This window comes from Falsiroseomonas sp. CW058, assembly GCF_050563535.1.
Lineage (GTDB): Bacteria > Pseudomonadota > Alphaproteobacteria > Acetobacterales > Acetobacteraceae > Falsiroseomonas.
The window spans coordinates 1-56345 of sequence record NZ_JBNXUO010000024.1; the positions used below are offsets into that span (position 1 = coordinate 1).

The 56345-nt window shown below is 72.2% G+C and carries 48 protein-coding genes (1 of these 48 running past the window's edge); 18 read left to right on the forward strand and 30 right to left on the reverse strand.

The window, feature by feature from the left end; genetic code table 11:
- Nucleotides 1-1556: chemotaxis protein CheA (locus ACK8OX_RS17895; protein WP_430665591.1), on the forward strand; the 1556-nt coding region annotated here is incomplete at its 5' end.
- 103 nt (nt 1557-1659) lie between these two features.
- Nucleotides 1660-2232, forward strand: coding sequence for a fasciclin domain-containing protein (locus tag ACK8OX_RS17900; protein ID WP_430665592.1), 573 nt, complete (start codon nt 1660-1662; stop codon nt 2230-2232).
- A 209-nt stretch (nt 2233-2441) separates the two neighbouring features.
- Here ACK8OX_RS17900 and ACK8OX_RS17905 read toward each other — a convergent pair whose 3' ends face one another.
- The 11 genes from ACK8OX_RS17905 to ACK8OX_RS17955 are packed head-to-tail and all read right to left on the reverse strand — an operon-like array spanning nt 2442 to nt 16389.
- The gene (locus ACK8OX_RS17905; RefSeq protein WP_430665593.1) at nt 2442-4757 is read right to left on the reverse strand and encodes a xanthine dehydrogenase family protein molybdopterin-binding subunit; all 2316 of its coding nucleotides are present in this window, start codon (nt 4755-4757) and stop codon (nt 2442-2444) included.
- A gap of 12 nt (nt 4758-4769) precedes the next feature.
- Nucleotides 4770-6176 carry an FAD-dependent oxidoreductase gene (locus ACK8OX_RS17910; protein WP_430665594.1) on the reverse strand — a complete coding sequence of 469 codons (1407 nt, stop codon included), beginning with the start codon at nt 6174-6176 and terminating at the stop codon, nt 4770-4772.
- Complete coding sequence (locus ACK8OX_RS17915) at nt 6173-6769, reverse strand: cysteine hydrolase (RefSeq protein ID WP_430665595.1); 597 nt, start codon at nt 6767-6769, stop codon at nt 6173-6175. Before ACK8OX_RS17915 ends, ACK8OX_RS17910 begins: the two co-directional genes overlap by 4 nt.
- Nucleotides 6766-8820: a hydantoinase/oxoprolinase family protein gene (locus ACK8OX_RS17920; protein WP_430665596.1), complete on the reverse strand. Its 2055-nt coding sequence runs from the start codon at nt 8818-8820 to the stop codon at nt 6766-6768. Before ACK8OX_RS17920 ends, ACK8OX_RS17915 begins: the two co-directional genes overlap by 4 nt.
- Complete coding sequence (locus tag ACK8OX_RS17925) at nt 8817-10493, reverse strand: hydantoinase B/oxoprolinase family protein (RefSeq protein WP_430665597.1); 1677 nt, start codon at nt 10491-10493, stop codon at nt 8817-8819. The genes ACK8OX_RS17920 and ACK8OX_RS17925 overlap by 4 nt, the downstream gene beginning before the upstream one ends.
- A complete protein-coding gene (locus tag ACK8OX_RS17930) occupies nt 10490-11881 on the reverse strand; it encodes an MmgE/PrpD family protein (protein ID WP_430665598.1) in 1392 nt (463 codons plus the stop codon). The genes ACK8OX_RS17925 and ACK8OX_RS17930 overlap by 4 nt, the downstream gene beginning before the upstream one ends.
- Before the next feature lie 12 nt (nt 11882-11893).
- A complete protein-coding gene (locus ACK8OX_RS17935) occupies nt 11894-12595 on the reverse strand; it encodes an ABC transporter ATP-binding protein (RefSeq protein WP_430665599.1) in 702 nt (233 codons plus the stop codon).
- Entirely contained in the window at nt 12588-13346 is a 759-nt protein-coding gene (locus ACK8OX_RS17940) for an ABC transporter ATP-binding protein (RefSeq protein WP_430665600.1), read from the reverse strand. The genes ACK8OX_RS17935 and ACK8OX_RS17940 overlap by 8 nt, the downstream gene beginning before the upstream one ends.
- Nucleotides 13343-14293 carry a branched-chain amino acid ABC transporter permease gene (locus ACK8OX_RS17945; protein WP_430665601.1) on the reverse strand — a complete coding sequence of 317 codons (951 nt, stop codon included), beginning with the start codon at nt 14291-14293 and terminating at the stop codon, nt 13343-13345. The genes ACK8OX_RS17940 and ACK8OX_RS17945 overlap by 4 nt, the downstream gene beginning before the upstream one ends.
- On the reverse strand, nt 14290-15141 hold the full coding sequence (locus ACK8OX_RS17950; RefSeq protein WP_430665602.1) for a branched-chain amino acid ABC transporter permease: 852 nt from the start codon (nt 15139-15141) through the stop codon (nt 14290-14292). Before ACK8OX_RS17950 ends, ACK8OX_RS17945 begins: the two co-directional genes overlap by 4 nt.
- A 33-nt stretch (nt 15142-15174) precedes the next feature.
- The gene (locus ACK8OX_RS17955) at nt 15175-16389 is read right to left on the reverse strand and encodes an ABC transporter substrate-binding protein (protein ID WP_430665603.1); all 1215 of its coding nucleotides are present in this window, start codon (nt 16387-16389) and stop codon (nt 15175-15177) included.
- A gap of 300 nt (nt 16390-16689) precedes the next feature.
- Between ACK8OX_RS17955 and ACK8OX_RS17960 the strand changes: the two genes are divergently transcribed.
- The 7 genes from ACK8OX_RS17960 (at nt 16690) to phnD (ending at nt 23785) form a co-directional block, all read left to right on the forward strand.
- Nucleotides 16690-16881, forward strand: a complete 192-nt coding sequence (locus ACK8OX_RS17960; protein ID WP_430665604.1) for a hypothetical protein — start codon at nt 16690-16692, stop codon at nt 16879-16881.
- Nucleotides 16882-16980: 99 nt separating this feature from the next.
- Nucleotides 16981-17871 carry a DMT family transporter gene (locus ACK8OX_RS17965; RefSeq protein ID WP_430665605.1) on the forward strand — a complete coding sequence of 297 codons (891 nt, stop codon included), beginning with the start codon at nt 16981-16983 and terminating at the stop codon, nt 17869-17871.
- Nucleotides 17872-17892: 21 nt separating this feature from the next.
- Entirely contained in the window at nt 17893-19308 is a 1416-nt protein-coding gene (locus ACK8OX_RS17970) for an NAD(P)/FAD-dependent oxidoreductase (protein ID WP_430665606.1), read from the forward strand.
- Nucleotides 19309-19605: 297 nt separating this feature from the next.
- Entirely contained in the window at nt 19606-19881 is a 276-nt protein-coding gene (locus ACK8OX_RS17975) for a hypothetical protein (RefSeq protein WP_430665607.1), read from the forward strand.
- A gap of 8 nt (nt 19882-19889) precedes the next feature.
- Nucleotides 19890-20909, forward strand: a complete 1020-nt coding sequence (locus ACK8OX_RS17980) for an ABC transporter substrate-binding protein (RefSeq protein ID WP_430665608.1) — start codon at nt 19890-19892, stop codon at nt 20907-20909.
- A gap of 221 nt (nt 20910-21130) precedes the next feature.
- Nucleotides 21131-22624 (forward strand): amidohydrolase family protein, encoded by a 1494-nt coding sequence (locus ACK8OX_RS17985; protein WP_430665609.1) that lies wholly within the window; start codon nt 21131-21133, stop codon nt 22622-22624.
- Nucleotides 22625-22816: 192 nt separating this feature from the next.
- The gene (gene phnD, locus ACK8OX_RS17990; RefSeq protein ID WP_430665610.1) at nt 22817-23785 is read left to right on the forward strand and encodes a phosphate/phosphite/phosphonate ABC transporter substrate-binding protein; all 969 of its coding nucleotides are present in this window, start codon (nt 22817-22819) and stop codon (nt 23783-23785) included.
- 199 nt (nt 23786-23984) lie between these two features.
- On the opposite strand, the gene ACK8OX_RS17995 is transcribed toward phnD, so the two are convergent.
- The gene (locus ACK8OX_RS17995; protein ID WP_430665611.1) at nt 23985-24977 is read right to left on the reverse strand and encodes a Bug family tripartite tricarboxylate transporter substrate binding protein; all 993 of its coding nucleotides are present in this window, start codon (nt 24975-24977) and stop codon (nt 23985-23987) included.
- A gap of 108 nt (nt 24978-25085) precedes the next feature.
- On the opposite strand from ACK8OX_RS17995, the gene ACK8OX_RS18000 reads away from it, so the two are divergent.
- Complete coding sequence (locus tag ACK8OX_RS18000; RefSeq protein ID WP_430665612.1) at nt 25086-25823, forward strand: aspartate/glutamate racemase family protein; 738 nt, start codon at nt 25086-25088, stop codon at nt 25821-25823.
- Nucleotides 25824-25826: 3 nt separating this feature from the next.
- Here ACK8OX_RS18000 and ACK8OX_RS18005 read toward each other — a convergent pair whose 3' ends face one another.
- The 4 genes from ACK8OX_RS18005 to ACK8OX_RS18020 all read right to left on the reverse strand — a co-directional run bounded on the left by ACK8OX_RS18005 (nt 25827) and on the right by ACK8OX_RS18020 (nt 28999).
- Nucleotides 25827-26225 carry a hypothetical protein gene (locus ACK8OX_RS18005; RefSeq protein ID WP_430665613.1) on the reverse strand — a complete coding sequence of 133 codons (399 nt, stop codon included), beginning with the start codon at nt 26223-26225 and terminating at the stop codon, nt 25827-25829.
- 222 nt (nt 26226-26447) lie between these two features.
- Complete coding sequence (locus tag ACK8OX_RS18010; protein WP_430665614.1) at nt 26448-27224, reverse strand: cold-shock protein; 777 nt, start codon at nt 27222-27224, stop codon at nt 26448-26450.
- Between the two features lie 102 nt (nt 27225-27326).
- Nucleotides 27327-28589: an NAD(P)/FAD-dependent oxidoreductase gene (locus tag ACK8OX_RS18015; protein WP_430665615.1), complete on the reverse strand. Its 1263-nt coding sequence runs from the start codon at nt 28587-28589 to the stop codon at nt 27327-27329.
- A complete protein-coding gene (locus ACK8OX_RS18020; RefSeq protein ID WP_430665616.1) occupies nt 28586-28999 on the reverse strand; it encodes an AtzH-like domain-containing protein in 414 nt (137 codons plus the stop codon). The genes ACK8OX_RS18015 and ACK8OX_RS18020 overlap by 4 nt, the downstream gene beginning before the upstream one ends.
- A gap of 165 nt (nt 29000-29164) precedes the next feature.
- Here ACK8OX_RS18020 and ACK8OX_RS18025 point away from each other — a divergent pair, with 165 nt between their 5' ends.
- Together ACK8OX_RS18025 and ACK8OX_RS18030 are read left to right on the forward strand one after the other, a co-directional pair.
- Nucleotides 29165-29800, forward strand: coding sequence for a M35 family metallopeptidase (locus ACK8OX_RS18025; protein WP_430665617.1), 636 nt, complete (start codon nt 29165-29167; stop codon nt 29798-29800).
- A 181-nt stretch (nt 29801-29981) separates the two neighbouring features.
- Entirely contained in the window at nt 29982-31253 is a 1272-nt protein-coding gene (locus ACK8OX_RS18030; RefSeq protein WP_430665618.1) for a family 1 glycosylhydrolase, read from the forward strand.
- 43 nt (nt 31254-31296) lie between these two features.
- Here the strand turns inward: ACK8OX_RS18030 and ACK8OX_RS18035 are convergent, their stop codons facing one another.
- From ACK8OX_RS18035 to ACK8OX_RS18090, 12 genes are all read right to left on the reverse strand, one after another.
- Nucleotides 31297-32094 (reverse strand): FAD binding domain-containing protein, encoded by a 798-nt coding sequence (locus ACK8OX_RS18035; RefSeq protein WP_430665619.1) that lies wholly within the window; start codon nt 32092-32094, stop codon nt 31297-31299.
- Nucleotides 32095-32175: 81 nt separating this feature from the next.
- Nucleotides 32176-34563 carry a xanthine dehydrogenase family protein molybdopterin-binding subunit gene (locus ACK8OX_RS18040; protein WP_430665620.1) on the reverse strand — a complete coding sequence of 796 codons (2388 nt, stop codon included), beginning with the start codon at nt 34561-34563 and terminating at the stop codon, nt 32176-32178.
- 31 nt (nt 34564-34594) lie between these two features.
- A complete protein-coding gene (locus ACK8OX_RS18045) occupies nt 34595-35098 on the reverse strand; it encodes a (2Fe-2S)-binding protein (RefSeq protein WP_430665621.1) in 504 nt (167 codons plus the stop codon).
- Nucleotides 35099-35209: 111 nt separating this feature from the next.
- A complete protein-coding gene (locus tag ACK8OX_RS18050) occupies nt 35210-36259 on the reverse strand; it encodes an ABC transporter ATP-binding protein (RefSeq protein ID WP_430665622.1) in 1050 nt (349 codons plus the stop codon).
- Nucleotides 36256-37248: an ABC transporter ATP-binding protein gene (locus ACK8OX_RS18055; RefSeq protein ID WP_430665623.1), complete on the reverse strand. Its 993-nt coding sequence runs from the start codon at nt 37246-37248 to the stop codon at nt 36256-36258. Before ACK8OX_RS18055 ends, ACK8OX_RS18050 begins: the two co-directional genes overlap by 4 nt.
- 5 nt (nt 37249-37253) lie before the next feature.
- Nucleotides 37254-38189 (reverse strand): ABC transporter permease, encoded by a 936-nt coding sequence (locus ACK8OX_RS18060; RefSeq protein WP_430665624.1) that lies wholly within the window; start codon nt 38187-38189, stop codon nt 37254-37256.
- Nucleotides 38186-39127 carry an ABC transporter permease gene (locus tag ACK8OX_RS18065; protein WP_430665625.1) on the reverse strand — a complete coding sequence of 314 codons (942 nt, stop codon included), beginning with the start codon at nt 39125-39127 and terminating at the stop codon, nt 38186-38188. The genes ACK8OX_RS18060 and ACK8OX_RS18065 overlap by 4 nt, the downstream gene beginning before the upstream one ends.
- Nucleotides 39128-39147: 20 nt before the next feature.
- Nucleotides 39148-40743: an ABC transporter substrate-binding protein gene (locus tag ACK8OX_RS18070; protein ID WP_430665626.1), complete on the reverse strand. Its 1596-nt coding sequence runs from the start codon at nt 40741-40743 to the stop codon at nt 39148-39150.
- Between the two features lie 205 nt (nt 40744-40948).
- A complete protein-coding gene (locus tag ACK8OX_RS18075) occupies nt 40949-42529 on the reverse strand; it encodes an ABC transporter substrate-binding protein (RefSeq protein WP_430665627.1) in 1581 nt (526 codons plus the stop codon).
- On the reverse strand, nt 42526-44118 hold the full coding sequence (locus ACK8OX_RS18080; protein WP_430665628.1) for an ABC transporter substrate-binding protein: 1593 nt from the start codon (nt 44116-44118) through the stop codon (nt 42526-42528). Before ACK8OX_RS18080 ends, ACK8OX_RS18075 begins: the two co-directional genes overlap by 4 nt.
- Nucleotides 44119-44227: 109 nt before the next feature.
- Nucleotides 44228-45829: an ABC transporter substrate-binding protein gene (locus ACK8OX_RS18085; protein ID WP_430665629.1), complete on the reverse strand. Its 1602-nt coding sequence runs from the start codon at nt 45827-45829 to the stop codon at nt 44228-44230.
- A 102-nt stretch (nt 45830-45931) separates the two neighbouring features.
- Nucleotides 45932-47545 carry an ABC transporter substrate-binding protein gene (locus ACK8OX_RS18090; RefSeq protein WP_430665630.1) on the reverse strand — a complete coding sequence of 538 codons (1614 nt, stop codon included), beginning with the start codon at nt 47543-47545 and terminating at the stop codon, nt 45932-45934.
- A gap of 230 nt (nt 47546-47775) precedes the next feature.
- Here ACK8OX_RS18090 and ACK8OX_RS18095 point away from each other — a divergent pair, with 230 nt between their 5' ends.
- The 4 genes from ACK8OX_RS18095 to ACK8OX_RS18110 all read left to right on the forward strand — a co-directional run bounded on the left by ACK8OX_RS18095 (nt 47776) and on the right by ACK8OX_RS18110 (nt 51949).
- Entirely contained in the window at nt 47776-48252 is a 477-nt protein-coding gene (locus ACK8OX_RS18095; protein WP_430665631.1) for a GtrA family protein, read from the forward strand.
- Nucleotides 48253-48310: 58 nt separating this feature from the next.
- Complete coding sequence (locus ACK8OX_RS18100) at nt 48311-49837, forward strand: exopolysaccharide biosynthesis polyprenyl glycosylphosphotransferase (RefSeq protein ID WP_430665632.1); 1527 nt, start codon at nt 48311-48313, stop codon at nt 49835-49837.
- Between the two features lie 109 nt (nt 49838-49946).
- Nucleotides 49947-50867 carry a glycosyltransferase family 2 protein gene (locus ACK8OX_RS18105; RefSeq protein ID WP_430665633.1) on the forward strand — a complete coding sequence of 307 codons (921 nt, stop codon included), beginning with the start codon at nt 49947-49949 and terminating at the stop codon, nt 50865-50867.
- Nucleotides 50868-50911: 44 nt separating this feature from the next.
- Nucleotides 50912-51949 carry a glycosyltransferase family 2 protein gene (locus tag ACK8OX_RS18110; RefSeq protein ID WP_430665634.1) on the forward strand — a complete coding sequence of 346 codons (1038 nt, stop codon included), beginning with the start codon at nt 50912-50914 and terminating at the stop codon, nt 51947-51949.
- Between the two features lie 23 nt (nt 51950-51972).
- On the opposite strand, the gene ACK8OX_RS18115 is transcribed toward ACK8OX_RS18110, so the two are convergent.
- Nucleotides 51973-52734 (reverse strand): WecB/TagA/CpsF family glycosyltransferase, encoded by a 762-nt coding sequence (locus ACK8OX_RS18115; protein ID WP_430665635.1) that lies wholly within the window; start codon nt 52732-52734, stop codon nt 51973-51975.
- A complete protein-coding gene (locus ACK8OX_RS18120) occupies nt 52731-53861 on the reverse strand; it encodes an outer membrane beta-barrel protein (protein ID WP_430665636.1) in 1131 nt (376 codons plus the stop codon). Before ACK8OX_RS18120 ends, ACK8OX_RS18115 begins: the two co-directional genes overlap by 4 nt.
- Before the next feature lie 244 nt (nt 53862-54105).
- On the opposite strand from ACK8OX_RS18120, the gene ACK8OX_RS18125 reads away from it, so the two are divergent.
- Nucleotides 54106-54687, forward strand: coding sequence for a hypothetical protein (locus ACK8OX_RS18125; protein WP_430665637.1), 582 nt, complete (start codon nt 54106-54108; stop codon nt 54685-54687).
- 17 nt (nt 54688-54704) lie between these two features.
- Nucleotides 54705-56345, forward strand: partial view of a type I secretion system permease/ATPase gene (locus ACK8OX_RS18130; protein ID WP_430665638.1) — the 5' portion only. 105 nt of this gene lie beyond the right edge of the window; the window shows 1641 of its 1746 coding nt (coding positions 1-1641); the start codon lies at nt 54705-54707; the stop codon falls past the right edge of the window.

Sequence of the window (56345 nt, forward strand, 5' to 3'; positions counted from 1 at the left end):
CGCGCATCCCGGCCGCCTTCGCGGGGCTGCTGGGCGCCGAGGGGCGGCGGCGGGTGGTCGCGGCGCTCGATGCCGGCCGCGCGCTGTACCGCCTGCGGATGGCGACGCTGGTGCCGCCGGAGGCCGAGGCCGCCGTGGCCGCCGCGCTCGCCGCCGAGGCGGAGGTGCTGACCAGCCGCACGCGGCTCGACGGCGATCCCTCCCATCTCGACATGCTGGTGGCCGGCCCCGCCGGGATCGAGGCGCTGTCGCGCGCGCTGACCGCGGCCGACCCGGCGCGGCGCGTCGTGCTCGACCTCGCCCCCGTGGAGGCCGCGGCGCAGGAAGCCGCGCAGGCCGGCCGCGCCGCGCCGGTCACCATGCGCGTCCGGCAGGAGACGATCGACCAGATCATCGCGCTGGAGGCGGAGGTGCGCGCGGCGTCGCTCGCCCTCGCCGAGGCGCTGGACGAGGGCGGCGGGGCGGAGGCGATCACGACACTGGCCGGGCTGGAACGCCGCATGGCAGGCGGGCTCGCGCGCGAGGTCGGCGCCGTGCTGCGCCGGCTGCGCGCCATGCAGGAGGCGCTGGAGCGCGCCGAGAACCGGCTGGCGGTGGGGATGCGCCGGCTGGACGACGCGGTGATGGAACTGCGCGTCGTGCCCGTGGGCACCCTGTTCGCGCGCCTGCCGCGGGTGGTCCGCGCCGTGGCCGGCGCCTCGGGCAAGGAGGTCGAGCTGCTGCTGGAGGGGGAGGAGGTCACGATCGACCGCAGCCTGGTGGAGATGCTGGCCGACCCCCTGCTGCACCTGACCCGCAACGCGGTGGACCACGGGATCGAGCCGCCGGAGGCGCGGCTGGCCGCGGGTAAGCCCCGCCACGCGGTGCTGCGCGTCTCCGCCGCGCGGCGCACGGGACAGGTGCGGGTGCGCGTGTCCGACGACGGGCGGGGGATCGATCGCGCCAGGGTGCTCTCCCGCGCCGTCTCCCGCGGGCTGGTCACGGCCGAACAGGCGGCGCGGCTGGGCGAGGAGGAGGTGCATGCGCTGCTGTTCCGCCCCGGCTTCTCGACCGCCGAGGCGGTGACCGAGACGTCCGGCCGCGGCGTCGGGCTCGACGTGGTGCAGGATGCCGTGCGCCGCGCCGGCGGGACGGTGGAGATCGCGAGCCGGCCCGGGCAGGGCACCTCCTTCACCCTGCGCCTGCCGCTGACGGCGGCGGTGCAGCCGGTGCTGCTGGTGGAACTCGCCGGCCGCGCCTACGCCCTGCCGGCGGCCCGGGTCGAGGCGGTGCTGGAAGCCGGCGCCGGGGCGGGATGCGAGGTGGTGGCGCTGGCCGACGTCCTCGGCATCGCGGGCCATGCCGCGCGTGGCACGACGGTGCTGCTCAAATCCGCGGGACGTTCCTTCGGGCTGGTCGTGGACCGCGTGCAGCGCCGGACCGACCTGCTGCTGCGCCCGCTGCACCCCGGGCTCGCCGCCCTGCCGGCGCTGGGCGGCGTCGGCGTGCTGGGCAACGGAGAACCGGTGGTGGTGCTGGAGCCGGACGGGATCGCGCCGGAGACGGCGGCGCCGTAACGCCGACCGCGCCGCCCTGGACGCCTCCGCGCAGGGCGGCTAACAGCGTCGCGCGATACGACGCCGGGCGCCCGCGCCCGCGCATGACCGGAAGGACCTGCCCGTGATCTCGCGACGCCTTGCGCTGGGGGCCGGTGGCCTGACGCTGCTGCTCGCCGCCTGTCAGACCCCCGCCCCGCCCCGGGTCATCCCCGAGGACGGCACCATCGACATCCTGACGCTGCTGCGTTCCAAGCCGGAGCATTCGCGCTTCGTGAACGCGCTGGTCGTCAGCGGCCAGACCAGCCGGCTCGGCCGCGCCAACGGCGCGGTGACGCTGTTCGCGCCGACCAACGAGGCGCTGGCTGGCCTGCCCGCGCCGCTGCTGGCCGTGCTCGATAACCCGCCCGCGAACCCGAGCGCGGAGCAGCGCGCCGCGGCGGCGCAGCTGGTGAACGCGAATGCCGCGTGGAACCTGCTTCGCCTGAATGAGATCCAGGCGCGCCGCGGCCAGGTGAACACCTGGGACCGCGGCCGCGTGCTGGTGACGCCGACCGGACCGCGCACGGCGAACGTGGTGCGCGACGGCGCGCCGGTGCAGCCGAACCGCGGCGCCGTGGCGATCACCCGCGCCGACGTGCTGGCCAGCGACGGCATCTTCCACATCACCAACGCGCCGATCCTGCCGGGCGCCTGAACCCGGCAGGACGTGGCGGGGATGCGGCCGCATCCCCGCCCCGCCGCGTGTCATACCGGCCGGCGTTGAAGGTGATCCGATGGCGGCGGGCCAAGCCCGCCGAGCCGCCGGATGGCGGCCGCCGCATCTGCGGCGAAGCCAAGGGCCGCGGATGCGGCCCGCCCGGCGTCTGAGGGGCGTGAATGTGTCAGCATTCACGCCGGTCAGTATCAGCCTGCCGCCAGCACCCGCCACACCCTCTCCGGCGTCAGCGGCATGTCCAGGTGTTCCACGCCGAGCGCGTCGCAGGCGGCGCTGACGATGGCGGGCGGCGCGCCGCAGGCCCCGCCCTCGCCCGCGCCCTTCACGCCGAGTTCGTTGATCGGCGTCGGCACCTCGTGGAAGTCCACGGCCAGGTCCGGCATGTCCCCCGCGCGCGGCATCGCGTAGTCCTGGAAGGTGGCGGTCAGGAACTGGCCGCTCTCCGGGTCGTAGCGCGCATCCTCCAGCACCGCCTGGCCCAGCCCCTGCGCGATGCCGCCATGCGACTGGCCATGCACCAGCAGCGGGTTGATGACGCGGCCCACATCGTCGACGGCGGCATAGCGCACCACCTCCAGCCGCCCGGTCTCGGGGTCGATCTCGACCTCCGCGACGTGGCAGCCATTCGGGAAGTTGCATTCGGTGCTGCGCTTGTAGAGCACGCGTTCGTCGAGGCCCGGCGCCTCGCCTTCCGGCAAGGGGCCCTGCGCGGCGGCGGCGGCGACCCGCGCCCAGTCCACGCCGAGGTCGGTGCCCGCCACCGTGAAGCGGCCGGCATGGAACTCGATGTCGGCGACGCCCGCCTCCAGCAGATGCGCGGCGATGCGCTTTGCCTTGGCCAGCACCGCTTCCGACGCCATCGAGGTCGCGACGCCCCCCATCTGGGAGGAGCGCGACCCGCCGGTGCCGAAGCCCTGTTCCACCGTGTCCGTGTCGCCCTGCACCAGCTCCACATCCTCGAACGGGATGCCGAGGCGGGCATGGACGATTTGCGCGAAGGCCGTCTCGTGCCCCTGGCCGTGGCTGAAGGTGCCGACATGCAGGCGGGCCTTGCCCTCCGGCGTCATCACCAGCCGCGCCCATTCCTGCGGCTGCCCGCCCGATGCCTCGATGAAGTAGCCGATGCCCCGGCCGCGCAGCAGGCCGCGGCGGCGGCTGTCCTCCCGCCGCGCCTCGAACCCCTGCCAGTCGGCCAGGTCCAGCGCCATGGCCTGGGTGCCGGCGAAATCGCCGCTGTCCAGCACGTTGCCGACGCAGTTGGTGTAGGGCATCCGGTCGGCCGGGATGTAGTTGCGCCGCCGGATCTCGTCCTTCGTCAGGCCGAGCCGGAGCGCGCCGATGTCGAGCAGGCGTTCGATGGTGTAGGCGATCTCGGGCCGTCCCGCGCCGCGATAGGCATCCGTCGGCACGGTGTTGGTGAAGACGCACTTCACCTCCATGTTGACGTCCTGCAGGTCATAGACCGTGCCGGCGATGCGCGCGCCCGCGATGGTGGGGATGCGCGGGCCGAAGTCGAACAGGTAGGCGCCCATCGCAGCGACGCTGCGGACGCGGAGGCCGAGCGCCTTGCCCTGCGCGTCGAAGGCCATCTCGGCATGGGTGACGTGGTCCCGGCCATGCGGGTCGGACACGATCGTCTCCGCGCGGTCCGCGCGCCACTTGACGGGGCGACCGAGCCTGCGCGCCGCCCAGAGCACCATGGCGGATTCCGGGAACAGCTTGCCGCGCAGGCCGAAGCCGCCGCCGACATCGGGCGAGACGACGCGCACCTTCTCCAGCGGGACGTCGAAGATGTATTTCGCCAGCCCTTCCCGCACGCGGATCACGCCCTGGGTCGGGCTGGTCAGGTCGTAGCGTTCGCGCGCCGCGTCCCACTGGCCGATGGCCACCCGCGGCTCCATCGGGTTGCCGATGACGCGGTTCTGCACCAGGTCCACCTGCGCGACGAGATGCGCGCGCGCGAAGGCCGCATCCGTCTGTTCCTTGCGACCATTGGTCCAAAGCACGCATAGGTTGCTGCCGCGTTCCGGCCAGATCACCGGCGCATCCGCGTCCAGCGCGCGGGCCGTCTCGGTCACGGCCGGCAGCGGCTCGTACTCGATCTCGACCAGTTCCAGCGCGTCGAGCGCCTGGGCGCGGGTCTCGGCCACCACCGCCACGACCGGGTCGCCGACGAAGCGCACGGCCTCGGTCTGGAGGATGGCGCGCGGCGGGGCGTAGAGCGGCGGCGTGCCGGGCATGGGCGCGACCTCGACCTGCAGCGGGAACAGGCCGAGGCCGTCCGCCGCCGCGTCATGCCCGGTGAGCACCAGCGCCACGCCCGGGGCGGCGCGGGCGGGCTCGACATTCAGCGACCGGATCCGCGCATGGGCGTGCGGCGAGCGCAGGATCGCCAGATGCGCCTGCCCCGGCAGGTCGATGTCGTCGGTGTAGAGCCCGCCGCCGGTGAGGAGGCGCCGGTCCTCCTTGCGTCGCACGGGCTGGCCGATGCCGTACTGGTCCATGGAGGTCCGTCCCTATTCCCCTGCGAGGGCCGCAGCCCCCTGCCCCGCGATCCGCCCCAGCGTCACGGCGGTCAGCAGGCCGTTGCCGGACAGGTAGCCCGATGCCTCCGGCCCGCTGACGCCACAGGCGGCGCCGCCCGCGGCGAAGAGGTTCGGCACCACGCCGCCGGCCGCGAGCCGGACGCGCGCCGCGCCGTCGATGGCGAGCCCGCCCTGGCTGTGGAACAGCGCGCCCGTCACCCGCACCGCGCGATAGGGCGCGGCGAGCGGCGCGGCGCGCGACCAGTCCCGCCCGAAGGAATCGCGGGCGGCGCCAAGCTTCAGCCGCTCCACCTCCGCCAGCGTCGCGGCCAGCGCCTCGGCCGGCAGCCTGGCCTTCGCCGCCAGTTCCTCCGGCGTCGCCGCGGAGAGGATGGCGCCCTGCGCCTCGGCTTGGCGGAAATCCTCGAACTGCCGGGCGATGCCGGCGATGCGGGCGTCGAAGATGTCCCAGGCGACGCCACCGGGCTGGGACAGCACGGCGACCCCGGCCTCGGAATAGCCGCTGCCCTCGTTCCAGAAGCGCCGCCCCTCGGCATTCACCTGGAAGCCACCTTCCATGATGACCGCCCAGGAGACGAGGATGCCCTGCGGATGCGCCACCGAGCCATGGCCCTGGTGCCCCGTCATGTCGCGCAGCGCGGCGCCGAGCGCCTCGCCCCAAAGCACCGCCTCGCCCTCGTTGCCCGGATGGCCGAAATAGACGGCATCCGCGAGGGCGGGGATGTAGCGGCGGACCAGGTCCTTGTTGGCGCCGTAGCCGCAGCAGGCGAGCACGACCGCCCCCGCGCTGATGCGTTCCGCGCTGCCGTCCGGGCGCTCGACGACCAGGCCGCGGATGCGCCCGGCGGGATCGGCGACGAGGGTGGTGGCGTGCGCCTCCGTCAGCAGCGGGACCGCGGCGGCTTCCGCCGCGCTGCGCAGCCGGTCGATCAGCTCCGCGCCGCTGCGGCTCGGCAGCCCGTGCATCCGGCGGTTCGCGTGGCCGGGATAGTCGAAGTCGTGCACGACGCTGAAGGGCAGGCCGAAGCTGTCCGCCAGCCATTCGACGGTGGGCGCCGCGCTGCGGGCGACGAGGTCGACGGTCGCGGGGTCGGCCCGGCCATGCGCCTTGCGCTGGATGTCTGCGGCGAAGGTGGCAGGGTCGTCGGCGATGCCGCGTTCGCGCTGGAAGCGCGTGCCGGCCGCCGGGATCAGCCCGGCCGAGAGGCTGGTCGAGCCCCTCGGCACCGGGTCGCGCTCGATCACCAATGGCTCCACGCCTCCGCTGCGGCAGGCGAGCGCCGCGGTCAGCCCCGCCGCGCCGGCGCCGATGATGGCGACCGGCACCTCCGCCTCGAAGGTCGGATCGGCTTCGGTGACGACGCGCGCGCGGGTCATCGCAGCGCCGCCAGCTCCGCCGCCACGGTGCTGATGCGGGCGACAGGGCGCAGCGCAGCGATGGCGGTGTCGTGCAGGTCCTGCGTGAAGGCGGCGCAGCCATCCTCCAGCACCGTCACGTCGAATTCGCGCACATGCGCGCCGCGCACGGTGGAGGAGACGCCGCCATTGGTGACGATGCCCGCCACCAGCAGCCGGCGGATGCCGACCTTGCGGAGGATCCATTCCAGCCGCGTCGCATAGAAGGCGTCGTATCCCACCTTCTCCACCGGCAGGTCCGAGGGGGCGAGTTCGTCCACGACGCGGTGCCCCCACCCGCCCATCGCGAAGTCGCCCTTCCGCAGGAAGGGGCGCAACTTCTTCAGGTGCGGGTCGATCAGGGGTTCGCCGTCACGTCCCGTGAACAGGGTGAAGTGGGTCGAGGCGATCCAGCCGCCCTTCGCGCGCAGCGCATCGGCCAGCGGCCGGATGCGCGCGGGCAGCGCCGCGATGGCGGGCGCGGACTGCCCGGCGCGGCCATAGGCGCCGTCCGGGTGGAGGAAGTCGTTCTGCAGGTCGCAGAGCAGCAGCGCCGTGTCCTGCACCGCACTCACTCCCGCTCGATGATGAGGTTGCCGAAGCGGTCCACGCGCGCCACCAGGTCCGGGTCCACCACCACGGTGGCATCCGGCTGTTCCAGGATGGCGGGGCCGTGCACCCGCGCGCCCTCCGGCAGGTCGAGCCGCGACCACACCGCGGCGGCGTGCCAGGCGCCGTCGAACCAGACCTGCCGCGCCCCGCGCGAGGCGGCTTCCAGCGTCGCGCCCGGCGGCGGCGCCAGCGCGGCGAGGTCGAAATCCGGCCGGATGCCGATGGCCGCCGTCCGCAGCGTGACGATGCGGATGGGCAGGCCCGGCAGCAGGCGGCTGAATGCCGTCTGGTAGGCGGTCTCGAAGGCGTTGCGGATGATCGCCTCGCTCACGCCGGTGCTGCCCTTCACGACATGCAGCGGCAGCGGCACGCCCACCGTGTGGGTCTGGCCGGCATAGTGCATGTCGAGTTCGAAGCGGATCTCGATGCGGTCCACCGGCAGGCCCGCCGTCTCCACCACCCGCCGGGCCGCCGTCGCCTCCTCCACCATGCGCGCGTCGAGCGCCTTCGCGTCCACGCCGTCGAGCGAGAGGTTCAGCGTGCGCACCTGATCGTGGCGCACATCGGCGATGACGCAGCCCAGCGCGCTGGTCACGCCCGGGAAGCGCGGCACCAGCGCGGCCTGGAGCCCGACCTCCTTGATCAGCGCGCCGACATGCAGCGCGCCGCCACCGCCGAAGGGCAGCGCCACGAATTTCTGCGGGTCGTGCCCGCGCTCGATGGAGACGAGGCGGATGGCGCCGGCCATCTTCGCGTTGGCGACGCGCACGATGGCCTCGGCCGCCGCCATGGGATCGAGGCCGAGCGGGTCGCCCACATGCGCCGCGATGGCCGCCTTCGCGCCTTCGACATCGAGGCGCGACAGCGCGCCGCCGATCGGGCGGTCCGCGTTGATGCGGCCGAGCACCACATTCGCATCCGTCAGCGTCGGTCGCGTGTTGCCCCCGCCGTAGCAGACAGGGCCCGGCCGGCTGCCCGCGCTTTCCGGCCCCACCTGCAGCAGCCCGCCGCGGTCCACATGCGCGATGGAACCGCCGCCGGCGCCGATGGTCGTGATCTCGATCATCGGGCTGCGGATCACCAGGCCGAAATCGATGGTCGCCTGCGCCGCCAGCTCCATCCGCCCCTGCGTCACCAGCGACACGTCGAAGCTGGTGCCGCCGAGGTCGCAGGTGATGGCGTTGGGGAAGCCCGCCGCCCGCGCGATGGCCGCCGCCGCGATCACGCCCGCGGCCGGCCCGGACAGCGCGGTCCGCACCGGCACCCCGCGCGCGGTCGCGGTGGACATGATGCCGCCATTCGACTGCACGATGTGGAAGTTCCCGCCGAACCCCGCCTCGCCCAGCGCGGATTCGAGCTTGCCGAGGTAGCTTGCGACCACCGGCTGGAGATAGGCGTTCAGCCCGGTGGTGGAGGCGCGCTCGAACTCCCGGATCTCCGGCAGGATCTCGCTCGACACGCTGACATGCAGGTTCGGCCAGACGGCGCGCAGCGCGGCGGCCGCGGCGCGTTCGTTGGCCGGGTTGGCATAGGCGTTGATGAAGACGATGGCGCAGGCTTCCGCGCCGCGGCCGAGCAGTTCGCGCGCCGCCGCCTCGACCGCCGCCAGGTCGACCGGTGTGTGGACGGTGCCGTCCGCCAGCGTGCGTTCCGGCACTTCCAGCCGCAGGTCGCGTTCCGTGACCGGCTGGAAGTCGCCCCACAGCCCCCAGGTGTTGCGCCGGTCGCGCCGGCGCATCTCCAGCACGTCGCGGAAACCGGCGGTGGTGATCACGCCGAGCCGGCAGCCCTTGCGCTCCAGCAGCGCATTGGTGCCGACCGTGGTGCCGTGGACGATCGCCTCGAACCCCGCCGGACCGCCGAGGGCGCGCAGCCCGGCCATGAAGCCCACCGCCTCGTCCCCGCGGTTGGAAGGGACCTTGGCGGTGCGGAAGGCGCCCTGCGCGGGGTCGAACAGGAACAGGTCGGTGAAGGTGCCGCCCACATCGACGCCGACGATCGGTTTGCTGGTCATGCCTCGTATCCATAGTCGCGCCGCGCGGCCTCGGCGCTGACGAAGCCGAGCCGGATGTCGCGCGCCACCGCATCCCGCGGGCGCGCCTTCGGGTCGCCCCAGCCGCCGCCGCCGGGCGATTCCAGGCGGATGCGCTGCCCCGCCCCGATCTTCACGCCGACAACCTTGCTCGCCATCGGCGGCATCTCCCACCCACCCGGCGCCTGCCAGGCGAAGCGGTTCAGCGCGCCTTCCCGCCCGCCGCTGACGCCGAAGGGCGCGTAGCGCCCGCGTTCGCCGAGCAGCGCGACCTCCGTCGTGCCGGGCGACAGCGCCTCGATCTCGTAGACCGCGCCCACGCCGCCGCGGTGCTGGCCCGCGCCGCCCGAATCCGGCCGCAGCGCCCATTGCGTGAACATCACGGGGTAGGCCGCCTCCATGATCTCGGCGGGCGGGATGGTGGCGGTGGAGATCGGGTTGTTGGCGTGGTGCAGCCCGTCGCTCTCCGGATTGCCGCCGAGCCCGCCGCCGAAGAAGGAGAACATGACCCAGCGCGTGCCGTCCGCCTTCTGGCCGGACAGCGACAGCGCGTTGATGGTGCCGAAGGGCGCCGCCGTCGCGCGGCCCGGCACGGCCTTGCCGAGCGCGCCGAAGATCACGCCGATCAGCCGCAGGATGGTCTCGGTGTAGCCCGCCACCGGCCGCGGCGGCCCGACGCCGAGCAGCGAGGTGCCGGGGATGACGAACTCGATCGGCCGCAGCACGCCGGCATTGGCCGGCACGTCCGGGAAGGCGTGCTTCAGCGCGACGTAGCAGGCGGCCACCGTCGTCGCCTGGCTGATGTTGATCGGCCCGAGACAGGCCGCCGAGGAGCGGGAGAAGTCGAGCTTCATCCGCCCGTCGCGCACCACCATGTCGAGCGCGATGGTCAGGCGTTCGTCCGTCACGCCGTCGTTGTCGAGGTAGTCCTCGAAGGCGTATTCGCCCTCGGGCAGCGTCCGCAGCTCGGCTTCCATCAGCGCCGCCGCGCGGTCCGCCAGCGCGGCGAAGGCGGCGTCCACCACCGCCTCCCCGTGTTCGTCCAGCAGGCCGGCCAGGCGCTTCTCGCCGAGGTCGAGCGCGTTGAGCTGGCCGTTCAGGTCGCCCCAGTTCGACTGCGGCACCCGGCTGTTCGCCGCGAGGATGTCGAGGATGTCCTGCTGCATCACGCCGGCGCGGATCAGCTTCACGGGCGGGAAGCGCACGCCTTCCTGGTGGCTTTCCGTCGCGCGGGGATTGTAGTTGCCCGGCACGTTGCCGCCGATGTCGAGCCAGTGGCCCACGCTGGCCAGCCAGCAGAACAGCCGCCCCTCGCGGAAGATCGGCCGCACCAGGCGGAAGTCGTTCAGGTGGGTGCCGCCCTCGTAGGGGTCGTTGAAGATGAAGGTGTCCCCGGCCTCCAGCCCCGCGCCGGCCTGCACGCGCCGGATCACCGCCTGCACGGCGAAGGACATGGCGCCCACGAAGATCGGCAGGCCCTTGGTGCCCTGCACCAGCGTCGCCCCTGTCTCGGCGTGGTACAGCCCGTGGCAGGCGTCGCGCGCCTCCGCGATGATGGGGTTGAAGGCGCTGCGGTAGAGCGTCGCGTCCATCTCGTCCGCGATCTGCTCCAGCCGGCCCTTGAGGACCGCGAGCGTGACGGGGTCGAGCGTCATCGGGCCAGCAGCTCCACCAGGGCGGAGGCCTCGCGGTGCGGGCCGAGCGCGAGGGCCGCCTCCTCGATCGCGCGGGCGCGGTCGGCGCCGTAGACGGGGTCGGCCAGCTCGCGGAACTTCGCGCGGACCTCGGCCTCGGTGTAGGGGTCCTCGGTGTCGCCGCGGTTGGTCGTGACCTCGGCCGAGTGGACGGTGCCGTCGGCGAGCGTCACGCGCAGCCGCGCGGGGCGCAGGCCGGGCAGCTGCGCGGTCATCGCCGCATCCTCGTTCACCGTCACGCGGGCGGCCAGCGCCTGCACAGCCGGGTCTTCCCGCGCCGGGCCGCGGAAGGCGGGCACGGTGGCCGCGCCATGGGCGATGGTGGTGGCCAGCGCGAAGGGGATGGAGAACTTCGCCGCCAGCATGTTCGGGGCCGCCGGGCTGTCCAGCTGGGCGGCCCAGACATAGGTGTCGACCTCGATCGCCTTCACCTCCTCCGGCCGCAGCCCCCCGGCCTTCGCCATCACCAGGCCCAGCGCATCCAGCGCGCCATGCGTGTAGCGGCAGGCGGCGTGGCGCTTGAAGTAGTTCCGCGCCACCTCCCACCGCGCGCCGAGGTCGCGGGTCATCTCCTCCGGCCGGAAGTCGGCCGCGCTGACATGGCCGAAGATGGTCGCGACGCCGTCGCGCTCCCCCTCGAACCCCGCCCGCGCCAGGTCCCAGGCGGTCAGGCCGAGCATGTTGGAGACGCCGCAATAGGTGTTCCGCACCGTCCCTCCCTCCAGCATCGTCCGGCGCGAGGTGGCGAGGCCGAGCGTGGAGGCGATGTTGATGACGGCCCGCATCTCGCCCGCCGTGGCGCCGTGCAGCTTGGCGACGCCCATGGCGGCGCCGAGCGTGCCCCAGGTCCCGTGCGGATGCATCGCGACATTCAGCTTCGACGCGATCCCGACGCGGCTGCCCAGCTCGTAGCCGAGGGCGAGCGCGACCAGCAGCGCCGCCCCGTCGCCGCGCGGCGCGGCCAGCAGCGCGGGCACGACATGGATGGCGGGATGGCCGCGGGCGTACTGGTTGCCCTCGTCCAGTTCCAGCATCGTGCCCGACGTGCCGTTGAGGAAGGCCGCGGTGCCCGGACGCGCGGCGTGCGGCAGGCCGATCACCGGCGAATCGCCGCCGCCCTCGCGTTCGATCATGCGGGCAGCCAGCGCCTGCACCTCCGCCTCCTGCGCGCCGGCGGCGATCGCGCCGATGCAGTCCAGCAGGGCAAGCCGCGCGCGGGCCGCGACCTCGGCCGGCAGGTCCGCGAAGCGCAGGCGCGCGGCGAAGCCGGCCCACTCCTCCAGCCAGGGCGAGGGCGGCGCCGCGAGCAGCGCGGAGGCCGGCTCGACGCCCGGTGTCACGATGGCCATGTCGGCATTCCCCTACAATCCGAGATAGGCGCGCTTCAGCTCCGGATCCTCGCGCACCCGCGCGGCGGGGCCGGACAGCGCGAAGCGCCCGTTCTCCAGCACATAGGCCCGGTCGGCGATGTCGAGCGACTGGGCGACGTTCTGCTCGACCAGCATGATCGCCAGCCCCTCGCCGTGCAGGCGGCGGATCAGCGCGAACATCTCCTCCACCAGCAGCGGAGAGAGGCCGAGCGAGGGTTCGTCCAGGATCAGCAGCCGCGGCTCCGCCATCATGCCGCGGCCGATCGCCAGCATCTGCTGCTCCCCGCCCGAAAGCGTGCCCGCCGCCTGGCCGACACGTTCGCGCAGGCGCGGGAAGGTGGCGAAGACGCGGTCGAGGTTGCGGGCGCGGTTCGCCTTCGCCCGGCGGTAGGAGCCGAGTTCCAGGTTCTCCCGCACGGAAAGGTTCGGGAAGATCTTGCGCCCTTCCGGCACCTGGATGAGGCCCGCGGCCATGATCTCGGCCGGGCTGCGGCCGGTGATCTCCGCCCCCTCGAAGCGGACGCTGCCCGCGCGCGGCTTCACCAGGCCGCTGATCGCCATGTTCAGCGTCGTCTTGCCCGCGCCGTTCGAACCCAGCACGGCCACGACCTCGCCCGCGCCCACCTGCAGCGACACGCCTTCCAGCACGCTGGTCAGGCCATAGCCCGCGACCAGCCCCTCCACCTCAAGCATGGGCGCCCCCGCCGAGCCGCGTCGCCGCGCCATGGCCGAGATAGGCCTCGATCACGGCGGGGTCGGCCACCACCTCGGCCGGCGTGCCGCCGGCGATGATGCGGCCCTGCGCCAGCACATGCACCGCGTCGCAGAGGTTCATCACCGCCTGCATCACATGCTCGATCATCAGGACCGTCACGCCGCCGTCGCGGATGGCGCGCACCACGGGGACGATGTCGCGGACCTCCGACGGGTTGAGCCCGGCCAGCACCTCGTCCAGCAGCAGCAGCTGCGGCTCCGTCGCCAGCGCCTTGGCGAGCTCGACGCGCTTGCGCCCCGCGACGGTGAGCGAGGCCGCGGGCTTGTCGAGGTCCCGCCCCAGCCCCACGCGCTCCGCCACGCGTTCCGCGGCCGCGATCGCGTCGGCGCGCCGCGCATGGCGCAGGAAGGCGCCAACCGCGATGTTCTCCCGCACGCTCAGCCCCGCGAAGGGCTGCACGATCTGGAAGGTGCGCGCGATGCCCTGCCGCGCCAGCAGGTGCGGCGGGCGGCCGGTGATCTCCTCTCCCCGCCACAGGATGCGGCCGGTGGTCGGCTTCTCGAAGCCGGAGACGATGGCGAAGAGCGTGGTCTTGCCCGCGCCGTTCGGCCCGATCAGCCCGGTGATGCTGCCCTCCGCCACGTCGAAGCCCGCATCGCCGATGGCCAGCAGGCCGCCGAACCGCTTCGAGACGCCCTGGACGGAGAGGAAGGCGGGCCGCCCGTTCATCGCCGCGCCCTCCAGCCCCGCAGCAGGCCGGGCAGGTCGCGCGGCGGGAAGCGCACGACGAGGATCAGCAGCACGCCGAAGATCACCAGGTCCACGCCCGGGATGCGGCCGACGAGCGACTTGGTGAATTCGCTGAGGCTGTGCAGGATGATGCCGCCCAGCACCGGCCCGAACACCGTCCCCGCGCCCCCGACGATGGGCGCCAGCAGCGCCTCGACGCTGATCCAGGTGCCGTAGGCGATGGTGCTGTCGAGATACAGGAAATACTGCGCGTACAGCGCCCCCGCCGCGCCGGTGATCGCGGCCGACAGCGCGATGGCGGAGAGCTTCACCGCCAGCGCGTCCACGCCGAGCGCGCGGGCGGCGTTCTCGTTCTCCCGCACGGCGACGAGCTGCGCGCCGAGCCGCGAGCGTTCCAGCGCCCGCGTCGCGACCAGCGCCGCCGTCACCAGCCCGAGCGCGACCCAGTAGAAGACGGCGCGCGATTCGAACTGGAAGTTGCCCGCCCGCACGTCGAGCCGGATGAGCAGCCCGGCCGCGCCGCCGGTGACCTCGGTGGCGTTGGCCACCACGCGCAGCACCTCGGCGAAGGCGAGCGTGACCAGCGCGAAGTAGCTGCCCCGCAGGCCGGAGCGGAAGGACAGGAAGCCGATCACCCATCCCACCGCGCTCGCCGCCAGCACGCCCATGCCGAAGCCGACATAGGGGTTCACCCCGTAGCGGGTCTGCAGGATGGCGGTGGCGTAGGCCGCGGTTCCGAAGAAGGCGGCATGGCCGAAGGAATACTGCCCGCCATAGCCGCCGAGGATGTTCCACCCCTGCGCCGCAAGGCAGATGATGAGCGTGAAGACCGCGAAGTTCAGCAGCGTCCCCGCGGTGACGAGGACCGGCAGCAGCGCCGCCAGCGCGGCAAAGGCGGCGATGGGCAGCAGGTCGCGCCCGGTCATGCCTTCGCCCCGAACAGGCCGGTCGGCCGGAACAGCAGCACCAGGATGAAGATGACGAAGATGCCGAGCTGCCCGAGGCTGTCGCCGAGATAGAGGCCCGACAGGCTCTCAACCACGCCGATCGCCAGCCCGCCCAGGAGCGCGCCCGGCACGCTGCCCATGCCGCCCAGGACCACGATGGTGAAGGCCACCAGCACGAAGGCGTTGCCGACGCGCGGGTTGACGTAGAAGGAGGGCAGCAGCAGGCAGGCCGCCACCGCCAGGCAGGCCGCGCCGATCCCGAAGGTGACGGCGTAGACATGGTTCACGTCGATGCCGACCAGCGCCGCGCCTGTGCGTTCCTTCGCCACCGCGCGGATCGCGCGGCCGGTGTCGGTCATCGTCAGGATGACGAACAGCACCGCGGCGACCAGGAAGGCGACCCCGAAGCCCACGACGCGCGGGAAGGACAGCAGCATCGGCCCGGCCTCCACCACCTCCATCGCGTAGGGCACCTGCACCGACAGCGTGTCGGAGCGGAAGACCGCCAGCAGCGCGTTCTCCAGCACGATGGACAGGCCGAGCGTGACCAGCAGGATGTTGGAATCGTCCCCCCTGCTCGCCGGCCCGATCACCAGGCGCTGCACGCCGTAGCCAAGCGCGAAGAAGATCGGCACCAGCGGGATGATCGCCACATAGGGGTCGAGCCCGAAGGCGGACCACGCGACGAAGGCCGCGTACATCGCCAGCGTCAGCAGCGCGCCATGGGCGAAGTTGATGATGTGGAGCACGCCGTAGACCAGCGTCAGCCCCAGCGCCACCAGCCCGTAGACGGCCCCGGTGAGGAGGCCGTTCGCCACGGCCTCCATCACGATCTCAGGGGGTAGGGACCTCAAGGCGCGTCAGGCCGGCCAGGGGAAGACCGGGCGGGCATCGGCGAAGTCCGTCGGGAAGATCACCTTGATGTCGTTGTCGATCACCTGCGTGTTCACCGCCTGCGCCGCCTGGTTCTGGCCGTTCTCGAAGCGGGTCGGGCCATAGGGCATGACGTGGCGGGTGAAGTTGCCGTCGGTGCGGGCCAGCGCCTCGATCACCGCGCCGCGGTCGGCGCGGCCCGCGCGTTCCAGCGCATCGGCCACCAGCATCACGGCCGAGTAGTTCATCGGCGTGTTGTAGAGCCAGAAGCGGTTCTGCGCCTCCACCGCGCGGCGAAGCTCGGCGGTCTTGGGCTTGCGCGGGTCGGCCCAGTGGTTGACGTCCATCACCAGGTTCGCGGCTTCCGGGAACTCTCGCACGAAGCGGAAGTTGGACGCGGCGCCGTTGAGCACGCAGTAGATGCCCTTCGGCCGGATGCGCCGCTGCTGCAGCGTGCGGCTCAGCAGCACGAACTCGGCGTAGTAGCTGGACGGGATGATCAGGTCCGGGTTCAGCGACCGGATGCGCAGCGCGATGTTCGACATGTCGCGCGCCGGGGTCGGGTGGCTGATCGTCTCCAGTATCTCGAAGCCACGGTTCGGCAGTTCCGTCTGCATCAGCCGCGCCATGCCGGACCCGAACAGCCCGTCCTCATGCACCACCACGACGGTGCGCGCGGGCCGCCCCGCCGCGGTGTTCAGCGTGACGAGGTTGTCGAGCGCGGCGCGCGTGACGCTGCCGAAGCCCGGGCTGAAGCGGAAGGTGTTGCGCAGCCCGCGCGTCACGATCTGGTCCGACACGCCGACATCGACCACATAGGGCAGGTCGTAGCGCGATGCCGCCTGCGAGGCCGCGAGGCAGATCGGGCTGGCGAAGCCGCCGACGATGGCCACCACGCCCTCGCCGTTCATGCGCTCAACCTCGGCGGTGCCGCCTTCGGGGGTCGACCGCGCGTCGCCGAACACCATCTGGATCTGCGCGCCGCCCAGCGCCCGGATGCCGCCGGAGGCGTTGATGTCCTGGATCGCCAGTTCCGCGCCGAGGCGACCGTATTCGCCGTCCTGCGCGAGCGCGCCGGTGACGGGCTGGAGGATGCCGAGCCGCACGGGCGCGGGCTGGGCGCGCAGCATGACGGGTGCGGCCAGGGCGCCTGCGGCGCCCAGAAGCACCGCGCGGCGCGAAGGCATGAGGGCGGTCGGCATCTTTCGTGGTCTCCCCGGTCGCGGTGGCCGCATGCGCGGCCCCGCCTATCTGCGCCGGGGCGCCCGTTCAGGCAAGATGCCGCATGGCCACCCGCGGGGCGTCGTGCAGGCGGGCGGCGGTGCCGCCGCACCTGACCCGCAGTCCCATCCCGCCATCTCCCGCGCCGGGGGGAACGGGCGGATCCGATGCGACCGTCGCGGCATGTCGTCGGCCGAGCCCCGCGCCACGCGCGCGTTGACGACGACGCCCGCGCCCCTTAACCGGAGGGACCAAGCACCCCTGCCGGGAGGAACACCGCGATGCGCTCTCACGAGGGCCAGTTCTCCGACAACCGCCCGATCCGCCGCTCCCCGCAGGAGAAACGGCGCCTGATCGCGGAGCTCAAGGAAACCCTGGCCGGCATCAAGCCGCATGCCTCGCCGACGCTGCGGACGACGCTGATGGCGCGCATCAAGGAACTCGAGGCCGAGCTGGCGTCGGAGACGCGCTGAGGGTCCGGCACGGGAGGCCGGCCGCCCCGGGGCGGTGACGCGCCCTGCCCGCCGGCCCCGCCTTCCGCTGACGGCGGGCAGCGCGTAGCCTGCCGCGCGATGGACCCCGCGCCCCCACCGCCCCCACGCGACGCGCGGCGCGTGCTGGGCGGGATGGGACTGATGGTCCTGTGCTGCCTGTTCTTCGGCGCCATGGGCGCCTGCTACCGCGCCGCGATGCTGGACGGGCTGCCGGTGGCGGTGGTGCCCTTCGCGCGCGGCGTCGTCACGATGCTGGTCGTGCTGCCCTGGATGCTGCGGAACGGACCGGCCACCCTCGCCACTCGGCGCCCCGGCGCGCACCTGTTCCGCTGCGCGGCGGGCCTTGGCGGCTTCATGCTGCACATGCTGGCGATCCTGTGGATGCCGCTGGCCGACGCGGTCGCCATCATGCATGCGCGCCCGCTCTGGGCGCTGCCGCTGGCCTTCCTCCTCCTCGGCGAACGGGTCGGCTGGGACCGCGCGGTCGCGGCGGCGGTGGGCTTCGCGGGCGTGCTGGTCATCGTCGGGCCCGACATGCTCATCGGCGGGGAACTGCACCCCGGCACGGCCGCGGCGGTGGCGGGCGGCATCTCCGGCGCGCTGGTGCTGATCGCCATCAAGCAGCTTTCCGGCACCGAGCCGCCGGCGCGGGTGGTGGCCTGGTACGCGATCGCCAGCGTGGTCGTCTGGGGGCCGGTCTCCGCGCTGGTATGGCAGCCGCCTTCGACCGCGGCCGTGCTGCTGGTCGTCGCGGGTTCGCTGCTCGCCATCCTCGGCGATTTCTGCGCCTCCTGGGCGGCGCGAAGGGCCCCGGTCGGGCTGCTCGCGCCGATGGAATACGTTCAGATCCCGGCCAGCGCCGCCTTCGGCGTCCTGTTCTTCGCCGAGACGCCGGGCTGGGCCCTGCTGTGGGGAACGCTCATCATGCTGGGCGCGACCCTCTACCTGGCACGGAAGGCCGGGCGATGACCCGGGGCGGAGCACGACACCATGGACCCTGACGACGCCATCTTCGCCCCCGGCTTCCGCACCACCCCCTGGTGGTGGGAGGAGGCGCCGCCCCCCGCCCCCTCCCCGCACGCCTTGCCGGAGGAGGCGGAAGCGGTGGTCATCGGCGGCGGCATCGCCGGGCTGTCCTGCGCGCTCGAACTCGGCCGCGGCGGCATGCCCGCGCTGGTGCTGGACCGCGAGGCGATCGGCTGGGGCGCGTCGTCGCGCAACGGCGGCGCGCTGTCGGGCGCGGGCAGCCTGGGCCGTGCGAAGGCCGACGTGACGAAGGCGGTGGACGCCGCGCTGCTGGCCGAGATGGTGGAGGAGGCGGAGGCGAGCTTCGATGCCTTCGAGGCGCTGGTCGCGCGCGAGGGGATAGACTGCGACTATCGCTGCTGCGGCCGCTTCGTCGGCGCGCATTCGCCCGCCGCGATGGAGACGCTCGCGAAGCGCGCCGCGATGCTGAACCGCGCCGAGCCGGGCGGGGCCGAGCTGCTGCCCCGCGCGCGCCTGGCCGAGGAACTGGGGACGCCGCACTACCATGGCGGCCTCGCGATCCGCCGCGCGGGCGCGCTGCACCCGGCGCGCTACACCCGGGGGCTGGCCGCCGCCGCGGCCCGCGCGGGCGCGACGCTTGCCGGCGGGGTGGAGGTGCTGGGCGTCGCCCGCGAGGGCGTGGGGAGAGGCGCCCGCGAGGGCGTGGGGAGAGGCGCCCGCGAGGGCGTGGGGGGTATCGCACGGGAGAGCGCAGGGAACGGCGCCCGCGGCGGGACGCGCTTCCTGGTCGCGACCTCGGCCGGCACGGTGCGGGCGCGGCACGTGATGGTGGCGACCAACGGCTACACCGGGCGGGCCACGCCCTGGCACAGACGCCGCGTGATCCCGGTGGCGAGCTACATGATCGCGACCGAGGAGCTGGGCGAGGCGCGGGTGCGCGCGCTGCTGCCGAAGCTGCGGGTCTATGGCGACACCAAGAAGATCCTGTACTATTTCCGCCCTTCCCCGGACGGCACGCGCATCCTGTTCGGCGGCCGCGCAACCCTGTCCGACACCGACCCGCGGATCGGCGCGCGCTGGCTGCACCGCCACCTGCTGCACCTGTTCCCGCAGCTCGCGGGTGTGCGGATCACCCATGGCTGGAAGGGCAACGTGGCCTTCGCCTTCGACATGCTGCCCCATGTCGGCCTGCGCGACGGCATGCACCACGCGCTGGGCTGCAACGGCAGCGGGGTGGTGACGATGACGCATCTCGGCACCGTCGCGGCGCGGATGATGCTGGGCGGGGACAACCGCGCATCCGCCTTCGCGCGCCTGCCGATGACGACGCTGCCCGGCTACACCGGCACGCCCTGGTTCATGCCGGTGGTGACCGGCTGGTACCGGCTGAAGGACTGGCGCGACGGCTGGCGGGCGTAGCCGCTGGCACGGGACTTGCCCATCTGCCGCGCCGGCGGCCGGCATCCGCGCCCCTGGCATGGCCGGCGGCGCCGGACTGCACGGCGGAGGAGCACGACATGCCCGGATAGCTTGCAAGGCACGCCCCGGCCAATGCCCTTGGGCGGACCGGCCCGGCGCGCACCGACTTCCACGCCCTCGCCCCGACCTGCGCGAGGCGCCGCTGCACCTCGGTGAGGCCGAGGCGGTGACAGGCTTCGATTCCAGGGTATGGTTCGCCCCAGGCGCATCGGCGTCCGGCGTGCGGATGTCCGGTTCATGTGTCACGGCGACCAAGGGGTGGATGTGCTGTCCAAGTCGCTCCTGATCTCGGCGGACCTGTCCGGACGGCGCCCGCAGGTGGGGGCCGGTGTGCCGCGCGCCGCCGCGGGCGGCCGGGCGGAGGCCATCCGCGCCCGCCCTGCGGCCGTGCGGCACATCGCCCGGCACGACCGCGCCATCGGCATCGTCGCGGATGGCTTCCCCCTTCCCCGGCGCGGAACCGCGGCGGGTCCGCAGACCACGCCGTCCCGCGCCACGCCCCCGAGGAGATGAAGGATCACATGCTCAACCGTCGCCACCTGATCGCCGCCGCGGGCGCCGCCGCCCTCGCGCTGCCCGCCGCCCGCACCGCCCGCGCCCAGACCGCGCTGCGCTTCACGCTCGACTGGGCGCTGCAGGGCAACCACGCCATGTGGGCAATGGCCGAGGATCGCGGCATCTACCGCCGCGAACAGCTTGCCGTGCGCATGGACCGCGGCTTCGGGTCGGGCGATGCGCTGGTGAAGGTGGGATCGGGTGCCTACGATGTCGGCTTCGCCGACTTCGCGAATGCGGTGAAGTTCAACGCCGAGAACCCGCAGAACCGCCTGGTGATGCTCTACCCGGTGTTCGACCGCACGGCGGCCGCCATCGTCACCCTGCGCGGGCGCGGGATGGAGCGGCCGCAGGACGTGGCCGGCAAGAACCTCGGCGCACCGGAAGGCGAGGCAAGCCGCCTGCTGTTCCCCGCCTTCGCGCGCGCCGCCGGCATCGATGCGCGGGCTGTGCGCTGGACCTCGATGGCGGCGAACCTGCGCGACACGATGCTGCGGACCGGCCAGGTGGATGCGGTGTCCGGCTTCCTGTTCACCGTCCACTTCAACCTCGTCGGCCTCGGCATCCCCGAGGACCAGATCCTCGGCTGGCCCTTCGCCGAGCATGGGCTCGACCTCTACGGCTCCGGCGTCTTCGCCCGCGCCGAATGGATCGAGCGCAACCCGGAGGCGGCGGCGCGCTTCGTGAGGGCCTCGGTCGACGGGCTGAAGGCGCTGCTGGCCGACGTACCCGGCGGCATGGCCGCGTTGAAGCGGCGCGAGCCGCTGTTCGACGAGGCGCTGGAGGCGCGCCGCTTCGCCATGACGCGCGACCGCTCCATCATCACCCCGAACAGCCGCGCCAACGGGCTTGGCCATCTCGACATGGAACGCGCGCGGCAGCTCGTCGCGGTGAATGCGGAGGCGCTCGGCGTCGCGAACCCGCCGAGCGCGGAGAGCATGTTCACCGACCGCTTCCTGCCGCCACGGTCGGAGCGGATGCTCTGATACTTGGCTCATGAAGTGCTGACGCACTTCATCCTCAGGCGCCAGCGCGCCTCCGGCGCTCGGCTTCGCCGCACTTGCGGCGGCGCCCGTTCGGGCGCTCGGCCCGCTGCGCGGGCCGCAGGTCGGGATTTCGTGAGCCGGGTATGACCACCGGGTGAACACGGCTGGTGCCGCGGCGCGGGCTGCGGCATCAGTCCACCCGCACCGGAGGAACGGATGAGATGCCGCAGAAGCTGCTGCTGACCGGGGCGCGTGTCCTCGCCCCCGATGCCCTGTCCGCGCCGAGGGCCGACCTGCTGGTGGAGGATGGCCGCATCGCCGCCCTGCTGCCGCCCGGCACCCACGCAGGCGATGCGAAGCCCTTCGATGCCGCGCACCGCCTCGTCATCCCGGGCCTCGTCAACGGGCACACCCATGGGCATGGCGGCCTGTCGAAGGGCGCGGGGGACAAGTGGGACCTTGCGGCACTGCTGACCCATGCACCCTGGATCAGCGGCGGGCGCCTGCTGCGGGACAAGTGGCTCTCCACCGCGCTGAACGCGGTGGAGAACTTGAAGAAGGGCTGCACCGCGGTCTTCGACCTGCCCTTCGAATTCCCCTGCCCCACGACCGAGGGGCTGGACGCCATGGCGGATGCCTATGCCAGCGTCGGGCTGCGTGCGGTGATCGCGCCGATGGTCGGCGACCTCACCTTCTTCCAGGCCACGCCCGGCCTGGTGGAGGCCCTGCCCGAGCCGTACCGGACCCGCGCGGGCGGCATGCGGCTGGCCTCGATCGAGCAGATCACCGGCGCCATCGGGGCCGCCGCGCAGTCCTGGTCCCATGCGCGGCGCAACATCCGGCTTGGCTGCGCGCCCACCATCCCGCTGCACGGCACGGACGAGTTCCTGAAGGCCTGCCGCGCACTGTCGGCGGAGTACGGGCTGCGGATGCAGAGCCATGTGGCGGAAGCGCGCTACCAGGCTGCGGGGGGCGAGGCCCGCTACGGCGGCGCGACGCTGCTGGAGCACATGGACCGCCTGGGCCTGGTCGGGCCGTGGTTCAGCGTGGCGCATGGGGTGTGGCTGACCGATGGCGACCTGGACCTGCTGGCGCGGCGCGGCGGCGGGCTGTCGCACAACCCGGGCGCCAACATGCGCCTCGCCTCCGGCATCGCGCCGGTTCGCAAGGCGGTCCGCTCGGGCGTGACGGTGGGCATCGGCACCGACGGCTCCTCCTCCTCCGACAACCAGAACATGTTCGAGGCGATGCGCCTTGCCGCCTTCGCGTCCCGCCTTTGGGAGGATGCGGAGGAAGCCGACTGGCTCGGCACCGCCGAGACGGTGCGGCTGGCCACCGCCGGGTCCTCGAAGCTGCTGGGGCTGGAAGGCGGCACGATCGAGCCGGGCCGGGCCGCGGACCTGGTGCTGCTGGACCTGCGCCACGTCAACTGGGCGCCGCTGAACGATGCCGCCAACCAGCTTGTCTGGACCGAGGATGGCAGCGCGGTGACCGACGTGATGGTGGGCGGCGAGTGGAAGCTGCGGGACCGCGTGGTGCTCGGCCTCGACGAGGCCAGGCTGGCGGAGGAAGCCAATGAGGCCGCCGAGCGCCTGCGCGCCGCAAATGCGGAAATCCGCGGCTGGTGTGAGGCGGTCGCGCCCCACGTCGCCTGCCATTGCCGCGCGCTGGCCAGGGGCTGGACGCGGTCGAAGCGGCTGCTGCGGGCGAACTGACGCAGCCGGCGCGCGGCCTGCACAGGCTTCCCGCCCGGCATGGCACCCAACCTGACGCTCGTCGGGTGGTGGTCAGCCGGGGCATGCGCCGCAGCCCTCGTCCCGGGGCTGATTCACCGCTCCGGCGATTCCGCCACCGCGGATCAGGCGCTAGGCTGGCGCACCCCACCACGCAGCCGGAGCCCCTCCCCCATGCCTGTCCTGCGCCGCGGCGTCCTGGCCGCCTCCCTCCTCGCCCCCTTCGCCGCCGCAGCGCAGCAGCGGCAGGGCCCGCATCCCATGCCCGAACGGGGGCGCCGCGCCTGGGCGCAGCAGGTCCCCCAGATCCGCGTCGGCATCCTCGGCGGCGAGAACGAGGCCGACCGGATGGGCCGCTACGGCGCCTATGGCCGGCTGATGGAGGACACCTTCGGCGTCCCCGTCCGGCTGTTCCAGGCTTCCGACTACTCCGGCGTGGTGCAGGCCTTCGCCGGCCGCCATATCGAGATGGCGTCCATGTCGCCCGCCGCCTATGCGGCGGCCTGGGCCGAATCCAACGGCAATGTCGAACCCTTCCTGGTGACGCAGGAAGCGGATGGCAGCACCAGCTACGTGGCGGTGATGTTCACCCGCGCGGATTCCGGCATCACCAGCCTGGAAGGGATGCGCGGGCGGGCGATGGGCTGGTCGGACCCGAACAGCGCCTCGGGCTACCTGATCCCGCGCGCGGCGCTGCGCGCGCAGGGCATCAACCCCGACACCTATTTCGGCCGCTCCGGCTTCGCCGGCGGGCATGAGCAGGCGATCGTCGCCGTGCTCGGCCGGCAATACGATGCGGGCGTCACCTGGGCATCCGGCGTCGGCGAGGAGAGCGAGGGCTTCACCCGCGGCATGCTGCGCGCGACGGCGGAGAAGGGCCTGCTCAACATGCGCGACATCCGCATCATCTGGCGTTCCCAGCCCATCCAGAACGGCCCGCTGGTGGTGCGCAAGGACACGCCGGACGCCTTCAAGCGCGACCTGACCGCCTTCCACCTGGCACTGCCGACCGCGGCGCCCGAGATCCACCGCGCGGTGGAGCGCGGCACGGTGATCGGCTGGGTCCCGACGCGGCACGAGGAATACGAGCTGTTCGTCCAGATGCGCCGCGAGGAGGCCGAGCAGCGGCGCCGCCGGAACTGACGCGGCGCCTTCCCCAGCGCAGGGGGAGGCTCCGCGCCGCGCTCATGCGCCCGGTGGAACCGAACGACCCATGCGGCCGGCGCAGCTGGCCGAACGGCCGCCGCGCCAAGTGGCGCGCAGCCGAACGCGCGGAGCGCGCGCCCGGCGCTTGAGGGTCCGACAACGTCATGCGATCGGTCGAAGCATTCGACCGATCGGATCAGTCCACCGTGGCCCGCGCGTCCCGCACCACCTGCGCCCAGCGGGCCACGTCGCGTTCCTGCACCGCGCGGAAATCGGCCGGGGTGCGGATCGCCGGCGGGTCGATGCCCTGGCTGTCGGTCAGCCAGCGGCGAAATTCCGGCTCCTCGACGATCTTCACGATCTCCTCGTTCAGCCGGCGGGTGATCGCCTCCGGCAGGCCGGGGGGGCCGAAGACGCCGTACCAGGTCGTGCTCTCGAAGTCGGGCAGGCCGCAGGCCTCGGCCACCGTCGGCACGTCGGGCAGCGCGGCGATGCGCTGGCGGGTGGTGACGGCCAGGCCCCGCACCTGGCCCTGCTGGATCATGCCCAGCGCCGGGCCGGTCTGGTTGAAGAAGAAATCCGTCTGCCCGCCGAGCAGCGAGGTCACCGCCCCACCCTGGCCCGGGAAGGGCACATGCACCACGTCGAGCCCCGCCCGGGTGGCGAAGAGCGCGCCGGCCAGGTGCGTCGACGCGCCATTGCCGGTGCTGGGATAGTTCAGCGCGCCCGGCCGCGCGCGGGCATCGTTCACCACGTCCATGCAGGTGCGGTACTGCGGCCGCCGCTCGATCGAGGTGATCATCACATTCGGCACGTCGCCGAGATGGGCGATCGGGGTGAAGTCTGTCAGCACGTTGAAGGGCAGGCGCCGGTAGAGCGTCTGGTTGATGGCGTGCGTGCCCGCCGTGCCGAACAGGATGAGGTAGCCATCCGGCCGCGCCTTTGCCACCGCGTCGGAGGCGATGTTGCCGCCCGCGCCGACCCGGTTGTTCACCACCACCGGCACGCCGAGCGCGCGGGACAGCGGCGCGGCAAGCCGGCGCTGGTAGATGTCGACGCCGGACCCGTTCGGGAACCCCGCGAGGAACTCGATGGGCCGGGACGGCCAGGGCGCATCCTGCGCCGCCGCCGGCGCGGCACCGAGCAGGGCGAGCAGCGGGACAAGCAGGCGTCGCGTCAGGCGCATCATCGTCTCTCCGGCCGGTCGTGATCCCGAATTGAGGCGGTCGGGACGCGTCGCGCAAGCCCCTGCGCGCGGCCTGCTTGCCGCGGGGCGGGGTCGCGCTACGCTCCGGGCATGACATATCCGCCCGATGCTCCCCGCCTCGCCCGCGGTGGCAAATCCATCTACGGCGCGCCGCTCGGCATCCTCATGCTCGAGGCGCGATTCCCCCGCATCCCCGGCGACATGGGCAATGCGGGCACATGGCCCTTCCCCGTGCTGTTCCGCGTGGTGCGGGGCGCAAGCCCGGAGCGCGTGGTGCTGGGCGGCGCGAAGGGCCTGCTGCCGGACTTCATCGCCGCCGCGCAGGACCTGGTGGATCTGGGCGCGGAGGCCATCACCACCAATTGCGGCTTCCTGTCGCTGTTCCAGGCGGAGATGGCGGCGGCGGTGAAGGTGCCGGTCGCGACCTCCTCGCTGATGCAGGTCCCCTGGGTGCAGGCGACGCTGCCGCCCGGCAGGCGAGTCGGCGTCATCACGGTCAGCCGCGCCTCGCTCACGCCCGCGCATCTGGATGCGGCCGGTGTGCCGCGGGACGTGCCGGTGGAAGGCACGGAGGGCGGGCGGGAGTTCTTCCGGGTGCTCATCACCGCCGAGAAGCAGGACATGGACGTCGCCCTCGCCGCGCAGGACATCCTGGAGGCAGGCCGGCGCCTCGTGGCGCGCCATCCGGAGATCGGCGCCATCGTGCTGGAATGCACCAACATGCCGCCCTATGCGGCGGCCCTGCGGGAGGAGATCGGGCTGCCGGTCTTCGACATCTACACGCTGGTCAGCTGGTTCCACGGCGGGCTGCGGCCGCGGCGCTTCTGACCCTCAGCCCTGCCGCCGGGCGAGGGCCATCAGGCGCCGCCGCTCCTCGGCCGGGTCGGCATCGGCGATGCAGGGCAGGGCGGCATCGGCCACCTCCTCCTCCGCTGGTTCGGCGGCGTCTAGCGCACGGTCGATGACGGCGCGGAGCCGGGGCAGGTCCCCGGCGGCGCGGGCGCGCTGCGCGGCGATGGCGACCACGGCGGCGACGGCCGCGGCCAGGGCACCGGTCCCGTCCTCCGCCTCGCGCCGTTGCAGAGGCGGCAACCCGCCCGGCGGATGCAGGATGCCCATGGCGAGACCGAGCAGGCGCTCCCCCCACCCCGCCGCGGGGCCGGTCCATGCGGCCCAGGATGCGTCGGGCCCCGGCCCGCCGGCGGGTGCGCCGTGCCAGATGGGGGTCATCAGGGGTGGCGGGATCGGCATCGGGCGCTCCTCTCGGCGGCGCGGTCCTGGCGCCGGCATCAGAGGTGCGCCCGTAGGCATGAACAGAAGGTAAAGGATCAGGGCGCCTTGGCAACAACCTCGCAGAAAACCGTTAACGCTGGCCCGAGGGCGCGGGCCGGACACGAAAAACCCCGGCCGCCTGGGCGACCGGGGCTTCGCGGCCCGCTTCGGAAAGCGGGACTATTCCTTCATGTTGACGGCCTGGCGGCCGCGCTGCCCATCACGGACGTCGAGGGCGACCTTCTCGCCCTGCTGCACATCCTGTCGGCCGGCACGCTGCAGGACGGAGGAGTGCAGGAACACGTCCTGCCCGCCATCGTCCGGCGTCACGAAGCCGAAGCCGCGAACCTGGTCGAACCACTTCACGGTGCCGTTCACGGCATAGGTCGGGCCACCCTCGTCGCGCCCGGAGTCGCGCCGCGGGGGACGGTCGCCGAAGCCACCGCCGCGGGGCGCGCCGAAGCCGCCGCCCGGAGGGCCGCCGAAGTCGCGCCGCGGCGGACGATCGCCGAAGCCGCCACCGCCCCCGAAGCCGCCACCACCGCCGTAGCCGCCGCCACCGAAGTCGCGCCGCGGCGGACGGTCACCGAAGCCGCCGCCGCCCCCGAAGTCGCGCCGCGGCGGACGATCGCCGAAGCCGCCACCGCCCCCGAAGTCGCGCCGCGGCGGACGATCGCCGAAGCCGCCCGGGCGCGGGCGCTCACCGCCCCCCGGACCCTTCGTGACGGAGTAGATGCGCGTCACCAGGCGGCGGCCCTGCCGGTCCGTCCCGATCTCGCACGTCAGCTTGTCGCCGGTGTCCGGCGGTTCGATCCCTGCCTCGGTCAGCGCCGAGGCGTGGAAGAAGACGTCCTGCCCATCCGGGCCGAGAACGAAGCCGAAGCCCTTGCGGGCGTTGTACCACTTAACTTCGGCCTCGACGGACCCGCCGCCGCCCTGTTCGTTGTCGGGAAACACGATGATATGCGATCCGTACCAGTGGACACGACCCGACACGATGCAGGGCCGCCACCGTGGAAGATGGCACCCTCGTGCAAAGAAAACCAGTGCTAAACGTTGTCAACCGAATCGCGAAGGGCGGAACGGCTCGATTGCGACCTCCGGTGGACGTCCGGCCAGCAGCGCCGCCACCACCCGCGCCGTCCTTGGCCCCGCCACCAGCCCGACATGCCCGTGCCCGAAAGCGCAGAGCACGTCGCGGCTGGCCGCGGCCGGGCCGATGCAGGGCAGGCCGTCGGGCATGGAGGGACGGTGCCCCATCCAGACCTTCACCCGCGCTGCCGGCAGGTCGCGCGGCAGCCGCGGGAAGCTGCGCAGCAGGTGGTCGCGCAGGATCTCCGCCCGTTTCCAGTTCGGCGCGGCGTCCAGCCCCGCGATCTCCACCTGGCCGGCGCAGCGAAGGCCGCGGTCGGTCCAGGTGACCGACATCTTGCCGTCGAAGGGCATCAGCGGCGTGCGCGGCCCGGCTTCCGGCGCCTCGATCATCGCGTGATAGCCGCGCTCCGTCTCCAGCGGCACGCGGCTGCCCGCGGCGGCGGCCAGGCGGCGGGAATGCGCGCCGGCGCAGATCACCGCATGGTCGGCCGCCACCTCCCCCCCGGCGGTCAGGACGGCCCGCAGCGCGCCGTCCTCGATCCGGAAGCCGGTGGCGGCGGCGCGGCGCAGCTCCGCCCCCTCGGCACGCGCCTGCGCGACCAGCGCCGCGACATAGGCGCCGGGGTCGCGGCAATGCCCGCCTTCCTCCACCAGCGCCGCGAAGGTGTAGCGGCGGTCGAGGTCCGGCTCACGCTGGTGCAGGTCGTTGGCGTCGAGTTCCAGCCACTCGATCCCGACCCGGCGGCGCACGCGCCAGGCCATCGCCTCGGATTCGAACTGCGCGCGGCTCTCGTAGATGTACATCAGGCCGCGCCGCTCGATCAGCTGGGGCACGCCGGCTTCCTCGGCCAGCGCCCGGTGCAGCGCCGGCGCATCCACCAGCAGCGGGCGCAGCGCCTCCGCCGCCCGCTGCACCTTCGCCTCCGTCCAGCCCGCCCACAGATAGCGTGCGAGCCAGGGCGCCACGCGCGGGAAGTAGGACCAGCGGATGGCGAGCGGGCCGAGCGGGTCCGACAGGAACTTCGGCACCTTCCGCCACAGCCCGGGGGTGGAAGGCGGGATGACCGACATAGGACTCAGCCAGCAGCCATTGCCGTAGGAGGCCGCCTGCTCCCCGCCGGGCTCGCCCGGCTCCAGGATCGTCACCCGGAAGCCGGCGCGCAGCGACTCGAGCGCGGTGGCCGCGCCCACGATGCCCGCGCCGATCACCACGACATGCCGGCTCATCGCGGCGACTCCTGCATCGCGCGCCCCGGATCGGCGCCCGCCAGCAACGAGACATGGGCCGAGACGACGCGCCAGCCCTGGCCGGGGATGCGCGCCATCACCTTCGTCTCGCGCCCCACCAGGCCGGTGCCGACGCGTTCGTATTCCAGGTGGGTGCAGGCGACGTCGCGGCCGAAGGCGGTGATGTGGACCCGGCGCTGCACCCGCTGCGCGTAGCTCCGCACCGAAGCGCGGAAGGCGCGGATCGCATCGTGGCCGTAGAGGATCTCCGTGATGCCGAAGCGCACCGTGCGCGAATCGGCCCAGAAGATCGCGTCGAGCACTTCCGTCTCGTTCGCCATCAGCGCCGCCTCGTAGCGGTCGAACACCGCCCGCGCCTCCGCCAGCACCGCCGGATCGTCCAGTTCCACGCCGAGGCCCCCTGCCCTGCCCGGCCCGAGACTGCCCCGCCCGCCGCACGGCGGAAAGCCGCCCCGCCGCGTCGCCCCGATCCAGCCGCCTTTCGGCATGATGACGGCAAGATGTTGCGCCATCATCCCGACCGGGCGCGCCGACCCGCCGCCGAGGAGACCGCCATGGCACAAGCCATCCGCACCCGCCCTGCCCTGCCGCGGATCGCCCCGCTGGCGCTGGCGGCGCTGGTCCTGGCAGGCTTCCCCGCACTCGGCCGGGAGATGGCGCCCAAGCCGCCCCCGGCCGAGCCGAGCGCCGCGCGCATCCCCGGCCCGGTCTGCGTCGCCGAACACCGTCGCGCCTTCCAGGTCGCGCTCGGCGAGGCGCAAGCGCGGATGCGGGACGCGCTGCGGCTGGCGCGGGACGAGCCGGGCCACCCGCATCTGCGCCGCTGGTTCGGCAGCACGCCGCCGGCCACGGTCCGGCGGGCACTGGAACGGACCGCGGCCCAGCTTGAACGGGCGGAGGAGTTGAAGATCCTCTGCAACGTCCCCTCGGACTGCCGGGGCACCACGCTGGCCTATACGCGCCCCGGCGCGGCCATCCTCGGCCTCTGTCCCCGTTTCTTCGAGGCCGGGCACGACGGCGTCGATTCGCGCTGGGGCATCCTGATCCATGAGGCGTCGCACCTGGCCGCCGGCACGGACGACCACGCCTATGGGCGGGAAGCCGCGCTTGTCCTGGCGAAGCGGGACCCGAAGCGGGCGGCGGCCAATGCCGACAACTACGAATACTTCGTCGAGACGCTGCCGCGCTGACACCCTTCCCGACGTCACCCGCGTCAGGCGATGTAACCGCATCGGAATTCCGCGCCAGGGGTGAAATCCGGAGTTCACGGCTTCGCGAGGTCTATGGTATACAATACTTCGTGATCGCGCCGGCACGGAGGGACCCCGCCATGCGCCGCCCAGCCCCCATACGCTCCAGGAGCGCCCGCTGATGCTCGACGCCGCGTTGCCCCTCGGCCCGACCGGCGCTTCGGCCGGCCTCGTGCCCCATCACGGCTTCCTGTTCGCCACCGGCATCGAGAACAGCGCCCCCACCATCCAGCACGGGCGCATCCGCCGCGACCAGCTGCGCGAATGCGGCTTCTACGACCGCTGGCGCGAGGATTTCGCGCTGGTGAAGGATCTCGGCTGCGACGCGCTGCGCTACGGGCCGCAACTGCACACCAGCCTGCGCGGCGCAGGTCACCACGACTTCGCCTTCGCCGAGGAAACCTTCGCCGAGCTGCGGCGGATGTCGATCCGCCCGGTGGTCGATCTCTGCCACTTCGGCGTGCCCGACTGGATCGGCGACTTCCAGAACCCGGACTTCCCGGCGATCTTCGCCGAGTACGCGGGCGATTTCGCGCGGCGCTTCCCCTGGGTGCAGCTCTACACCCCGGTGAACGAGATGTTCATCACCGCCGTCTTCTCCGCCCGCTACGGCTGGTGGAACGAGCAGCGGCACGACGACCGCAGCTACGTCACCGCCATCAAGAACATCGTCCGCGCCAATGTCCTCGCGATGCGCGCCATCCTGCGGCACCGGCCGGATGCGCTGTTCATCCAGTCGGAGAGCACGGAGGCCTTCCACGCCGAGTGCCCGAAGGCCGTGCCGCATGCGGAGTTCCGCAATGCGGAGCGGTTCCTCACGCTCGACCTCAACTACGGCCGGCGCGTCGACAGCACGATGTACGAATTCCTGCTCGACAACGGCATGACGCGGGAGGAGTACCACTTCTTCCTGCGCGAGGCCCCGGCCCTCAAGCGCCACTGCGTCATGGGCAATGATTGGTACCAGACGAACGAGCACCTGCTGAACGCGGACGGCCATGGCCGCTGGGCGGGCGAGGTGTTCGGCTACGACACGGTGACGCGGGACTACCACGCGCGCTACGGCCTGCCGGTGATGCACACCGAGACCAACCTCGACGAAGGCCCGAATGGCGACGAGGCCGAGCACTGGCTCTGGAAGCAGTGGTCCGGGATCCTGCGCCTACGTCGCGAAGGCATCCCCGTGCTCGGCTTCACCTGGTATTCGCTGACCGACCAGATCGACTGGACGCATGCCCTGCGGGAGCAGCGGGGCGACGTGAACCCGCGCGGTCTCTACGACCTGGACCGCAGGCCGCGGCGCGTCGGCCTGGCCTACAAGCGGCTGATCGAGGCCTGGCGCGAGGTGCTGCCGACGCAGAGCCTGTGCCTGCAGGTGCCGCTGGCCGCGTGACGCCGGGCGGCGGGAGGAGCGCCTGCCCCTCCCGCCCCGCCCTTCAGCCCGCGTTGGCGACCGCCCGCTTGGCCATGACGGTCACCAGATGGGCGCGGTACTCGGCGCTGCCATGGATGTCGCCGTTCATGCTGGACGCATCGACCTTCACCCCCGCCACCGCGTCGGGCGACCAGTTGGCGGACAGCGCCGCCTCGGCCTCCGCCAGGCGGAAGGCGCCGTTCGCGCCCGCGCCGTTGACGGCGACTCGCACGCCCGCCGGTCCCCGCGCGACGAAGACGCCCGCCATGGAATAGCGGCTGGCCGGGTTGCGCATCTTGGCGTAGCCCGCTTTCTCCGGAACCGGCAGGTGGATCGCCGTCACGATCTCCCCGACATCGAGCGCGGTGGCGAACATGCCCTGGAAGAAGTCGTCCGCCGCGATCTTCCGCCGGTCCGTCTGGATCGTGCCGCCGAGCGCGAGGATGGCGGCCGGATAATCCGCGGCCGGGTCGTTGTTCGCGACCGATCCGCCCATGGTGCCGCGGTTGCGCACCTGCGTGTCCCCGATGGTCGAGGCGAGTTCCGCCAGCGCGGGGATCGCCGCCTTCACCTCGGCCGAGGTCGCGATCTCGTAGTGGCGGGTGAGCGCGCCGATGACCAGCGCGTTGCCCTCGCGCCGGACGCCGCGCAGCTCCGCGATGCCGGACAGGTCCACCAGGGCGGTGGGCCTGTTCAGCCGCAGCTTGAGCGCCGGCAGCAGCGTCATCCCGCCGGAGATGGCGCGCGCATCCGGGTCCGCCGCGAGCAGCTTGACCGCATCGGCGACCGAGGCGGGCTTGTGGTAGCTGAAGTCGTACATCCTGCTGAACTCCCGTTCGTCTGTCGCCGGCCGATCCGCGCGTCCGGGCTGCGCCCACGGCGGTCGGGCGGCAGGTCTCCGCTATTCCGCCGCCATGGAATGGCCGTGGATGATCTTCCAGATCTTCGCCGGCGTGGCCGGCATCTCGACATGCACAACGCCGAAGTCCCGCAGCGCGTCCACCACCGCGTTGATGACCGCAGGGGGCGAGCCGATGGCCCCCACCTCGCCGCAGCCCTTCACGCCGAGCGGGTTGTGCGTGCAGAGCGTGGTGTGGGTGGCGACGCCGACGGGCGGCAGATGCGCCGCCCGCGGCATCGCGTAGTCCATCATCGAGCCGCTGAGCAGCTGGCCCTGCGCATCGTAGACCGCGCTCTCCAGCAGCGCCTGGCCGATGCCCTGCGCCACGCCGCCCTGGACCTGGCCCTCGACGATCATCGGGTTGATGACACGGCCAACGTCGTCCACAGCGGTGAACTTCACCACCGCGACCTCGCCCGTCTCGCGGTCGATCTCCACCTCGGCGATGTGGCAGCCGCCGGGATAGGTGAAGTTCTTGGGGTCGTAGAAGGCGGTCTCCTCCAGCCCCGGCTCGATCTCGTCGATCGGGTAGTTGTGGGGCACATAGGCCGCGAGGCTGATGTCGGTCAGCGACTTCGTCCGGTCGGTGCCGGCCACGCGGAAGGTCCCACGCTCGAACTCAACGTCCTCGACGCTGGCTTCCATCAGGTGGGCGGCGATGCGCTTGCCCTTGGCGATGATCTTGTCCATCGCCTTGTCCATCGCCGACCCGCCGACGGCGAGGCTGCGCGACCCGTAGGTACCCATCCCGAACGGCACCTTGGCGGTGTCGCCATGCACGATGTCCACATTCGCCACCGGCACGCCGAGCTTGTCGGCGACGAGCTGTGCGAAGGTCGTCTCGTGCCCCTGCCCGTGGCTGTGCGCGCCGGTCAGCACGGTGACGCTGCCCGTCGGATGCACGCGGATCGTCCCCACCTCATAGAGCCCCGCGCGCGCGCCGAGCGACCCCACCACGGCCGAGGGCGCGATGCCGCAGGCTTCGAGATAGGTGGAGATGCCGATTCCGCGCAGCTTGCCCTGCGCCGCGGCCGCCGCGCGCCGCGCCTCGAATCCCGCCCAGTCCGCGGTCTTCAGCGCCTGCTCGAGCGTCGAGACGTAGTCGCCGCTGTCGTATTGCAGCGCGACCGGCGTCTGGTAGGGGAAGGCGTCCACGGGGATGAAGTTGCGGCGGCGGAACTCCACGCGGTCGAGGCCCGCTTCCCGCGCCGCGACATCCATCAGACGTTCCAGCAGGTAGGTCGCCTCGGGCCGGCCGGCGCCGCGATAGGCATCGACCGGCACCGTGTTCGTGAAGACCGCCTTCACCTCGGCATAGATCACCGGCGTGGTGTACACGCCGGCCAGCAGCGTCGCGTAGAGATAGGTCGGCACGCAGGGCGCGAAGGTCGAGAGATAGGCGCCCATGTTGGCCAGCGTGTGGACCCGCAGGCCGAGGATCCTGCCATCCGGGTCGAGGGCCAGTTCTGCCCTCGTCACATGGTCGCGGCCATGCGCGTCCGACATGAAGCTCTCGGTCCGGTCGGCGGTCCACTTCACCGGTCGCTTCACCTTGGCCGCCGCCCAGGTGACGATCGCCTCCTCGGCGTAGTGGTAGATCTTGCTGCCGAAGCCGCCGCCGACATCGGGCGCCACGACGCGCAGCTTGCTTTCCGGGATGTGCAGCACGAAGGCGCCCATCAGCAGCCGGATCACATGCGGGTTCTGGCTGGTGGTGTAGAGCGTGTAGTCGCCGCCCATCGCGTCGAACTCGCCGATCGCCGCGCGGGGCTCCATCGCATTCGGCACCAGGCGGTTGTTCGTCGTCTCGAACTTCACCACGCGTGCCGCGCGCGCGAAGGCGGCGTCGAGCGCGGCCTTGTCGCCGATGTGCCAGTCGTAGCAGAGATTGCCCGGCGCCCCGTCATGCACCAGCGGCGCGCCGGGTGCGATGGCGGCTTCCGTGGTGGCGACGGCGGGCAGCGGGTCGTAGTCCACGACGATGGCCTCGGCGGCATCGCGCGCCTGGGCCCGCGTCTCCGCCACCACCACCGCGACGGGGTCGCCGACATGGCGCACCTTGCCGATGGCGATCACCGGATGCGGCGGCTCCGCCATCGGCGTGCCGTCCTTGTTGTGGATCTGCCAGCCGCATGGCACGCCGCCGATGTTCTCGGCCGCCATGTCCTCGCCGGTGAACACCGCCTTCACGCCCGGCATCGCCTTCGCCGCGGCCGCGTCGATGGCGCGGATCGCGGCATGGGCGTGGGGGCTGCGCAGGATGTAGGCATGGGTCTGGCCGGGGCGGTTGATGTCGTCGGTGTACTGGCCGCGGCCCTGCAGGAAGCGGAAATCCTCCTTGCGGCGCACGCTGGCGCCGATCCCCTCGAAGGGTGCCACCACGTTCATCTTTCTTGTTCCTCCCCGTGACCGGGACGCCCTATTCGGCGGCGCGGGCCAGTTCGCTGCGGCGACCCTGCATCACATCGGCCGCGGCGGCGATCGCCTTGACGATGTTGTGGTAGCCGGTGCAGCGGCAGATGTTGCCCTCCAGCCCCTCGCGGATCTCCTTCTCGGTCAGGCCGCCCGGGTGCTTGTTCACCAGGTCGATGGCCGACATGACCATCCCCGGCGTGCAGAAGCCGCATTGCAGCGCGTGGTACTCGCGGAACGCCTCCTGCATCGGGTGAAGCGTGCCGTCCGCCGCGGCCAGGCCCTCGATCGTCGTGATGTCCGCGCCGTCGCACTGCACGGCGAGGATGGTGCAGGCCTTCACGCTGTCGCCGCCCATGTGGATCACGCAGGCGCCGCACTGGCTCGTGTCGCAGCCGACATGGGTGCCCGTCAGGCGCAGCTGCTCGCGCAGCAAGTCCACCAGCAGGGTGCGGGCCTCGACCTCGACCGTGTGACTGGTGCCGTTGACCTTCAGCGTGACCTGCGGCATCGCGCCTCTCCCCCGAAACAGGAATGACCGCCCCGAATTGGGGGTCGTTCGTCAGGGGGCAAGCCTCGCTTCCGGCCCTCCGCGCGTCAAGCGTGCGCGCGGCGCCCCCCCTCAGCGCACCGCGAGCAGCGCCGCGCCCCTGGCGCCCGCCAGCGGGTTCTCGGCCGCGGGCAGGTCGTGCAGGTGGCAGGCCGCGACATGGCCCTCCCCCAGCGCATCGGCCACCACCCGCAGCGGCGGCTCCTCCACCCGGCAGCGGTCGAAGGCGTAGGGGCAGCGGGTGTGGAAGCGGCAGCCGGTGGGGGGGTTGATCGGGCTCGGCACGTCACCCTTGAGGATGATGCGCTCCCTCGCCGCGCCGGGCTCGGGCACCGGCACGGCGGACAGCAGCGCCTCGGTGTAGGGGTGCTTCGGCGCGGCGAAGAGGCTGCGCTTCGGCGCGATCTCCACGATCTTGCCGAGGTACATCACCGCCACCCGATGCGTCATGTGCTCCACGATGGCGAGGTCGTGGCTGATGAACAGCAGCGCGAGGCCGAGTTCCGCCTGCAGGTCCTGCAGCAGGTTGACGATCTGCGCCTTCACCGACACGTCGAGCGCGCTGACCGCTTCGTCACAGATGATGAGATCCGCTTCCGCCGCCAGCGCGCGGGCGATGCCGATGCGCTGGCGCTGCCCGCCGCTGAATTCGTGCGGCCAGCGGCGCTGCGCATCCCGCGGCAGCCGGACGCGGTCCAGCAGCTGGTCGATGCGGCGGTCGAGGTCGGCCGCGTCCTTCGCCAGGCCGAAGTTGCGGATCGGCTCGGCCAGGATATCGCGCACGCGCATGCGCGGGTTCAGGCTGCTGAAGGGGTCCTGGAAGACCACCTGCATCCGCCGCCGCAGCGGCCGCAGCGTGCCCGCCGGCATGTCGTCGATGCGCTGGCCGTCCAGGATGACCTGCCCGCCGGTGATCGGGAACAGCCGCAGCAGCGCCTTGCCGACGGTGGACTTGCCGCAGCCCGATTCGCCGACCAGCGACAGCGTCTCTCCCCTGCGGATGTCGAAGGACACGCCGTCCACCGCGAAGACGTGGCCGGTGACCCCGCCGAGGAAGCCGGCGCGGATCGGGAAATGCTTCTTGAGGTCGTTGACCTGGAGCAGCGGTGCGGGGGCGCTCATGCGGCAAGCGCTCCTTCGCGCGGCGCGTAGTGGCAGGCGGCGACGTGCCCGGGCGCCTTCTCCTCCAGCGCGGGCGCGACAGCGCGGCACAGGTCGGTCGCGTGCGGGCAGCGGCTGGCGAAGACGCAGCCGGGGATCTTGGCCTTCAGGCTCGGCACCAGGCCGGGAATCTCGGACAGGCGCGTCTCCTCCCCCGTCAGGGAGGAGCCGAGCTTCGGGACCGAGCCGAGCAGCCCCTGCGTGTAGGGATGGCGCGGCGTGCGGAACAGCTTGCCCACCGCCGCCTCCTCCACCTTGCGGCCGGCATACATCACCACCACCCGCTCCGCGACCTCGGCCACCACGCCGAGATCATGGGTGATCAGCACGATGGCCGCGCCGACGCGGTGCTTCAGGTCGCGCATCAGGTCCAGGATCTGCGCCTGGATCGTGACGTCGAGCGCGGTGGTCGGCTCGTCCGCGATCAGCAGCTTCGGGTTGCAGGCCAGCGCGATGGCGATCATCACCCGCTGGCGCATCCCGCCCGAAAGCTGGTGCGGGTATTCCCGCACGCGGCGCCGGGCCTCCGGGATGCCGACGAGGTTCAGCATGTCGACCGCGCGTTCCTCGGCCTGCTGCTTCGACAGGCCCTGGTGCAGGCGCAGCGTCTCCCCGATCTGCCGCCCGACGGTCAGCACCGGGTTCAGGCTGGTCATCGGTTCCTGGAAGATCATGGAGATGTCGTTGCCGCGGATGGCCCGCATCTCGCGGTCCGACATCTCCAGCAGGTTGCGGCCGTTGAAGCGCACGGCGCCCGCGATCCTGCCCGGCGGCTCCGGGATCAGGCGCAGGATGGACATGGCGGTCACGGACTTGCCGCAGCCGCTTTCGCCCACGATCGCCAGCGTCTCCCCGGCCTCGACATGGAAGGTCACGCCGTCCACCGCGCGGTTGATGCCGTCCGGCGTGCGGAAATGCGTCTGCAGGTTCTCGACTTCGAGCAGCGCCATAAGGGTCAGAGCCTCTTGGCCATGCGGGGGTCGAGCGCGTCGCGCAGCCCGTCGCCGAGCAGGTTGACCGCCAGCACGGTGATGGACAGGAACAGGGCGGGGAAGAAGACGATGTAGGGCTTCACCTGCCACAGCGCGCGGCCTTCCGCCATGATGTTCCCCCAGGACGGGATGATGGGCGGCGTACCCGCGCCGATGAAGGACAGGATGGCTTCCGTGATCATGGCGGAGGCGCAGATGTAGGTCGCCTGCACCGTCAGCGGCGCCAGCGTGTTCGGCAGGATGTGGCGCAGGATGATCATCGGCGTGCGCGTGCCCGCCGCCACCGCGGCGTCCACATAGGGCTGCTCCCGCAAGCTGAGCACCACGCCGCGCACCAGGCGCGACACGCGCGGGATCTCCGCCACCGTGATCGCGAGGATGACGTTGCCGACCGAACCCCGCGTCAGCGCCATCAGCGCGATCGCCAGCAGGATGGAGGGGATGGACATCATCCCGTCCATGATCCGCATGATGACCGCGTCCGCCACCCGGATGAAGCCCGAGATCAGCCCGATCGTGAGCCCGATGGCCGAGGCGCAGATCGCCACCGAGAAGCCGACCGTGAGCGACACCCGCGTGCCGTAGAGCACGCGCGAATAGACGTCGCGCCCCAGCATGTCGGTGCCGAACCACCACTGCGCCGAAGGCTCCCGCGTGCGGAGCGCGGGGGCGAGCGCGGTCGGGTCCTTCGTCCACAGGAAGGGGGCGAAGACGGCGACGCCGATCATCAGCAGCACCAGAAGGCCGCCGAGCGCGATGGTGGGGTTGCGCCGCAGGAAGCCGATGAAGCCCCGCTTCGGCGTGACCGCCGGCAGGATGTCCGGCATCGGCGCCGCTGCGGCGATGCCGGGGGGCAGGGTCGTCGCGGCCATGCCGCGCGCGTCCGCGGTCGTGCTCAATACCGGATCCTCGGGTCGAACAGCGTGTAGAGGAGGTCGATGGCCAGGTTCACCAGCACGTAGACGAAGCTGAACAGCAGCACCACGCCCTGGATCACCGGGTAGTCGCGCCGCAGGATGGCATCCACCGTCAGCCGCCCCAGGCCCGGGATGGCGAAGACGCTCTCGGTGACCACCGCGCCGCCGATCAGCAGCGCGATGCCGATGCCGATGACGGTGACGATGGGCACCGCGGCGTTCTTCAGCGCATGGAGGAACAGGATCGAACGCTGCCCCACGCCCTTCGCGCGCGCCGTGCGGATGTAGTCCTGCTGCAGCACCTCGAGCATGGTCGCCCGCGTGATGCGCGCGATCAGCGCGATGTAGACTGACCCCAGCGCGATGGCCGGCAGCACCAAGTTCTCCAGCCAGGGTCGGAAGCCGCGGGCGAAGGGCGTGTAGCCCTGCACCGGCAGCAGGTCCCATTCCAGCGCGAAGAAATAGGCCAGCAGGTAGCCCACCACGAAGACCGGGACCGAGAAGCCCAGCACCGCGAAGCCCATCACCGCGCGGTCGATGATGGTGCCCTGCTTCCAGGCCGCCATCACCCCCATCGGCACCGCGACCGACACCGCCAGCAGCAGGGTGACGACCATCAGCGACAGCGTCGGCTCGATCCGCTGCGCGATCATCGTGCTGACCGGCAGGTTGGTGAAGATCGAGACGCCGAGGTCGCCCCGCAGGATGTCCCACACCCAGGCGCCGAAGCGCACCAGGTAGGGGCGGTCGAGCCCGAGGCTCGCCCGGATGCGCTCCACGTCGGCGGGCGTCGCCTGGTCGCCCGCGATGACCGCCGCGGGATCGCCGGGCGCGATGTAGAGAAGCGAGAAGACGAACAGCGCGACCACCGCCATCACTGGGATGGTGGCCAGCACGCGCCTGACGACGTAAGCGAACATCCGGGTCTGTTACCTTCAGGTCAGCTCTTGGACACGCCCCAGGCGAAGGGGATCGGCCCCTTCTGGATGCCGGAGACGTTGCGCCGCCAGGCCTGGTAATTGAGGAAGAAGCCGGTCGGCGCGTAGACCACGTTCTCCACCGCCGCGCGGTTCAGGCGGCCGACGGCGGCGCGCTCCTCCTCCAGGCTGGCGGCGGCGAGCCAGTTCGGCACCTCCGCCTCCAGCGCGGGGATGTTGGGCCAGCCGAACCAGGCGCCGTCGCCATTCGCGCGCACCGCGTTGTAGAGCACGGGGTTGATCGCGTCCGCGCCGGCATGCCAGGTGTGGAACATGCTCCAGCCGCCCTGGTTGGGCGGGTTCTTCATGGCCCGGCGCTGGCCGACCGTGCCCCAGTCCGTCGCGACGAAGTCCACGTTCATCCCGAGCCGCTTCAGCAGGTCCGCGGTCACGTCGCCGAAGGCCTTGGTGATGGACTGGTCCTGCGCGACGATGCAGATCACCGGCTCGTTGTTGTAGCCGCTCTCGCGCAGCATGGACCGGGCGCGGTCCATGTTCGCGGCCTTCATCATCTCCCCGCCCTCCTCGGTGTAGAGGGGGGTGCCGGGGGTGAAGAAGCCGCCCATCACGCGCCAGAGGTTCCGGTCGTCGCCGACCAGGGCGCGCATGTAGTCTTCCTGGTTCAGCGCGGTCATCACCGCCTGGCGCACCTTCACGTTGTTGAAGGGCGCGTGCAGGTGGTTCATCCGGAAGCTGCCGATGTTGCCGAGCGGGTCGGCGATGTCGACGGCGATGTTGCGGTTGCGCCGCAGCACCGGCACCAGGTCGGTGATGGGGTTCTCCCACCAGTCCACCTCGCCGTTCTGCAGCGCGGCCGACGCGGTGGCCGGGTCCGGCATCACGATCCACTCGATGCGGTCGACGCCCATGCGCTTGCCGCCGGCAAGCCAGCTCGCCGGCTCGCTGCGGGGCACGTACTGATCGAAGCGCTGGAACACCGCGCGCGCGCCGGGCACCCATTCGTTTCGCACGAAGCGCATCGGGCCGGAGCCCACGAACTCGCTCACCTGCGTGAAAGGGTCGGTGCGCGCCAGGCGCTCCGGCATGATGAAGCACATCGGCGTCGCGTTCTTGCCGAGCGCCATGCGCATCTTCGGGAAGGGCTGGCGCAGCACCCAGCGGAAGGTGCGGTCGTCCACCGCCACCAGCTCCTCGCTGATCGCGCGCAGCAGCTGGCCCATCGGGTCGCGCGGCATCCAGCGGGTGATGGAGGCGACGCAGTCCCGTCCGCGCACCGGCTCCCCGTCATGGAAGCGCAGCCCCTCGCGCAGGCGGAAGGTCCAGGTCCTGCCGTCCTGGCTGACCTCCTCGTTCTCCACCATCTGGCGCTGCGCCTCGAGCTTGTCGTCGAAGCCGTACAGCGTGTCCCAGACCAGCACCGCGGCGTTGCGGACGACGTACTGGGTGCCCCAGATCGGGTCGAAATTGGCGAGGTTCGCCTGCGGCACGAAGCGGAGCGTGCGGTTCGCCGCCTGGCTGTAGGCCGGGGCGCCGAGCCCGCCAGCGGCGGCCGCGGCACCCGCCGCGACGCCGCCCTTGATGAAGGACCTGCGATCCATCGCCCAGTTTCTCCCTGTTGCTTCAGCCGCCTGCTTGGGAAGCAGACTGCCTCATCCCTGTGCGTCGCGCCAGCGCCTCGCGGCACGGAAGTGCCGCATCCGGCACGATGCAGGACAGCTTCTGCATGCCGCGTGCCACGTTCCCCATGCCGCGTGCTGCGCCGGGGATGCAGGCCGCCCGGCAGGTGGACGTGTCCCCCCCCCTTCAGCCCTTGCCGATGTTCCAGAACACCGTCGCCGGCGCGCGGAACACGCCCGTCAGGTTCCGGCGCCAGGCGCTCGGCTGCCAGTAGTAGCCGAGCGGCACATAGGCCATCACCTGCATCGCCCGCGCGTTCAGCGCCTCCCCCGACGCGCGGCGGCCGGCCGCATCGGGCGCGTCCACATAGGCCGCACGCAGGCGCTCGATCTCGGCATCCTCGGGCCAGCCGAACCAGGCGTCGCTGCCATTGGCGCGCAGGAACAGGTGGGTGACGGGCTGCGTCAGCGACTGGCCGGAGGAGGTGGTGTGGATCACGCTCCATCCCCCCCGCTCCACCGGTTCCTTGCTGGCGCGGCGCTGCACCAGCGTGCCCCAGTCCGTCGCCACAACCTCGAGGTTCATGCCCAGCCGGCGCAGCAGGTCGGCCGTCACCAGCGACAGCGCGTTGATCTGCGGATAGTCGCCGGGCGCGATCAGCACCACCTTCTCCCCGGCATAGCCCGCGGCCTGCAGGGCGGCGCGCGCGCGGTCGATGCTGCGGGTCTTCAGCACCTCGCCGCCGGCCTCGTTGGCCAGGGGCGTGTCGCAGGTGAACACGCCCTCGCAGACCCCCCAGCCATCCTGCTCGTTGCCCGCCACGGCGCGGAGGTAGTCGCGCTGGTCCACCGCCATCGCCACGGCCCGGCGGATGGCGGGGTTGTTGAAGGGCGGGTGCAGCGTGTTGAAGCGGCAGATGCCGTAGGTGCCGTCCATCAGCCGCTGCTGCACCACCACGTCCCGCCCGCGGCGCAGCAGCGGCAGCAGGTCGTGCAGCGGATACTCCCAGTAGTCCTGTTCCCCCAGCACCACCGCATTGGCGCTGGTGGCGGGGTCGGTGATGATCGTCCACTCGACCCGGTCGATCCGTGGCGCGCGGCCGCCGGCCAGCCCGTCCACCGGCTCCTGCCGCGGGACATAGCGTTCGTTGCGCGCATAGACGGCGCGCTGGCCCGGGTTCCACTCGCCCGGCACGAAGCGGAAGGGACCGCTGCCCACGGCTTCGCGCAGCTGGGTGAAGGCGTCGGTGCGGGCCAGGCGTTCGGGCATGACGAAGCAGGGGAACTGCGTCTGACCGATCGCCTCCAGCAGCAGCGGCACGGGGCGGTGCAGGCGGAAGCGGAAGCGCCGGTCGTCCAGTGCCGCCACCTCCGCAATGCGAGGCGCCAGCACCTGCATGAAGGGGTCGCGCCGCGCCCAGCGCTGGATGGAGGCGACGCAGTCGGCCGCCCGCACCCGTTCGCCGTCGTGGAAGCTGAGCCCCTCGCGCAGCGTGAACTCGACGCTCAGCTGGTCCGGCGAGACCTGCCATCCCTCCGCCATCTGCGGACGGATCGCGCCGGCGGCGTCCTGCGCGCAGATCTGGTCGAAGACGAGGAAGGCGTTGTTGCGCGTCACCACCGCGGTGGTCCAGACCGGATCCAGCGAGGTGAGGTTCGCCTGCGGGATCACCCGCAGCACCCGTGCCGCGCCACCCTGCGCGCCCACCACGCTTGGCGCCGCGGCGGCCGCGCCGGTGGCGGCCAGGAAGCCCCTTCGCCCGATCATGCCCGCCGCATCCCCCAGAACAGCGCCATGCCCTTCACGCGGTCCACCAGGTTGCGCCGGTGGGCGGTGATCGAGAGATAGGCGCCCACCGGGACATAGGGCAGCTCCTCCATCGCCACCTCCTGGATCTCCCGCGCGATGCGCTGCTGGTCGGCCAGGTCGGGCGCCACGAACCAGGCGTCGCGCAGTTCCTCCAGCCGCGGGATGGTCGGCCATCCCGGCCAGGCCGCCGTGCCGTTGGCGCGCAGCGGGAAATGGGCGGAGGGATCGACGAAGTCGAAGGAGGAGAAGCTGGTGAACAGCATGCTCCACCCGCCCCGCTCCACCGGCTCCCTCGACGTGCGGCGCTGCACCGTGGTGCCCCAGTCGCTCAGCACGATGTCGGCGTTGAAGCCGAGCCGCCGCACCAGGTCCGCGCCCACCTGCGTCATCGCGGAGGGCGCGAGGATGTCGGTCGGCCCGATCAGGCGCATCGGCTGGTTGGCGTAGCCGGCTTCCCGCATCAGCGCCCGCGCGCGGTCGATGCTGCGCGGACCCGACAGCGGCGCCATGCCGGCATCGTTCGCCAGCGGCGTGCCCGGCGTGAAGATGCCGACATTCGTCATGTGCAGCGCCGGATCGGGCCCGTTCACCGCCTGCATGAAATCCGCCTGGTTCACCGCAGGCAGCATCGCCTGGCGCATCCGCTTGTCATTGAAAGGCGGGTGCAGGTGGTTGAAGCGCATCACGCCCACCAGCGGCAGCGGGTCGATCGCCTCCACGCTGACGTTGCGGTTGCGCCGCAGCAGGGTCTGGATCTCCGGCGGCGGCTGCTCGTACCAATCGATCTCGCCGGCCTGCAGCGCCGCGGCGGCGGTGCTGGGATCGACGATGATGTGCCACTCCACGCGGTCGAAATGCACCAGCTTCGGCCCGGCCGTCAGGCTCGGCCGGCCGGCGGGAGTGGGGCTGTAGTCGGGGTTGCGCTGATAGACGGCGAGGCTGCCGGAATTGAACTCGCCCGGCACGAAGCGGAAGGGTCCGCTGCCCACCGTCTCCCGCACCTGCTGGAAGGGGTCGGTGCGGGCGATCCGCTCCGGCATGATGAAGGGCGGGCTGTTCGAGACCTGCGCCAGGGCCGCGATCAGCATCGGGAAGGGCCGCTTCAGGCGGAAGACGATGCGGCGGTCGCCATCCGCTTCCACCGCGTCCACGAACTGCTCGAGCTTCTGGCCGATCGGGCTGCGCTTCATCCAGCGCGCCAGCGACGCGACGCAGTCCGCCGCGCGCACCGCCTCCCCGTCGTGGAACCTCAGCCCGCTGCGGAGCGTGACGGTGACGCGCCGCCCCTCCTCCTCCGTGACATGGCCTTCCGCCATCTGCGGCTGCGGACGGAAGGCGTCGTCCATGCCGTAGAGCGTGTCATAGACCATGTAGCCGTGGTTGCGGGTGACGTTGGCCGTGGTCCAGATCGGGTCGAGGCTGGTGAGGTTGGCCTGCGGCACCATCTTCAGCAGGCGCGCCGACGCGGGCTGGGCGATGGCGAAGCGCGGCAGCGCGCCGGCGGCCGACGCCGCCGCCCCCGCGGCCAGCAGGTTCCTGCGAAGCATCTTGCCCTCCCGTCCTGGTCCCTGTCGCCGGGATCAGAACAGGGTATCCCGCCGCTCGCAAGCGGCAAGGCGGGGCGGCCCGGGCCTTCGGCACCGGGCCGCGCGCGCGTCAGCTGCGCTGCACGTTCCAGAACAGCGGCAGGCCCTTCAGCACGCCCGTCAGGCCGCGGCGATAGGCCGTCGCCTGAAAATACTGGCCGAGCGGCAGGTAGGGCACTTCCTGGAACGCCACCTGCTGGATCTGCCGCGCCACCGCCTGCTGCGCCGCGAGGTCCGGCGCCTCGAACCAGGTCTGGCGCAGTTCCTCGAGCCGCGGGATGGACGGCCAGCCGAACCAGGCCTGCTGGCCATGGCCGCGCAGCGACTGGTGGACACCCGGGTTGAACATGTCCACCCCCGCCCAGAAGGTGAAGAACATGTTCCAGCCGCCGCGCTCCGCCGGCTCGCGGCTCGCGCGGCGCTGCACCACCGTGCCCCAGTCGGTCGAGACGTAGTCCACATTCATGCCGGCGCGGCGCAGCATGTCGTTGCCCACCTGCGCCAGCGCGTTCAGGGACGGGAAGTCCGACGCCGCGATCAGCGTCACCCTCTCGCCGTTGTAGCCGGCCGCCGCAAGGTCCCGCTTCACCTTGTCCATGTCCCGCGCCGAGGTCAGCGCATCGAGCCCGACATCGGACGCGAGCGGCGTGCCCGGCGGGAAGAAGCCCACCCCCTCGCGCCACAGGCTGCGGTCGGTGCCGATGACCGCGGTCATGTAGTCCGCCTGGTTCACGGCGCCGAGCAGCGCCCGGCGGATCGCCGGGTTGTTGAAGGGCGGATGCAGGTGGTTGAACCGGGCGATCGCCATCAGCCCCGTCGGGTCCGGGATCTCCAGCACCACGTTGCGGTTGCGTCGCAGCACGGGCTGGAGGTCGCCGGTCGGCTGTTCCCACCAGTCCATCTCGCCGTTCTGCAGCGCGCCCGACGCGGTGGCGGGGTCCGGCATGACGTGCCATTCGACGCGGTCGATGTGCACGCGCTTCGGCCCGGCCGTCCAGCTCGGCGTGCCCTCGGCGCGGGGCTGGTAGCCTTCGAAGCGGGTGTAGACCACGCGCGCGCCCGGCACACGCTCATTCGCCGCGTAGCGGAAGGGCCCGGAGCCGATGAGGTCGCCGCGCAGCGGCGTGTTCGGGTCCTGGCTCGCCAGGCTTTCCGGCATGATGAAGCAGACAGGCGTCGAAGGCTTGCCCAGCGCCTCGAACAGCAGCGGGAAGGGGCGGCGCAGGACGAAGCGGATCGTGCGGTCGTCGGGGGCGGACAGTTCCTCCGTCACCGACATCAGCGCCTGGCCGAGCGCGTCCCGCGCGGCCCAGCGGCGGATGGAGGCGACGGCGTCACGCGCCCGCACGGGCTCGTTGTTGTGGAAGCGCAGCCCTTCGCGCAGCCGCATCGTCACGCGCCGGCCGTCATCCTCGACCGTGTGGCCTTCGACCATCTGCGGCTGCGGCTGGTAGTCCCCGTCGAAGCCGTACAGCGTGTCCCACACCATGTAGCCGTGGTGGCGCGTGACATAGGCGGTGGTCACGATGGGGTCGAGCACCGCAAGGTCCGCCTGCGGGATGAACTTCAGCACCCGGGCTGCGCCCTGCGTGCCCTGGCCCAGGGCGGGCAGGCCCAGGGCCGACGCACCTAGTGCGGTCCCCGCCCCGGCGAGGAGATGGCGTCGAAGCATGGTTGAAACCTCCCGAGGGCGCGGCGCGGCTGGCCGCCGCAGGCCGCGGACTATGCACCGCAACCCGGCGCCCCGCGCAAGGGGCGGCCGGGCGGCGGGGCGTCACGTGCGGCGGACGTTCCAGAACAGCGGCGGCTGGCCCTTCAGCATCCCGGTCAGGTTCCGCCGGTAGGCCGTGGGCTGGTAGTACATGCCGGTCGGGACATAGGGCACCTCCTCGAAGGCGATGCGCTGCATCTCCGTCGTGGCGGCCCGCGCGGCCGCGTCGTCCGGCGCGTCGAACCAGGCGTTGCGCTGCTGCTCGATGGCGGGGATGGTCGGCCAGCCCGGCCACGCATTCTCCCCGTGACCGCGGATCGAGGCGTGGCTGGCCGGGTTCCAGTGGTCCACCCCAGACCAGAAGGTGAAGAAGCCGCTCCAGCCGCCCTGCGCCAGCGGGCTGCGGCTGGCGCGCCGCGCCACCACCGTGCCCCAGTCGGTCGAGACCAGGTCCACGTTGAAGCCCATCCTCCGGAACAGGTCCGCGCCCACCAGCGTGGCCGCGTTGATCGACGCCAGGTCGGTCGCGTTCATCAGCACCAGCCGCGCGCCCATCGCGCCCGCGGCCTGCAACTCGCCCCGCGCGGCGTCGATGTTCTTGCGCAGGCGGTCGAGCCCGACGGTGGAGGCCGAAGGTCCCTCGGGCGCGAAGAAGCCGATATTCTCCCGCCGCAGGTCGGGGCGGCCCTCGATGCCGGTGGTGCCGATCACCGCCGTCATGAAGTCCATCTGGTTGACGGCGGTCAGCACGGCGCGGCGCACGGCGGGGTTGTTGAAGGGCTCGGCCGCGTGGTTCGGGCGGAAGATGCCGATCAGCCCGCTGTTGTTGATCACGTCCACCGCGATGTTGCGCGCATTCGCGCCGCGCAGGAACAGCGGGAACAGGTCCGCCGTCGGCTGTTCCCACCAGTCGATCTCGCCCGATTGCAGCGCCGCCGCCGCCGTCGCCTGGTCGGACATGATGTGCCACTCGACCCGGTCGAAATGCGCCACCTTCGGCCCCGCGGTCATCGACGGCACGCCCTGCGCAACCGGGACGTAGTCCGGATTGCGCTGGTAGGCGAGCCGCGAGCCCGGAACCCATTCGTTCGCCACGAAGCGGTAGGGCCCGCTGCCCACCGCCTCCGTGATGTTGGTGAAGGGGTCCACATTGGCCAGCCGTTCCGGCAGGATGAACAGGCAGGCGGTGGTGACCTTGGAGAAGGCCTCGATCATCTTCGGGAAGGGCCGGTTCAGCCGAATCGAGAAGACGCGGTCGCTCTCCTCCTTCATCTCGGCCACGCGGGCCAGCAATTCCTGCCCGAAGGCGTCGCGCCGGCCCCAGCGGCGGATGGAGGCGACGCAGTCGCGCCCGCGCACCGGCGTGCCGTCATGGAAGCGCAGCCCCTCGCGCAGGGTGAAGCGCCACAGCAGCCCGCCATCCTCCACCACATGGCCCTGCGCCATCTGCGGCTGCGGCTCGAACCGCTCATTCATGCCGTAGAGCTGGTCATAGACCAGGAAGGCATGGTCGCGGGCGATGAAGGCGGTGTTGGTGAAAGGGTCGATGTTGCCGGGATTGGCGTGCGGCACGTATTTCAGCGTGCGCGCCGCCGCGGGCTGCGCGATGGCGAAGCGCGGCAACGCCGCGGCCGTCGCTGCAAGCGCGGACCCGCGCATGATGTCGCGTCGGAACATCGAGACCGTCTCCCCGTCGATGGGGCAGAGGCTAGCCGCCGGGACGTTTCGCCTCAAGCATGCTCCGCACCCCCCTGCCGGCCCGCCTGCGGGGATGATGCATCCGGAATGCCATTCCCCACGTAGCGGTCACATGGGCGCGCGCGGCGGGTCTGCCCCCTTTCCGTCACCATCGCGTGGTTTGTGCTCCCGGAGAATCCCCGACATGCTGCACCGCAGCAGGAGCTTTCATGTCCGCTCGCGCCATCGCCACCCGCCTCTCCGACGCGCTCGGCCCCGACCGCAGCCGCACCGTCCTGCAGTTCGGCCGGTTCGGGGTGGTCGGCACGGTCGGCTTCTTGGTGGACACGGCCGTCCTCTATGCGGCACTTGCGCTCGGGCTCGGGCTCTATTCCGGGCGGGCGGTGTCCTATGTCGCCGCGGCGACGACGACCTGGGGGCTGAACCGGGCCTGGACCTTCCGGGGCCAGGGCGATGCGCCGGTGATGCGGCAATGGGCGTTGTTCCTGGCCGTCAACCTCGTCGGCTTCGCATGCAACTACGGCACTTATGCCGCGCTTGTGGGGGGCGTGACGTTGGCCGCGCAGCATCCCGTGATCGGGGTGGCAGCCGGGGCGCTGGCAGGCATGGTCGGGAACTTTCTCCTGTCGCGACGTTACGTATTCGATGCCGCCCCCCGGCGGCACGGCCCCCTGAGCAAGACCTGACCGGATGCGCGCAGCGACCCCCAAGGCCGACCTCCCCCTGCGCCCACAGGAGCCCGGCTTGGGCGGCGGCAACGTGATCGGCGGCGAGGCTTCGCTGTCCGCCGCCGGCCTGCCGCGCGATGACGGGCTGCCCCACGGCGTCGCGGCCTTCCGGCCGCAGCTTGCCGACGGCGCCTGGCCGCGCGAGGCGGCGAACGACGCGGTCGCGACGCGCGCCGCGCCCATCTCGCCCCTGCTGCTGTCCAGCCTCGTGCTGCTGCTCGACATCGTCGCGGTCGTCGGCGCCGGGATGGCGGCGGATGCGCTGACCGGCGCCACCGGCGCCCGCCATGCCGCCGTCACCACGCTGGTCGCGGGGCTCACCATCGCCTGCGGGCTGGCCCATGGCGGCTATGATCACGCGATGCTGTTCAGCTTCGGCCGGCAGATCCGGCGGATGGCCGCCTGTGCCGGCGGGGCCCTGGCCGCCGCCGCCGCCGCCGCCGCCGCCTTCGGCGCCACGCACCGCCTGGACCCCCTCTGGCTCGGCGCCGCCGCGCCGCTCGGCGCGCTGTCGCTGCTGGGCGGGCGCGCGGCGGTAGCCGGGCTGCTGCGCCAGCGCAGCACGCGCACCGCGCGCCGCGCCGTCATCATCGGCACGGGGCCGCAGGCGACGCGGCTCGTCGCCTCGATGAAGCACGACCCGGCGGGCCTCCACATCCTCGGCGTCGTCGACGAACGCACGCCGCGCGGCCTTGCCGCGCCGGACGGCGTGCCACCGCTCGGCGGCCTCTCCACCCTGGCCGCCATGATCCGGCGGAACGAGGTGGACGTCGTCGTCCTCGCGATGCCGTGGTCGGCCGAGACGCGCGTGGCACAGCTGCTGGAACGCCTTTCGGCCTTCCCGGTGGAGCTGCGGGTGGCGCCCGACCTGCTGGCAGACCAGCTGCCGGGCCGCGCCGCGGGGTGGCCGGTGCTGCTCCGCGCGCAGCCGATCTCCGGCCTGGCGGGCGCGCTGAAACGGGCCGAGGACATCGTGATGGCGCTGCTCGCGCTTGCGGTCGCGGCGGTGCCGATGCTGCTGATCGCCGCCGCCGTGAAGCTCGACAGCCCCGGCCCGGTGCTGTTCCGCCAGCGCCGCACCGGCTTCAACAACCAGCCCTTCGACGTGCTGAAGTTCCGCTCGATGTACGCCCACCACACGGACCACGACGTGCAGCGCCAGGTGCTGGCCGGCGACCCGAGGGTGACGCGCGTCGGCGCCGTCCTCCGCCGCACCTCGCTCGACGAGTTGCCGCAGCTGCTGAACGTGCTGCGCGGCGAGATGTCCTTCGTCGGCCCCCGCCCGCACGCGCCCGGCACCCGCGCGGGCGGGCGCCTGTTCGACGAGGTGGTGGCCAACTACGCCGCGCGCCACCGCGTGAAGCCGGGCCTGACGGGCCTCGCCCAGGTGCGCGGCTGGCGCGGCCCGACGCTGAACGACGAGCAGATCCTGAAGCGCGTCGAGAGCGACCTGGAATACATCGACCGCTGGTCGGTCTGGCTCGACATCGCCATCATCTTCCGCACCATGCTCGCCGTCGTGCGGATGCGGAACGCGCTCTGACACGCGCCGGCCGATGGGCATCCCCACCCGGCCCCCGCCGCCCGCGCCCGCTGGGCCCGCGCAAGGGGCACTGCCCGCCGATCGCCTCCTGCCCGCCCCGCGCATCGCCGTGCTCGTGCCCTGCCGCGACGAGGAGGTGGCGATCCCGCGCGTGGTGGCCGCCTTCCGCTCCGCCCTGCCAGGGGCGACGATCCATGTCTACGACAACAACAGCACCGACCGCACGCGCGAGGCGGCGCTGGCCGCGGGTGCCTTGGTCCGGCAGGAGCCCATGCAGGGCAAGGGCCATGTCGTCCGCCGCATGCTCGCCGATGTCGAGGCGGATGTGTACGTGCTGGTCGACGGCGACGACACCTACGACGCCGCGGCCGCGCCGGCGATGATCCGCCTGCTGCTGGAGGACCGGCTCGACATGGTGACGGGGGTCCGCGTGACTTCCGCGCAAGCGGCGTACCGGCCCGGCCACCGGCTCGGCAACGCCGTCCTAACCGGCATGGTCCGGCGCATCTTCGGCGGGCGGACGGGCGACATGCTCTCGGGCTACCGCGTCTTCTCCCGCCGCTTCGCGAAGTCCTTCCCCGCGCTGGCCACCGGCTTCGAGACGGAGACGGAGTTCACCGTCCATGCGCTCGAGCTGCGGATGCCGGTGGGCGAGGTGCCGACCGCCTACCGCGAACGCCCGCCGGGCAGCCGCTCCAAGCTCAGCACCTGGCGGGACGGGCTGCGCATCCTGCATGCCATCGCCCTGCTGGTCCGGCGCGAAAGGCCCCTGCCCTTCTTCGCTGGCGCGGGCCTCATGCTGTTCGCCCTTGCAGTGGCGCTGGCGGTGCCGCTCCTCGCGACCTTCCTCGAGACGGGGCTGGTGCCGCGGCTGCCGACGGCGGTGCTCTGCACCGGTCTCGTGCTGCTGTCCTTCCTGTCGCTCGCCTGCGGGCTCGTGCTGGACACCGTCACGCGCGGGCGGCTGGAGGCGAAGCGCATCGCCTATCTCGCCATCCCCGCACCGGATTTCCGGCTGCCGGAAAGGTGATCGGGATGCGCCGCACCGATCCGCCCCCGATGCGTCTAGCCGGCATGACCTACCCCAACTATCCGAAGCCCCTGCATGTCGCCGGCGCGCCCGGCCCCGCCGAGGCGGTGGAGGCCGACGTGGTCATCCTCGCGATGGACCGCGCCGAGGAGACGGTGGCGGCCATCGCCTCGGCCCGCGCCCAGCGCGGCGTGACGAAGCATGTCTGGATCGTCGACCAGGGCAGCGCGGAGCCCAACCTCGCCCGCCTCGCCGATGCGGTGCGCGGCGCGCCCGATGCCACGCTCGTCCGGCTCGACCGCAACCACGGCGTCGCCGGCGGGCGCAACCGTGCCACCGCGCTCGGCGCCGCGCCGGTGGTCTTCGCGCTGGACAACGACGCCGAGTTCGAGCGAGCCGACACCCTCGCCCGCGCCGTCGCGGCACTGCGGGAGGAGCGCGACCTGGCCGCCATCGCGTGCCGCATCCTGGTCTTCGCGACGGGTGAGGACGACCTGTCCTCCTGGGGCTACCCGGCGGGCCTGCTGGCGCAATCCGCCGGCAGCTTCGATGCGGCCACCTTCGTCGGCGCGGGCCACGCGATCCGGCGCGCGGATTTCGCGGCCGCGGGCGGCTATGACGACGCGCTGTTCTTCACCTGGGAGGAGTTCGACCTCGCGCTGCGCTTCATCAACCTCGGCCGCCGCATCCGCTATCGCGGCGACATCGCGGTGCGCCACAAGGTGAGCCCGGAGGCACGCTTCGCCTGGGGCGGCACGCGCTGGTTCCACTTCGTGCGCAACCGGCTCTACATCGCCATGAAGCATGGCACGCCGCCCGCCGCGCTGCTGCCGCGCTTCCTCGCCTACACCGCCAAGGGCGCGCGCAACGGCGTGCTGGCGCAGGGGCTGCGTGCGGGGCCGGCGGCGCTCGCCATGGCGCGCGCCTTCCGGCCCGCACCGGGCAGCGAACACCTGTATGGCGAGACGCCGTCGGCTCGCGCCTACCTAGCCCGGACCGATGCCGCGCATCGCGGCGGGATGGCGGCGCGCATCCGGCGCGAGATCCTCTCGGCCCTGCCTGCCGCCGCCCCGCGCCGCTGAGCCCTTCCGGCGGTGGCGCGCGGTCAGGCCCGGCGGCGTTTCCTCGCCGCCCGGCGCTTCAGCGACGTCCTCTCCTGCCACAGCAGCCGCAGCACGGCGGGGCTGTCGAGAAGGTAGCGCCGCGCCAGGCGGCTTGGGTCCTGCGCCAGCCGCCAGGCCCATTCCAGCCCCGCGCGCTGCAGGCGGGGCGGCGCCCGCCGCTCCTCCCCCGAGATGAACAGGAGGCTCGCGCCCACGCACAGCGCGATGCCCACCGCGTCCCCGCGCGCCTGGACGGCGCGCGCCACCGCCTCCTGCCGGGGGGAACCGACGCAGAGCAGGGCGAAGCGCGCCCGCGCCTCCGCCACGAAACGCACCGCAGCCGCCATCTCCGCCGGGTCGCCGTCGAAGCCCATCGGCGGGTCGTGGTGCAGCAGGCGGCAGAGGCTGAAGCGCTTCCGCACCGCCGCGACCGTCGCCGGGCTGGCGCCGAGCACGGCGATGCGGTCCCCGGGCCGCGCCAGTTCGTCCAGCACGCGCAGCGTCAGGTCGCTGCCGGTGACCACCGGCGGCACCGGAAGCCCGATCAGCGCGCCGACCCGCGCGACCACGCGGCTGTCGAGCAGCCGCAGCGCCGCGTCCTCGTACAATGGCCGGTAGCGCGCGGGATCGCGCGCCAGCCGCACCAGGTGGTCGGCATTGGGGGTGACGACATAGGCGAAGCCGGCATCCGCCGGCCGCGCGCCGAGCATCGCGAGCACGGCCTGGGCGTCGTGCTCCGCGAAGTCGAGTCCGAGGAGCCTCAAAGGGCTATGCGGAGCCGGACTTGCACCAGGTTGCGGTCGAATTCCTGGACCCCGGCCGAGGAATCCAGCCGGCGCGCATGCTGATAGCTCGTGACCACCGAGAACCTCCGATTGATCAGCCAGCGCGCCGAGAGGATGGCCACCCCATCCGTCGCCTGCTGGCTTGGCTGATCGTATTCGCGCCGGTCGAGCTGAAGTTCCAGGCCGAGGATCACGTTGCGCAGGTATTCGTGGTCGACGTTGAACTGCGCCTGCGTCCGCGTGAAGGACACGGCGTTGTTGCGGATCGACTCCTCGATCGTGCGGCGCGCCGACAGGCTGAACGTCGTCAGCAGCGTCGGCTGGTAGGTCACCTCGCCTTCGAAGGCGGGGCCCGAGAGGGACTTCAGCCCCGGCTGCTCATAGTCCCGCTGGCGGTAGCCCAGCGCGAAGCGCGCCTGCCAGATGCCGTCGAAATCGTAGGTCAGGCCGCCGAGCGCCTCGTATGTCTTGCTGTCGCGCCCCGACTGGCTGCTGTTGTCGTAGCGGATGTCCTGGAAACGCCCGATGAGGTTGGCGAAGCGCCCCGGCGCGAATTCGTAGGAAAGGCCGAGCGCGCCCAGGAGGGAGTTGAAGTCGAAGCGGGACAGCTCGCCCGGGTTGGGCGTGCCGGCCGGCACCGTTCCGCCGAGGTCCACGTCGTCGAACCGGTAGCGGCGCCAGTTGCCGATGGCGGTCAGGCCGATCCGGTTGAACCGGGTCGCGCCCTGCACCTGCGCCTCGTCGTAGTAGTAGGGCACGGGGCGGCTGATGCCGGCCTGCTGGACGTCGATGCTGTCCGTCTCCAGGTGCTCCTGCACCCGGTTGTAGCGGAGTTCGACATTCGTGTCGGCGTTCACGTCGTAGCGGCCGAAGGCGCCGACCGTGTAGTCGGTCCAGTCGAGCGCGGTGTTCTCCCAGTAGCGGCGCTGCTCGATCCGCGCCGTCGCGCCGACAGCATGGCGGCTCCAATCGCTGCTGATGCCCGTCTCGGCCAGCCAGGTGCTGTATCCGTCCGACCGCCGGTTCCTTCGGCTGCCGAACAGGTTGTCGTCGTAGCCAAGACCGAGTTCGGCCGCCGCGTTCCAACGGAAGGCGCCGAGCCTCACGCCAAGCGGATCGAAGTCCTCCCGCGCGCGGTTCGCGACGGTCGTTCCGCGCGCCGCCTCACCCCGCGGAAGAGCTTGAGCTTCCACCAATCCTGGCAACGCGACGAGCGCCATGCCCAGAACGACCTTGAACCTGTTTGCCGGCACACCGCGACTCCCGTTTGTCGCCCCAGGATAGCGTGCTACCACGCCACGCAAGGAGCGTCCGTTCAACGCAACGATAGCCCACGCTCACGGAAAATTCATGTCCGATACTGAAATGAAGGGTGAACCGGCCCAGCCCGCCGGCCCGACCGGAGCCCCCCGTCCCCTGTCCAGCACCGATACCTATCCGGTCGCGTCGCCCGGTCAACCGGGGCAGCCCCCCACCGCCGCCACCCGTCCGTCGCCGGCCGCGCCGCGCGCGCCCGAAGCGGGCGCTGCGCAGCCCGCCCCCCGTCCGGCCGCCGCACGCCCCGATTCCGCCCCCCGCGCCGTGCCGCCCCCCTTCCCCGCCCCGTCCGCCTTCCTCGAAGGTCCCGACACGCGAAACCGTGACCTGCTTGCCTTCGCCCTCGCGGCCGAGGCCGGGCGGCCCCTCGCGCCCGGCGACATCGCCGGCTTCCGGCAGAAGGCGGAGGCCGAACTCCACGCGGAATCCTTGCGGATCCTGCACAACCGGGTGGAGGCGATCCGTGCCGAAGCGGTGCAGGAGACGCTGACCCGCATCGCCCAGCCGATGGGATGGCACGGAATCGTGGCCGCCAACATGGTTGCGCTCGCGGCAGCTGGCGCGGTTTCCTTCGCCCTGTGGTTGCTTCTCAACATGCTCAGAACAGGGGCCTGACTGCCATGCTGCGTCCCATGCCCCTTGCGCCCGGCCTGCCGGACCGGATGCCGGAGACGGTCCTCTCGAAGGCCGTCGCCGCCTGCCGCAGGCAGCTCCTCGCCGTTGGGCTGTTCAGCGGCGTGGTCAACCTGCTGCAGCTCACCGTGTCGCTCTACATGATGCAGGTGTTCGACCGCGTCCTCGGCACCCGCAGCATCGACACGCTGTACTACCTCACGCTCATCGCCTGCTTCGCGCTGCTGATCATGGCGGTGCTGGACGGGCTGCGCAGCCAGATCATGCAGCGTCTCGCCGGCTGGATCGAGGGCAAGGCCGCGCCGGAGGCCTTCCTCCGCGCGATCGAGAGCCAGCTGCGCGGCCGCCCGTACCGGATGGAGGCGCTGCGCGACCTCGCGGTCTGCCGCGGCTGGCTCGGCTCCCCCGCCTCGCTCACGCTGTTCGACGTGCCCTGGGTGCCGATCTTCCTGGCGGTCATCTTCCTGCTCCACCCCGTGCTCGGCTGGATCGCCTTCGGCGGCGCACTGCTGCTGTTCGGCCTGACGCTGGCCAATGAATGGGCCACCGGCTCGCTCGTCCGCCAGGCGAGCACGGCCGCCATGGCCAGCCAGCGCCGGGCCGAGAGCCTGGTGCGCAACGCCGAGGTCATCGACAGCATGGGCATGGGCCCGGCGGTGATGCAGCGCTGGCGGGAAGGCCTCTCCTCCTCCCTGCCGCCGCAGGAACGCGCCGCCGACCGCGCCGCCTTCATGCTGTCCATCACGCGCTTCTGCCGGCTCGCGATCCAGGTCGCCGTCCTCGGCGTCGGCGCGTGGCTGGTGCTGGAACAGCAGCTGACCTCCGGCGCCTCGATCGCCGCCTCCATCCTCATGGGCCGCGCTCTCGCGCCGGTCGAGCAGATGATCGGCGGCTGGAAGCAGCTGGTGCAGGCGCGGCAGTCCTATCGCCGCCTGCTCGGCTTCCTCGCCCTGCCGCGCATCCGCCCGCCCGGCATGGCCCTGCCCGCGCCCACCGGGCGGCTTGCCGCGGAACGCGTGACCTTCGGCTTCCCGGGCCAGCCCGTCGCCATCATCAAGGGCATCAGCTTCAACCTGACGGCCGGCGAATCGCTCGCCATCATCGGTCCGTCGGCTGCGGGGAAGACGACGCTGATCCGCCTGCTGATCGGCACGCTCCAGCCCTCCGCCGGCACGGTGCGGCTGGACGGCGCCGACGTCTTCACCTGGCAGCGCGAGGATTTTGGCCAATATGTCGGCTACCTGCCGCAGGACGTGGAGCTGTTCGACGGCACGGTGATGCTGAACATCAGCCGCATGCGCGAAGCCGACCCCGAACGGGTGTTCGAGGCCGCGCGCCTTGCCGGCTGCCACGAGATGATCCTGCGCCTGCCGCAGGGCTACGACACCGAGATCGGCGACGGCGGGCAGCACCTGTCGGGCGGGCAGCGCCAGCTCATCGGCCTCGCGCGGGCGATGTTCAACGACCCGAAGCTGGTCGTCCTCGACGAACCGAACAGCAACCTGGACGGCGACGCCGAACAGGCGCTGATCCGCGGGCTCGAGGCGCTGAAGGCGAAGGGCTGCACCGTCATCCTCGTCTCCCACCGGCCGACGCTGGTGCAGGGCGTGGACAAGGTGCTGCTGATGCGCGACGGCGCG

Excerpts from the sequence above, each read along its gene's own strand:
- ACK8OX_RS17905 (WP_430665593.1), bottom strand. The coding sequence starts at position 4,757 with ATGGACCAGTACGGCATCGGCCAGCCCGTGCGACGCAAGGAGGACCGG.
- ACK8OX_RS17910 (WP_430665594.1), bottom strand. The coding sequence starts at position 6,176 with ATGACCCGCGCGCGCGTCGTCACCGAAGCCGATCCGACCTTCGAGGCG.
- ACK8OX_RS17920 (WP_430665596.1), bottom strand. The coding sequence starts at position 8,820 with ATGACCAGCAAACCGATCGTCGGCGTCGATGTGGGCGGCACCTTCACC.
- ACK8OX_RS17925 (WP_430665597.1), bottom strand. The coding sequence starts at position 10,493 with ATGACGCTCGACCCCGTCACGCTCGCGGTCCTCAAGGGCCGGCTGGAG.
- ACK8OX_RS17930 (WP_430665598.1), bottom strand. The coding sequence starts at position 11,881 with ATGGCCATCGTGACACCGGGCGTCGAGCCGGCCTCCGCGCTGCTCGCG.
- ACK8OX_RS17935 (WP_430665599.1), bottom strand. The coding sequence starts at position 12,595 with ATGCTTGAGGTGGAGGGGCTGGTCGCGGGCTATGGCCTGACCAGCGTG.
- ACK8OX_RS17940 (WP_430665600.1), bottom strand. The coding sequence starts at position 13,346 with ATGAACGGGCGGCCCGCCTTCCTCTCCGTCCAGGGCGTCTCGAAGCGG.
- ACK8OX_RS17945 (WP_430665601.1), bottom strand. The coding sequence starts at position 14,293 with ATGACCGGGCGCGACCTGCTGCCCATCGCCGCCTTTGCCGCGCTGGCG.
- ACK8OX_RS17950 (WP_430665602.1), bottom strand. The coding sequence starts at position 15,141 with ATGGAGGCCGTGGCGAACGGCCTCCTCACCGGGGCCGTCTACGGGCTG.
- ACK8OX_RS17955 (WP_430665603.1), bottom strand. The coding sequence starts at position 16,389 with ATGCCGACCGCCCTCATGCCTTCGCGCCGCGCGGTGCTTCTGGGCGCC.
- ACK8OX_RS17960 (WP_430665604.1), top strand. The coding sequence starts at position 16,690 with ATGCGCTCTCACGAGGGCCAGTTCTCCGACAACCGCCCGATCCGCCGC.
- ACK8OX_RS17965 (WP_430665605.1), top strand. The coding sequence starts at position 16,981 with ATGGACCCCGCGCCCCCACCGCCCCCACGCGACGCGCGGCGCGTGCTG.
- ACK8OX_RS17970 (WP_430665606.1), top strand. The coding sequence starts at position 17,893 with ATGGACCCTGACGACGCCATCTTCGCCCCCGGCTTCCGCACCACCCCC.
- ACK8OX_RS17975 (WP_430665607.1), top strand. The coding sequence starts at position 19,606 with ATGTGTCACGGCGACCAAGGGGTGGATGTGCTGTCCAAGTCGCTCCTG.
- ACK8OX_RS17980 (WP_430665608.1), top strand. The coding sequence starts at position 19,890 with ATGCTCAACCGTCGCCACCTGATCGCCGCCGCGGGCGCCGCCGCCCTC.
- ACK8OX_RS17985 (WP_430665609.1), top strand. The coding sequence starts at position 21,131 with ATGCCGCAGAAGCTGCTGCTGACCGGGGCGCGTGTCCTCGCCCCCGAT.
- phnD (WP_430665610.1), top strand. The coding sequence starts at position 22,817 with ATGCCTGTCCTGCGCCGCGGCGTCCTGGCCGCCTCCCTCCTCGCCCCC.
- ACK8OX_RS17995 (WP_430665611.1), bottom strand. The coding sequence starts at position 24,977 with ATGATGCGCCTGACGCGACGCCTGCTTGTCCCGCTGCTCGCCCTGCTC.
- ACK8OX_RS18000 (WP_430665612.1), top strand. The coding sequence starts at position 25,086 with ATGACATATCCGCCCGATGCTCCCCGCCTCGCCCGCGGTGGCAAATCC.
- ACK8OX_RS18005 (WP_430665613.1), bottom strand. The coding sequence starts at position 26,225 with ATGACCCCCATCTGGCACGGCGCACCCGCCGGCGGGCCGGGGCCCGAC.
- ACK8OX_RS18015 (WP_430665615.1), bottom strand. The coding sequence starts at position 28,589 with ATGAGCCGGCATGTCGTGGTGATCGGCGCGGGCATCGTGGGCGCGGCC.
- ACK8OX_RS18025 (WP_430665617.1), top strand. The coding sequence starts at position 29,165 with ATGGCACAAGCCATCCGCACCCGCCCTGCCCTGCCGCGGATCGCCCCG.
- ACK8OX_RS18030 (WP_430665618.1), top strand. The coding sequence starts at position 29,982 with ATGCTCGACGCCGCGTTGCCCCTCGGCCCGACCGGCGCTTCGGCCGGC.
- ACK8OX_RS18035 (WP_430665619.1), bottom strand. The coding sequence starts at position 32,094 with ATGTACGACTTCAGCTACCACAAGCCCGCCTCGGTCGCCGATGCGGTC.
- ACK8OX_RS18040 (WP_430665620.1), bottom strand. The coding sequence starts at position 34,563 with ATGAACGTGGTGGCACCCTTCGAGGGGATCGGCGCCAGCGTGCGCCGC.
- ACK8OX_RS18045 (WP_430665621.1), bottom strand. The coding sequence starts at position 35,098 with ATGCCGCAGGTCACGCTGAAGGTCAACGGCACCAGTCACACGGTCGAG.
- ACK8OX_RS18050 (WP_430665622.1), bottom strand. The coding sequence starts at position 36,259 with ATGAGCGCCCCCGCACCGCTGCTCCAGGTCAACGACCTCAAGAAGCAT.
- ACK8OX_RS18055 (WP_430665623.1), bottom strand. The coding sequence starts at position 37,248 with ATGGCGCTGCTCGAAGTCGAGAACCTGCAGACGCATTTCCGCACGCCG.
- ACK8OX_RS18065 (WP_430665625.1), bottom strand. The coding sequence starts at position 39,127 with ATGTTCGCTTACGTCGTCAGGCGCGTGCTGGCCACCATCCCAGTGATG.
- ACK8OX_RS18070 (WP_430665626.1), bottom strand. The coding sequence starts at position 40,743 with ATGGATCGCAGGTCCTTCATCAAGGGCGGCGTCGCGGCGGGTGCCGCG.
- ACK8OX_RS18075 (WP_430665627.1), bottom strand. The coding sequence starts at position 42,529 with ATGATCGGGCGAAGGGGCTTCCTGGCCGCCACCGGCGCGGCCGCCGCG.
- ACK8OX_RS18080 (WP_430665628.1), bottom strand. The coding sequence starts at position 44,118 with ATGCTTCGCAGGAACCTGCTGGCCGCGGGGGCGGCGGCGTCGGCCGCC.
- ACK8OX_RS18085 (WP_430665629.1), bottom strand. The coding sequence starts at position 45,829 with ATGCTTCGACGCCATCTCCTCGCCGGGGCGGGGACCGCACTAGGTGCG.
- ACK8OX_RS18090 (WP_430665630.1), bottom strand. The coding sequence starts at position 47,545 with ATGTTCCGACGCGACATCATGCGCGGGTCCGCGCTTGCAGCGACGGCC.
- ACK8OX_RS18095 (WP_430665631.1), top strand. The coding sequence starts at position 47,776 with ATGTCCGCTCGCGCCATCGCCACCCGCCTCTCCGACGCGCTCGGCCCC.
- ACK8OX_RS18110 (WP_430665634.1), top strand. The coding sequence starts at position 50,912 with ATGACCTACCCCAACTATCCGAAGCCCCTGCATGTCGCCGGCGCGCCC.
- ACK8OX_RS18125 (WP_430665637.1), top strand. The coding sequence starts at position 54,106 with ATGTCCGATACTGAAATGAAGGGTGAACCGGCCCAGCCCGCCGGCCCG.